Origin of the sequence: Streptomyces sp. C, assembly GCF_000158895.1 — a bacterium.
Lineage (GTDB): Bacteria > Actinomycetota > Actinomycetes > Streptomycetales > Streptomycetaceae > Streptomyces > Streptomyces racemochromogenes.
In genome coordinates, this window is record NZ_GG657750.1 from 4,664,407 (window position 1) to 4,714,699 (window position 50,293).

The window sequence follows — 50,293 nt, forward strand, 5'->3', positions numbered from 1 at the left end:
CGAGGGCTACATCAAGCGCCAGCCGCGGCCGTCGACCGGTGAGCACAGCCTCGGCAAGTTCGGGATCATCGAGGACTACGGCGGCCACGGCATCGGTTCCGAGATGCACATGGACCCGCACCTGCTGAACTACGTCTCGCGCAAGCGGGGCAAGGGCATCAAGCTGGTCCCGGGCCTGTGCCTGGCGATCGAGCCGATGGTCTCCCTGGGCACCGCCCAGACGGAGGTCCTGGCGGACGACTGGACGGTCATCACCACGGACGGCACCTGGTCCTCGCACTGGGAGCACTCGGTCGCCCTGACCGAGGCCGGCCCGATCGTCCTGACCAGCCCGGACTGCGGCAAGGCGAAGCTGGCGGAGTACGGCATCACGACGGCGCCGGACCCGCTCGGGTAGCCGTCGCTTAATGATCTAGACTCGTGGGCAAACTTTCCGGATTCGTCTTTCTGGGTGCCCTGACGTAGACTGACTCGTCGGCTCACGTGCATTTCCATGCCCTGCATGGGGCACGGTGCCGATCAAGGTAGCCGATTCGAAAGGCGAAGCGTGGCCAAGAAGCAAGGTGCCATCGAGATCGAGGGCACCGTGATCGAGTCCCTCCCGAACGCCATGTTCAAGGTGGAACTCCAGAACGGTCACAAGGTCCTCGCGCACATCAGCGGCAAGATGCGTATGCACTACATCCGCATCCTTCCCGATGACCGGGTCGTTGTGGAGCTGTCTCCGTACGACCTGACGCGTGGCCGGATCGTCTACCGATACAAGTAGATCTTGTCCTCACTCCTGCCTGGGCATCCGTCCCGGTGCGGGTGGTGGCACTGACCCGGAGAACCTCACCAACATGAAGGTCAAGCCGAGCGTCAAGAAGATCTGCGACAAGTGCAAGGTGATCCGCCGTCACGGCCGGGTCATGGTCATCTGCGACAACCTGCGCCACAAGCAGCGCCAGGGCTGACGCACGCCGACCGACCTGCACTACGCAGTTCTTCGCGCGACGTAAGAAAACGTACATAAGCAGAACCCGCCCAGCCCTCAGGGGCCGGCGGCACCTCCGGCGGGGGCCGGGGACCCGGACGTACCACCACCCACTCGGGTGGTCGGCGGTCGGGAGCGGTTCTGTTGCAGACCCCCGAACACACAGGAGCCATTGAATGGCACGCGTTTCCGGTGTTGACATCCCGCGCGAAAAGCGTGTGGAGATCGCACTCACCTACGTCTTCGGTATCGGGCGCACCCGGTCCAAGGAGATCCTCGCCTCCACCGGCGTGAACCCGAACACCCGCGTTCGTGACCTGGCCGAAGAGGACCTCGTCAAGATCCGCGAGTACGTGGACGCCAACCTCCGTACCGAGGGTGACCTCCGCCGCGAGATCCAGGGCGACATCCGCCGCAAGATCGAGATCCAGTGCTACCAGGGCATCCGCCACCGTCGTGGCCTGCCGGTGCACGGTCAGCGCACCAGCACGAACGCGCGTACCCGCAAGGGCCCGCGTCGCGCGATCGCCGGTAAGAAGAAGCCGGGCAAGAAGTAGTCCTGTTCAGCGGTCTTGCGCTGTAGGACCGACCACCTCCCGTAGGAGTAAGAGATGCCCCCCAAGGGTCGTCAGGGCGCTGCCAAGAAGGTGCGCCGCAAGGAAAAGAAGAACGTCGCTCACGGGCACGCCCACATCAAGAGCACGTTCAACAACACGATCGTCTCGATCACGGACCCGTCCGGCAACGTGATCTCCTGGGCCTCCGCCGGCCACGTCGGCTTCAAGGGCTCGCGCAAGTCCACCCCCTTCGCCGCGCAGATGGCCGCCGAGTCGGCCGCCCGCCGCGCGCAGGAGCACGGCATGCGCAAGGTCGACGTCTTCGTCAAGGGTCCCGGCTCCGGCCGTGAGACCGCGATCCGCTCCCTCCAGGCCACCGGCCTCGAGGTCGGCTCGATCCAGGACGTCACCCCCACCCCGCACAACGGCTGCCGCCCGCCGAAGCGCCGCCGCGTCTGACGCAGCGGACGCACCTGTGCGTCTTTGAGTGTCCGGGCGGTACGTACCCCTTCGGGGGGCCGTACCGCCCGTACCCTTGCTGTACCTGGCTTTACCCGTCGGGCGTCAAATAGTGGGCGTCCACGACTGAAGGAACACAGACATGCTTATCGCTCAGCGTCCTTCGCTGACCGAAGAGGTCGTCGACGAGTACCGCTCGCGGTTCGTGATCGAGCCGCTGGAGCCGGGCTTCGGCTACACCCTCGGCAACTCCCTGCGCCGTACCCTCCTGTCCTCCATCCCGGGTGCCGCTGTCACCAGCATCCGCGTGGACGGCGTCCTGCACGAGTTCACCACCGTGCCGGGCGTCAAGGAAGACGTCACGGACATCATCCTCAACATCAAGCAGCTGGTCGTCTCCTCGGAGCACGACGAGCCGGTCGTGATGTACCTGCGCAAGCAGGGTCCCGGCCTGGTCACCGCTGCCGACATCGCGCCCCCGGCCGGTGTCGAGGTGCACAACCCGGACCTGGTCCTCGCCACGCTCAACGGCAAGGGCAAGCTGGAGATGGAGCTGACCGTCGAGCGCGGTCGCGGTTACGTCTCCGCCGTCCAGAACAAGCAGCTGGGCCAGGAGATCGGCCGCATTCCGGTCGACTCCATCTACAGCCCGGTCCTCAAGGTCACCTACAAGGTCGAGGCGACCCGAGTCGAGCAGCGCACCGACTTCGACAAGCTGATCGTCGACGTCGAGACCAAGCAGGCCATGCGCCCGCGCGACGCCATGGCGTCCGCCGGCAAGACCCTGGTCGAGCTGTTCGGTCTGGCCCGCGAGCTCAACATCGACGCCGAGGGCATCGACATGGGCCCGTCCCCGACGGACGCCGCCCTGGCCGCCGACCTGGCGCTGCCGATCGAGGAGCTGGAGCTCACCGTTCGGTCGTACAACTGCCTCAAGCGCGAGGGCATCCACTCCGTGGGTGAGCTCGTCGCCCGCTCCGAGGCCGACCTGCTCGACATCCGCAACTTCGGTGCGAAGTCGATCGACGAGGTCAAGGCGAAGCTGGCCGGCATGGGCCTGGCCCTCAAGGACAGCCCGCCCGGATTCGACCCGACCGCCGCCGCCGACGCCTTCGGCGCCGACGACGACGCGGACGCCGGTTTCGTCGAGACCGAGCAGTACTGAGAAAGCTTGCGGGGGGCTCGCCCCCCGCACCCACCCCCTCGCGACCGCTGGGGGGAACTGACACCGGTACCTGACACGGCCGGTGCAGATTTGAAGGAGTAACAATGCCGCGTCCCGCAAAGGGTGCCCGCCTGGGCGGTTCCGCCGCGCACGAGAAGCACCTCCTCGCGAACCTCGCGAAGGCCCTCTTCGAGCACGGCCGCATCACCACCACCGAGGCCAAGGCCCGCCGCCTGCGTCCCTACGCCGAGCGTCTGGTCACCAAGGCCAAGAAGGGCGACATCCACAACCGTCGCCTGGTGCTGCAGACGATCACGGACAAGAGCATCGTGCACACGCTCTTCACCGAGATCGCCCCGCGCTACGAGAACCGCCCCGGTGGTTACACGCGCATCACCAAGATCGGCAACCGTCGTGGCGACAACGCCCCGATGGCCGTGATCGAGCTGGTCGAGGCCCTGACCGTGGCGCAGCAGGCCACCGGTGAGGCCGAGGCCGCCACCAAGCGTGCGGTCAAGGAGGCGGAGGCCAAGGCCGAGGCCACCGAGACCGAGGCTGTCGAGGAGACCAAGGAGGCCTGATCCCGTACGGGATCGAGCTTGCTTGATCGGCTCTGAACGGGCCCGCCCCTTCCGGGGGCGGGCCCGTTCTGCATTGCTGTGCTTCTGAGAGGATCTGTCACGTGAGTGACGAGGTGGAGCCCGGGCACGTCCGGGTACGGCTGGACCTGAGCTACGACGGCAAGGACTTCTCCGGCTGGGCGAAGCAGCGCACGCTGCGGACCGTCCAGGGCGAGCTGGAGAGCGCCCTGCAGACCGTGATGCGGCTCAAGGAGCCGGTCGAGCTGACCGTGGCCGGCCGGACCGACGCCGGGGTGCACGCGCGCGGGCAGGTCGCCCAGTTCGACCTGGCCGAGGAGGTGTGGGCCGAGCACCACGACAAGCTGCTGCGCCGCCTCGCGGGCCGCCTCCCGCACGACATCCGGGTGTGGAAGGCCGCCGAGGCCCCCGAGGGCTTCAACGCCCGCTTCTCCGCGATCTGGCGCCGCTACGCCTACCGCGTCGGCGACCACCGGGCGGGCGTGGACCCGCTGCGCCGCGGGCACGTGCTGTGGCACCAGTGGCCGCTGGACGTGGACGCCATGAACGAGGCCGCCGCCGCGCTCGTCGGCGAGCACGACTTCGCCGCGTACTGCAAGAAGCGCGAGGGCGCCACGACCATCCGCACGCTCCAGCAGCTCAGCTGGGAACGCGGGGAGGACGGCGTCGTCACGGCGACGGTCCGCGCGGACGCGTTCTGCCACAACATGGTCCGCTCGCTGGTCGGAGCCCTGCTCCACGTCGGCGACGGCCACCGGCCCGTCGAGTGGCCCGGGCAGGTGCTGGCCGCCGCCGTACGGGACTCCTCGGTGCACGTGGTCAAGCCGCACGGGCTGACCCTGGAGGAGGTCGGCTACCCGGCGGACGAACTGCTGGCCGCCCGCAGCAAGGAAGCCCGGAACATGCGGACGCTGCCGGGAGCGGGCGGCGGCTGCGGGGGCTGCTGAGCCCACCGGCGGGGCCGGGCGGCCAAACCGGTTGGGCGGATCACCGTCCGACCGGGACAATGCCCGGCATGGGACATCTCGAAGCCAGCCACCTGGAGTACTACCTTCCCGACGGGCGGGTCCTGCTCCCCGACGTCTCCTTCCGCGTGGGGGAGGGGTCGGTGGTGGCCCTGGTGGGCGCGAACGGCGCCGGCAAGACCACCCTGCTGAAGCTGATCTCGGGCGAGCTCCAGCCGCACGGCGGCGGCGTCGCCATCAGCGGCGGCCTCGGGGTGATGTCGCAGTTCGTGGGCTCGGTCCGGGACGAGACGACCGTACGGGACCTGCTGGTCTCGGTGGCGCAGCCGCGGATCCGGGAGGCGGCCAAGGCCGTGGACCAGGCCGAGCACCTGATCCTCACGGTCGACGACGAGGCCGCGCAGATGGCGTACGCGCAGGCGCTCAGCGACTGGGCCGACGTCCAGGGCTACGAGGCGGAGACCCTGTGGGACGTGTGCACCACGGCCGCGCTGGACATCCCCTTCGACCGCGCCCAGTACCGCGAGGTGCGCACGCTGTCGGGCGGTGAGCAGAAGCGGCTGGTGCTGGAGGCGCTGCTGCGCGGGCCGGACGAGGTGCTGCTGCTCGACGAGCCGGACAACTACCTCGACGTCCCGGGCAAGCGGTGGTTGGAGGAGCAGCTGAAGGCCACCCGCAAGACGGTGCTCTTCGTGTCGCACGACCGGGAGCTGCTGTCCCGGGCCGCCGAGAAGATCATCAGCCTGGAGCCGAGCCCGACGGGCACGGACGTCTGGGTGCACGGTGCGGGCTTCGACACGTACCACCAGGCCCGCAAGGAGCGCTTCGCCCGCTTCGAGGAGCTCAAGCGCCGCTGGGACGAGGAGCACGCCCGCCTGAAGGCCCTGGTCCTGCGGCTGCGGAACCAGGCCGCGAGCAGCCCGGACATGGCCTCGCGGTACCGGGCGATGCAGACCCGCTTCCAGAAGTTCGAGGAGGCCGGCCCGCCGCCGGAGCCGCCGCGCGAGCAGGAGATCAGGATGCGGCTCAAGGGCGGCCGGACGGGCGTGCGCGCGCTTTCCGTGGAGAACCTGGAACTGACCGGCCTGATGAAGCCGTTCTCGCTGGAGGTCTTCTACGGCGAGCGGGTCGCGGTGCTCGGCTCGAACGGCTCCGGCAAGTCGCACTTCCTGCGGCTGCTGGCGGGCGAGGACGTCAAGCACACCGGTGACTGGAAGCTGGGGGCGCGGGTGCTGCCCGGCCACTTCGCGCAGACGCACGCGCACCCGGAGCTGTTCGGTCGCACGCTCGTCGACATCCTGTGGACGGAGGCGGCGAAGCCGCTGGGGCCGGCGATGGCGGTGCTGCGCCGGTACGAGCTGGAGCGGCAGGCGGAGCAGAAGTTCGAGAAGCTCTCGGGCGGCCAGCAGGCGCGTTTCCAGATCCTGCTGCTGGAGCTGGCCGGTACGACGGCGCTGCTGCTGGACGAGCCGACGGACAACCTGGACCTGGAGTCGGCGGAGGCCCTGCAGGACGGCCTGGAGTCGTACGAGGGGACCGTGCTGTGCGTGACGCACGACCGCTGGTTCGCCCGGACCTTCGACCGCTACCTGGTCTTCGGTTCGGACGGGGTCGTGAGGGAAACTCAGGAGCCCGTCTGGGACGAACGCAGGGTCGAGCGCAAGCGCTGAGGGGGAGTGCCGTGGGGCTGCGGCCGAGCATCTGGCTCATGCGGTGGCGGCAGCCGTCCACGGCGGTGCGGGTGACCGCGTGGCTGCTCGGGCCGGCCCCGCGGCCCTGGCGGGTGGTGTCGGCCGGGGTCCTGGTGTTCCTGGCCGTCTCCACGAGCCTGCGGGCGAACTGGGGCTCCGACAACGCCTTCGTGGTCAAGGCCGCGCGGACGCTGCTGGACGGCGGCTCCCCGTACGAGGACAAGCGGTTCCTGTACCTGCCCAGCGCGGTGCTGGTGGCGGTGCCCGAGGCGCTGCTGCCGCGGGAGGTGCTGCGGTGGCTGCTGCCGGCGGGGATGACGGGGCTGCTGGGCGCGGGCTGGCTGGCGGCGCTGAGGCTGTTCTCGGTGCCGCTGCGCTCGCGGCTGGCGGTGGGCGGGTTCGCGGTGCTGGCCCTGGCCTACAAGCCGTACGCGAACCTGGTGCTGATCGGGAACTGGACGGCGGTCTCGGCGGCCGCGCTGCCCTTGGCGCTGCTGCTCGCGCACCGGGGCAGGTGGGGGTCGGCCGGGCTGGTGGTGGGGCTGGCGATCGCCTGCAAGCCGATGCTGGTGCCGGTCGGGCTGCTGTTCCTGCTGGCCCGGCGGTGGCGGGGGCTGGCGGTGGCGGTGCTGGTGCCGCTGGGGATGTCGCTGGCGGGGGCGCTGGTGATGCCGAGCCCGTCGCTGTTCTTCACCAAGACGCTGCCGTTCCTCTTCCAGGGGCAGGACTCCTACGCGCTGCCCTGGGACGCCTCGCCGATCGCGGTGCTGCCGCGGCTGGGGGTGCCGCAGCCGGTGGCGGTGGCGGTGGCCTTCGCGGGGGCCGGGGCCGGTCTGTGGGCGGCGTGGACGCGCTGGCGGCGGCCGGATCCGGAGGGTGACGGGGGTGAGCTGAGGCTCGTGGAGACGGCCTGCGGCGTGATGCTCGCCGCATTCCTGGTCTCGCGGCCCTCCTTCGACCACTACCTGCTGGTGGTGCTTCCGCTGCTGCTCGCGTCGGGTGTGCGGGAGGGCTCGATGCCCCGCTCGCCCTGGTTCTGGCTGGTCCTGGCGCCCCAGGCGGCGCTGGTGCCGTGGCCGGACGAGCTGGCCGGCAAGCGGCGCGCCTTCAAGGACATGGCGACCCTGTGCGGGCTCTCGGGTCTGCTGGTGCGTCGTGCGCTGCCCTCCGGTCGGGTTATCCTGGAGCCCGTAACAACTGCGGGGTCCCCACCCAGGACCGAACCGGAGTGCGCCGCGACGCCAGCAGAATCGGCATCGCGGACCGCGTTTTGACCCGTACGGGTCTGCTTGGGTATCCTGCTGGTTTGTTATGCGTATTGGCTTTCTCATTCTCACGTGAAAGGGCCTTACGCCGGTCCACCGGACCGATGACCAGCGGTTTTCACTCGGGTGCGTCCCCGATGTGAACGAGGGCTGTCGTGATCGTCCGTGGTGACCCTGTCAGGACCCTTCCCTCAGGGCTTGCGCCCTATGGGATGACCCACCACTGAAGAAGCGAAGGCATACGCGTGCGTACGTACAGCCCCAAGCCCGGCGACATCTCGCGCCAGTGGCTCGTCATTGACGCCCAGGACGTCGTCCTCGGCCGTCTGGCGACCCAGGCCGCTGCCCTCCTCAAGGGCAAGCACAAGCCGACTTACGCCCCCCACATGGACATGGGCGACTTCGTCATCGTCATCAACGCCGACAAGGTTCACCTGTCCGGCAACAAGGCCTCCCAGAAGATGGCGTACCGCCACTCCGGGTTCCCGGGCGGTCTGCGCTCCGTGCGCTACGACGACCTCCTGGCGAACAACCCGGAGAAGGCCGTCGAGAAGGCCGTCAAGGGCATGCTCCCCAAGAACACCCTGGGCCGTCAGATGCTCTCGAAGCTGAAGGTCTACTCGGGCGACCAGCACCCCCACGCTGCCCAGCAGCCGGTGCCGTTCGAGATCACCCAGGTCGCGCAGTAGTTCCGGCCACCCCCTAAGACGTAGAGAATTCTGAGGAGCATCGTGGCCGAGACCACCGCCGAGACCCCCATCGACGAGTTCGAGGGCGTCGAGGAGTACACCACCGAGTCGGACGTCGTCGTCGAGGGCGACTACACCTCCGAGTCGCTTGCCGGTCGCTTCGGTGACCCCCAGCCGGCCGCCGGCCTGGGCCGTCGCAAGAACGCCATCGCCCGCGTCCGGATCGTTCCGGGCACCGGCAAGTGGAAGATCAACGGTCGCACCCTTGAGGACTACTTCCCCAACAAGGTGCACCAGCAGGAAGTCAACGAGCCCTTCAAGCTCCTGGAGCTTGACGGCCGCTACGACGTCATCGCCCGCATCTCGGGTGGCGGCGTCTCCGGTCAGGCCGGCGCCCTGCGCCTCGGCGTGGCCCGCGCGCTGAACGAGGCGGACGTGGACAACAACCGCCCGGCGCTGAAGAAGGCCGGCTTCCTCTCCCGCGACGACCGTGCGGTCGAGCGCAAGAAGGCCGGTCTCAAGAAGGCCCGTAAGGCTCCGCAGTACAGCAAGCGTTAATCTGCGCCTGCTGTTCAGCAACGAAACCGCCCCGGCAGCACTCTCCGTGCTGCCGGGGCGGTTCGTTTACCGCCAAAAGCGGCAAACACCTGTCACTAGCGGTTACCAAGCGAAGCTTGAACTCGGGAGGACAACAGTGGGACGACTCTTCGGGACGGACGGTGTACGAGGCGTCGCCAACGCGGATCTGACGGCTGAGCTCGCGCTCGGCCTCTCCGTGGCGGCCGCACATGTACTGGCCGAGGCGGGCACCTTCGAGGGCCACCGGCCCACGGCCGTGGTCGGCCGCGACCCCCGTGCGTCGGGCGAATTCCTGGAGGCCGCGGTCGTCGCCGGCCTCGCCAGCGCCGGCGTGGACGTCCTGCGCGTCGGTGTGCTGCCCACCCCGGCGGTGGCGTATCTCACCGGTGCGCTGGGTGCCGACCTCGGCGTCATGCTCTCCGCGAGCCACAACGCCATGCCCGACAACGGGATCAAGTTCTTCGCGCGCGGCGGCCACAAGCTCGCCGACGAGCTGGAGGACCGCATCGAGTCCGTGTACGAGGAGCACCGCACGGGCGCGCCCTGGGAGCGTCCCACCGGCTCCGGCGTCGGACGCGTCTCCGACTACGACGAGGGCTTCGACAAGTACGTCGCCCACCTCATCGGCGTCCTCCCCAACCGCCTCGACGGCCTGAAGGTCGTCCTGGACGAGGCCCACGGCGCGGCCGCGTACGTCTCGCCCGAGGCCTTCACCCGGGCCGGCGCGGAGGTCGTCACGATCGGCGCCGAGCCCGACGGCCTGAACATCAACGACGGCTGCGGCTCCACGCACCTGGACCTGCTCAAGCGGGCCGTGGTCGAGCACGGCGCGGACTTCGGCATCGCCCACGACGGCGACGCGGACCGCTGCCTGGCGGTGGACGGCGGCGGCGCCGAGGTCGACGGCGACCAGATCCTCGCCGTCCTGGCGCTGGCCATGCGCGAGGCCGGACAGCTGCGCGGGAACGCCGTGGTCGGCACGGTCATGTCCAACCTGGGCTTCAAGCTCGCCATGGAGGCCGAGGGCATCCAGGTCGTGCAGACCGGCGTGGGCGACCGGTACGTGCTGGAGGCCATGAAGGAGCACGGCTACGCCCTGGGCGGCGAGCAGTCCGGCCACGTGATCATCCTCGACCACGCGACGACCGGCGACGGAACCCTGACCGGCCTGATGCTGGCGGCGCGCGTCGCGGCCACCGGCCGCACGCTGGCCGACCTGGCCGGGGTCATGCAGCGGCTGCCGCAGATCCTGATCAACGTCCCGGACGTGGACAAGTCCCGCGTCGCCACCTCGGGCGAGCTCGCCGCGGCCGTCGCCGACGCCGAGCGCGAGCTGGGCTCCACCGGCCGGGTGCTGCTGCGGCCCTCCGGCACCGAGCCCCTCGTCCGGGTGATGGTGGAGGCCGCCGACATCGAGCAGGCCCGCACGATCGCCGGGCGGCTCGCGGACGCGGTGAAGTCGGCGCTCGGCTAGGCGCCGCCCCCACTGCCTCGTGGCGCACCCGGCGGGCGGACCATCCGCGCGTGCTGGGTGCGCCACAGCAGTTTCCACCCGATCAGGGTCAGCGAGCCGGAGACGATGATGCCGAGCAGGTTCAGCAGCAGCTGCTCCGCCGAGCCCCACATCTGGCCGAACTCCCCGTAGCTCAGCGCCACGGCCGCGTTCGCGGCGGCCGGGACGGTGGTCACCGAGATCGCCACGCCCACCAGCGCCCCCGCCTTCGCCGAGGTCAGCGACAGCATGCCGGCCACGCCGGCGAGCACCGCCACGACGAAGGAGAACGGGTCGGGCTGCCAGATGAAGCTGGTGTTCGGGCGCGGCTTGTCGAGCATCCCCGGGTGGAACAGGTCCAGCGCGTCCATGACCAGGCTGAAGACGGTCGTCGCCACGATCGCGGCGGCGAAGCCGACCAGCAGGGCGATCAGCGAGCGCCAGGCCGCCTTCGGGGCGCGCTGCACCAGCCCCGTGCAGATCCCGGCGAGCGGCCCGAACTCGGGGCCGACGGCCATCGCGCCGACGATCAGGATCGCGTTGTCGAGCACCACACCGCAGGCCGCGATCATCGTGGCGACGATCAGGAACGCGCCGTAGGTGATGGTGAGGGTCGACTCCTCCTGCGTGGACTCGGCGAGCTGCTCCCAGATCACCGCGTCCGCCGCCTCGCCCGGTGCCTCCTCCTCCGCCTGGTCGGCGCGCGTGGAGATGGAGAGGTCGATGTTCTCGACGGCGATGGAGCCGGCCTTGTCGATGCCGAGGGAGCGCATCTCCTGGAGCAGCTCGCCGGCGGACTCGCGTGCCACGTCGCACAGCACCAGGTCGCCCTCGGGATCGCGGGCGGCGCCCCCCAGGACGACCAGGTGGGTGGTGCCGACCGTCTGCCCGATCAGCTCCACCACCCGGTCGGTGAGGTGGTGCGGGGAGATCATCCTCAGGTGCAGCATGGCCGCACCCTAGTGCTCCGGCCTGCCTACAGCTTGCGCAGGCTCAGCTTCTGCACCTTGTGGTCGGGTCCCTTGCGCACGACGAGGGTGGCACGGCCGCGGGTGGGGGCCACGTTCTCCAGCAGGTTGGGCTTGTTGATGGTCCGCCACATGGTCTGGGCGTACTCCAGGGCCTCCTCCTCGGAGACCTGGGTGTACTTGCGGAAATAGGAGAAAGGATTCTGGAACGCGGTCTCGCGCAGCTTCCGGAACCGGTTGAGGTACCAGCGCTCGATGTCCTCGGGGCGCGCGTCCACGTACACGCTGAAGTCGAAGTAGTCGGCGAGGCCGACGCGGGTACGGCCGTCCTTGCCCGGTAGCGCGGGCTGCAGGACGTTGAGGCCCTCGACGATCAGGATGTCCGGGCGGCGCACGACGAGCTGCTCGCCCGGCACGATGTCGTAGATCAGGTGCGAGTAGACCGGGGCCTTGACCTCGTCCTTGCCCGCCTTGATGTCGGCGACGAAGCGGGTCAGCGCCCGGCGGTCGTAGGACTCCGGGAAGCCCTTGCGGGAGGTCAGGCCGCGCCGCTGGAGCTCCTTCATCGGGTACAGGAAGCCGTCCGTGGTGACCAGCTCGACGCGGGGGTGCTCGGGCCAGCGGGCCAGGAGCGCCTGGAGCAGGCGGGCGACGGTGGACTTGCCGACGGCGACGGAGCCGGCGACGCCTATGACGAAGGGCGTGCCCTGCTGGGCGCCGTGGCCGTTGCCGGCGTCGCCGAGGAAGGTGTTCAGGGTGCCGCGGAGGTTGCTGGTGGCGCCGACGTACAGGTTCAGCAGGCGGGAGAGCGGCAGGTACACGTCCCGCACCTCGTCGAGGTCGATGACGTCGCCCAGGCCCCGCAGGCGCTCCACCTCCTCCGCCGTCAGGGGCAGCGGGGTCCGCTCGCGCAGGGCGCTCCACTCGGCCCGGGTGAGTTCGACGTACGGAGACGGGTCCTGGGCCCGGCGGGGACCCGGGCGCTCCGTTGCGCGGTCCGGTGTACAACGCGTCGGCGAGGTGATCACACCGCCATTGTCGGGGCTGCGGGGCCCTCGTGGGTGGTGGGGTCGGTCACGTGGCGGGTGGCTGCCGGGAAAACAGGGGGTTGCTGGGGTCGGGCGGGGTCGGGTCGGGTTGTGCACGAGTACGTATCGATCGGAGCCCCGGCCGGTCTCGTGCGCATCACGATTCGGCCCGATCACCCGAAAACCCGTTCGCGTGATCGATTGAACGCCTTACATTGTTCGTCGCCGTGGCGCCGACCTGCGCCCTGACGGCGTTCGTTTCCCGGGGGAGATTCTTCGTGCGTACCGCGTTCGTCCGTCGTGCCGTCCTGACCGCCTCGGCCGTGTCCCTGAGCCTGCTGGCCACCGCGTGCGGTTCCGACTCCGGTGACTCGGGCCAGAAGGACGACGCCAAGGCGAGCCCGCAGCAGTCCGCCCCGGCGGCCGCCGCGGCCAAGGGGAAGTCGGCCGCCGAGCTGGCGCCGCTGCTGGTCGCCCAGGCCGACCTGCCCGAGCACAAGGTCGAGGCGGACGCGGCGGCGAAGGCCGCGGCCGGGGCGAACGCCGACGCCGACAAGGCCGAGTGCAAGCCACTGGTCCAGCTCCAGACCCTGGTCCCGGTCGGCAAGCCGGCCGGCACCGCGACGATCGCCGCGACGGAGAAGCCGAAGAAGCCGTCCGAGGGCGCGAGCCTGGACGACAAGCTCGACGCGCTCAAGGGCGGGCTGGCCGTCACCCGCACCTCGGTGGGCCTCGCCTCGTACGACGGCAAGGGCGCCGAGGAGGCCTTCGGCGCGCTGAAGGCCGCGAGTACGGCCTGCGCGGCCGGCTACACGGTCACCCAGGACGCCGAGAAGACCAGGATCGAGAAGGTCGCCCCCTCCGCCGCGGTCACCGCCGGTGACGAGGCCCTGGCCTACAACACCGTGATGGACCTGAAGGACGGCGACAAGGCCACGATGCAGTTCGTGGTCGTGCGCAAGGGCAACACCCTGGCCACCTTCTACGCGATGAACCTGACGGGCGCGGCCGCCCAGCCGAAGGCGGTCGTGGAGGCGCAGGTCAAGAAGCTCGGATGAGAGGCGTCCGCGCGCGGCGCGCGGCCGCACTGGGAGCCTCGGCGGTCTCCGGTCTGACGCTGGCCCTGCTGGCCACCGGCTGCGGGACCGCCCGGCCCGGCATGGTGGTGGAGATCGTCCCGGCGGAGCTGCCCGCCGACGCGGCCGACCGCGCGTCGAAGGGGAAGGGGCAGGAGGCCCCGGCCCGGCTGATCGTGGCGCAGGGCGACCTCGTGGACCACAGGGTCAGCCCCGACGGGGCGGACGGCCCCCTGGTGAGCGTGGACCGGCCCGAGTGCCGGGAGCTGGCCTTCGCGGCCACCGGGTTCCTGCCGACGGGCCGGACCGGCTGGGCCAAGGCGTCGGTGGTCGCCGTACCGGTGCCGCTGCCGCAGGACGCCACGGAACGGCAGAAGCGGGCGGCCGCCCAGGACGCGGCCAGCTCGACCGTGACGGTGGTGACCCTCGGCGCCTACGCGGGCGACACGGCCGGCCGGCACTTCGCCGAGGTGCGGGCCGCGGGCGAGGCCTGCGCGGACGGCTACTCCGCGACGGCGAACGGGGAGACCGTCAAGGTGACGCGGGTCGTCCCGCACGCCGCGCACGGCGGCGACGAGGCGGTCGGCTACACGGTGGAGGCCGAGCAGGACGGCGAGCGCCACGCCACCGAGCTCGTGGTGGTGCGCAAGGGCGGTACGCTCGCGAACTTCGTGGCGGGCCGGACCTCCGGCGCGGCGGAGCTCGCGGCTCCGGTGGTCGAGGCGCAGCTGCTCAAGCTGGGCTGAGGGCCGTCGAACGGTGGGATCGAAAACGTCGTCAACCCCGCTCCGGTGGAATCGCCGGGGCGGGGTTTTCGTCTTGTTCGGGTACGGGGCAGACGGGCGACCACGGCGTACGCTGCCGCCTATGTGCGGAATTGTGGGTTACGTAGGGGCGCAGCCTGCGCTCGATGTGGTCATCGCCGGACTGAAGCGGCTGGAGTACCGCGGCTACGACTCGGCCGGGGTCGCCGTGCTCGCCGACGGGGCGCTCGCCAACGTCAAGAAGGCCGGCAAACTCGTCAACCTGGAGAAGGAACTGGTCAGTCGGCCCCTGCCGGCCGGCTCCACGGGCCTCGGGCACACCCGGTGGGCGACCCACGGCGGGCCCACCGACCTCAACGCCCACCCCCACCTGGACAACTCCGGCCGGGTGGCGGTCGTGCACAACGGCATCATCGAGAACTTCGCCGCGCTGCGCGCCGAACTCGCCGAACGCGGCCACCGGCTGGAGTCCGAGACGGACACCGAGGTGGTGGCGCACCTGCTGGCCGAGCGGTTCGAGGCGGCCGGGGGCGCCGGGGGAGGGGGCCTCGCGGAAGCGATGCGGCAGGTCTGCCGGCGGCTGGAGGGAGCGTTCACCCTGGTCGCGGTGCACGCCGACGAGCCGGACGTGGTGGTCGGCGCGCGCCGGAACTCCCCCCTGGTGGTCGGCGTTGGAGAGGGTGAGAACTTCCTCGCCTCGGACGTGGCCGCGTTCATCGCCCACACCCGGTCCGCGATCGAGCTGGGGCAGGACCAGGTCGTCGAACTCCGCCGCGACGGGGTCACGGTGACCGGCTTCGACGGTGCGCCCGCGACCGTGCGGGCGTACCACGTGGACTGGGACGCCTCGGCGGCCGAGAAGGGGGGCTACGACTACTTCATGCTCAAGGAGATCGCCGAGCAGCCGAAGGCCGTCGCCGACACGCTGCTGGGCAGGATCGACGCGAGCGGCCTGCTGACCCTGGACGAGGTGCGCATCCCCGCCTCGGTGCTCCGGGAGGTCGACAAGGTCGTGATCGTGGCCTGCGGTACCGCCTACCACGCGGGCATGATCGCGAAGCTGGCCATCGAGCACTGGACCCGCATCCCGTGCGAGACGGAGCTGGCCAGCGAGTTCCGCTACCGCGACCCGATCCTCGACCAGCGGACGCTGGTGATCGCGATCTCGCAGTCCGGCGAGACCATGGACACCCTGATGGCGCTGAGGCACGCGCGCGAGCAGGGCGCCAGGGTGCTGGCCGTCTGCAACACGAACGGCTCGACCATCCCCCGCGAGTCGGACGCCGTGCTCTACACGCACGCCGGTCCGGAGGTGGCCGTCGCCTCCACGAAGGCGTTCCTGACGCAGCTGGTCGCCTGCTACCTCGTCGCGCTGTACCTCGGGCAGGTGCGGGGCACGAAGTGGGGCGACGAGATCCGGGCGGTGATCCGGGAGCTGTCGGACATCGCCGCCGCGGTGGACACGGTGCTGGAGACGATGGAGCCGGTACGGGCCCTGGCGCGCTCCCTCGCCGACAAGGACACCGTGCTCTTCCTCGGCCGCCACGTCGGCTACCCGGTGGCGCTGGAGGGCGCGCTCAAGCTCAAGGAGCTGGCGTACATGCACGCCGAGGGCTTCGCGGCGGGCGAGCTCAAGCACGGGCCGATCGCGCTGATCGAGAAGGACCTGCCGGTGGTGGTCGTCGTACCGTCGCCGCGCGGGCGCTCGGTCCTGCACGACAAGATCGTCTCGAACATCCAGGAGATCCGGGCGCGCGGGGCGCGGACCATCGTGATCGCGGAGGAGGGCGACGAGGCCGTGGTCCCGTACGCCGACCACCTGATCCGGATCCCGGCGACCCCGACGCTGCTCCAGCCGCTGGTGGCGACGGTGCCGCTCCAGGTGTTCGCGTGCGAGCTGGCGACCGCGCGGGGGAACGAGGTGGACCAGCCGCGGAACCTCGCGAAGTCGGTGACCGTGGAGTGAGCGAAGCGAACGGAGCGGGTCGCCGACAATGGGGCGCAGTCGTGACCGTGGAGTAGTTGGGGTTGTCGTTGTGATTGTCGGTGTGGGGATTGACGTTGCCGAGATCGAGCGGTTCGGCGCGGCGCTGGAGCGGACGCCGCAGATGGCCCGGCGCCTCTTCCTCGAATCCGAGCTGACGCTGCCGAGCGGCGAGCGGCGCGGTACCGCCTCGCTCGCCGCCCGGTTCGCGGCCAAGGAAGCCCTGGCCAAGGCCCTGGGGGCGCCCGCCGGGCTGCTGTGGACCGACGCCGAGGTGTACGTCGAGGACACCGGGCAGCCCCGGCTGCGGGTGTCCGGCACGGTCGAGGCCCGGGCGCGGGCACTCGGGGTGAAGTCCTGGCACGTCTCCCTCAGCCACGACGCCGGCGTCGCGTCGGCGGTGGTGATCGCCGAAGGTTAGGGCATGCGTACTGCCTACAGCGTGGAGACCGTACGGGCCGCCGAGCGCGAGCTCATGGCACGGCTGCCGGAGGGCGCCCTGATGGCCCGGGCGGCGGCCGGACTGGCCGCCGTGTGCGCCGAGTTGCTGGCGCGGCGCCGGGGCCGGGTCTACGGGTCCCGGGTCGTGCTGCTGGCCGGCCCCGGGGACAACGGCGGCGACGCGCTGTACGCGGGCGCCCGGCTGGCGCGCCGCGGGGCCGCGGTGACGGCGGTGCCGATGGACCCGGCGCGGATCCACCCCGGCGGGCTGGCCGCACTGCGGGCCGCCGGGGGACGGGTCGCGGAGTCGGTGCCCGCGCGGGCGGACCTCGTACTGGACGGGCTCACCGGGATCGGCGGCCGGGGCGGGCTGCGGCCGGCGGCGGCCGCGCTGGCGGAGCGGATCCCGGCGGGGGCGCTCGTCGTCGCCGTGGACCTGCCGAGCGGCGTCGACGCGGACACCGGGGAGGTGGCCGGCCCGGCGGTGTCGGCCGACGTGACGGTCACCTTCGGCGCGTACAAGCCCGGGCTGCTGATCGACCCCGGGGCCTCGCGGGCGGGCGCGGTGCGGCTCGTCCCGATCGGGCTGGAACTGCCGGACCGGGCGGACCTGGAGGCGCTCCAGCACGCCGACGTGGCGCGGCTGCTCCCGCTGCCGGGGGCGTCGAGCGACAAGTACCGGCGCGGCGTCGTCGGGGTCGTCGCCGGGTCGGAGCAGTACCCGGGCGCGGCCGTGCTCGCCGTGGCGGGGGCGCTGCGGGGCGGCGCGGGCGCGGTGCGGTACGTGGGCCCGGCGGCGGGCGCGGTGCTGGCGCGGTACCCGGAGGTGCTGGTCGGGCGGGGGCGGGTGCAGGCCTGGGTGGTCGGCCCCGGGCTGGGCTCCGGGCGGGCCGCCGAGGTCGAACGGGCCCTGGCGGACCGGGACGTACCGGTGCTGGTCGACGCGGACGGGCTGCGCGGGCTGGACCCGGAGGTGGTGCGCGCACGCCGGGCGGCGACCCTGCTGACCCCGCACGCGGGGGAGGCGGCGGCGCTGCTGGGGGTGGCTCGGGAGGAGGTCGAGGCGGGGCGGCTGGCCGCCGTGCGGGGGCTCGCGGGGCGGTACGGGGCGGCGGTGCTGCTGAAGGGGTCGACGACGCTGGTCGCCTCCGGCGGGGTGGTGAGGGCGAACCCGACGGGGACGCCCTGGCTGGCGACCGCCGGGAGCGGGGACGTGCTGTCCGGGCTGGCGGGGGCGCTGCTCGCCGGTGGGCTGTCGGGGGGTGACGCCGGGGCGGTGGCCGCCTACTTGCACGGGCTCGCGGGGCGGTTCGCCGCCGGGGCGCCCGCCGGCGGGGGCGCGCCCGTGGTGGCGCAGGAGGTCGCCGCCGCGCTGCCGGAGGCCTGGCGGTCGGTGCGGGGCTGACCCGGTGGGGCGGCTGGCCCTGCGGGGCTGTCCCCTACCCGCCCTTCCTCCGTTCCCCGGGCTGCGCCCGGACCCCTCCCGGGGGCTCCGCCCCCGGACCCCCGCGCCTCAAACGCCGGCGGGGCTGGGGGTGGGGCAAGCGCCGGCGGGGCTGGGGGTGGGGCAAGCGCCGGCGGGGCTGGATGGGCCGGCGGGGCTGTAAAGGGGGCAAGGCGGGCGAAGCATGCCCGATCACCGGGCCGTACGTGTTCTGAGAGACTGTGGGCGATGAACGAGACACCGATGCGCGTGTGCGCCGAGATCGATCTTGACGCGGTACGGGACAACGTGCGCGCCCTGCGCGCGCGGGCGCCCCGGGCCGAGCTGATGGCCATCGTCAAGTCGAACGCCTACGGGCACGGTGCCGTCCAGTGCGCCCGCGCAGCCCAGGAGGCCGGTGCCGGCTGGCTCGGCACCGCCACCCCCGAGGAGGCGCTCGCCCTGCGCGACGCCGGGATCCGGGGGCGGATCATGTGCTGGCTCTGGACCCCCGGCGGGCCCTGGCGGGAGGCCGTCGAGGCCGACCTCGACGTGTCCGTCAGCGGGATGTGGGCCCTGGACGAGGTCCGGGCCGCCGCCCGCGCGGCCGGCCGCCCCGCCCGCATCCAGCTCAAGGCCGACACCGGCCTCGGCCGCAACGGCTGCCAGCCCGCCGACTGGGCCGAGCTGGTCGGCGCGGCCGTCGCCGCGCAGGCCGAGGGCACCGTCCGGGTCACCGGCGTCTGGTCCCACTTCGCCTGCGCCGACGAGCCCGGCCACCCCTCCATCCGGCTCCAGCTCGACGCCTTCCGCGACATGCTGGCCTACGCGGAGAAGGAGGGCGTCGACCCCGAGGTCCGGCACATCGCCAACTCGCCCGCGACGCTGACCCTCCCGGAGACCCACTTCGACCTCGTGCGCACCGGGATCGCCGTCTACGGCGTCTCCCCCTCGCCCGAACTCGGCACCCCCGCCCAGCTAGGGCTGCGCCCCGCCATGACCCTCAAGGCCTCCCTCGCGCTGGTCAAGACGGTCCCCGCCGGGCACGGCGTCAGCTACGGCCACCACTACGTCACCGAGTCCGAGACGCACCTCGCCCTCGTCCCCGCCGGCTACGCCGACGGCATCCCGCGCAACGCCTCCGGCCGCGGTCCGGTGCTCGTGGCCGGCAAGGTCCGCCGCGCCGCCGGTCGGATCGCCATGGACCAGTTCGTCGTGGACCTCGGCGAGGACCTCGCCGAAGCCGGCGACGAGGCCGTCATCTTCGGCGACGCCGAGCGCGGCGAACCGACCGCCGAGGACTGGGCCCAGGCCGCCGGCACCATCGCGTATGAGATCGTCACCCGTATCGGAGGCAGGGTGCCGCGGGTCTACCTCGGCGGCTGAGCGGGCCGAGCGGGCCTGGCGGGAGGACGGCGACGCCGTGAGCGAGAACTGGCGCAAGGCCGGCTGGGCCGGCGCTGCCATCGGTGTGCTGGCGGCGGGCGCCGCGGCCGGTGTCGCGGTCGAACGGATCACCGTGGGGCGCGGCATCCGGATGAAGGCGCGCCTCGCCCTCGACGCCGCCGGGGACTTCGGCTCGCTGCGCGGGACCGAGGGCGGCTGCCGCGCCGAGGACGGCACCGAGCTCTACTACGAGGTCGACGAACCGCCCGCGGACGGCAAGAAGCGCCGCCTGCGGCGCAAGGACCCGGCGGAGGGCGCCACCGTCGTCTTCTGTCACGGTTACTGCCTCTCCCAGGACTCCTGGCACTTCCAGCGCGCCGCCCTGCGCGGCGTCGTCCGCTCCGTGTACTGGGACCAGCGCAGCCATGGCCGCAGCGCCCGGGGCCTGGCCCAGGCCGACGGCGTGCCGGTGACCATCGAGCAGCTCGGCCGCGACCTGAAGGCCGTCATCGACGCGGCCGCGCCCGAGGGCCCGCTCGTCCTCGTCGGCCACTCCATGGGCGGCATGACCGTCATGGCCCTCGCCGAGCAGTTCCCGGAGCTGGTCCGCGACCGGGTGCTCGGCGTCGCCTTCGTCGGCACCTCCAGCGGCCGGCTCGGCGAGGTGACGTACGGGCTGCCGTCCGTCGGACTGGGCGCGGTGCGCCGGATCCTGCCCGGGGTGCTGAAGGCGCTCGGCTCGCAGGTCGAGCTGGTGGAGAAGGGCCGCCGGGCCACCGCCGACCTCTTCGCCGGCATGATCAAGATGTACTCGTTCGGCTCCCGCGACGTCGATCCCGGCGTCGCGCGCTTCGCCGAGCGGCTCATCGAGGCGACCCCGATCGACGTGGTCGCGGAGTTCTACCCGGCCTTCCAGACCCACGACAAGGGCGCCGCCCTCCAGCGGTTCGCGGACATCCCCGTCACCGTCGTCGCCGGGGACCGGGACATGATCACCCCGGCCGCGCACAGTGTGACCATCAAGGAGCAGCTCCCGGCCGCCGAGCTGGTGGTCCTGGAGGACACCGGGCACCTGATGATGCTGGAGCGCCCCGACATCGTGACCGGGCTGCTGACCGGCCTGCTCGCGCGCACCGGAGCCGTCCCCGCAGCGGCTAACGTTGGGGGACATGGAAGAAGTACCGCGGGAAGCGCCGCGCAGCCCGGCCGCTGAGGCCCTGGCCGAGGCCGCCGCAGAAACCCTGATCACCGTCGACTCGCCCGCCTCCATGCAGGAGCTGGGCCGCAGGATCGCCGGCCTGCTGCGCCCCGGCGACCTGGTCCTGCTGACCGGCGAACTCGGCGCTGGCAAGACCACGCTGACCCGCGGGCTGGGCGAGGGCCTGGGCGTGCGCGGGGCCGTGACCTCGCCGACCTTCGTCATCGCCCGGGTGCACCCGTCGCTGGGCGACGGTCCGCCGCTGGTGCACGTGGACGCGTACCGCCTCGGCGGCGGGCTCGACGAGATGGAGGACCTGGACCTCGACGTCTCGCTGCCCGAGTCCGTGGTCGTCGTGGAGTGGGGCGACGGCAAGGTCGAGGAGCTCTCCGACGACCGGCTGCACGTGGTGATCGGCCGTGCCGTCGGGCACGAGGAGGTCCTGGACGACGTGCGCGAGGTCGCGCTGCGCGGCGTCGGCGAGCGCTGGGCCGGCGCGGAGCTGGCGGGGCTGGCGGCGCGGTAGCCGCCGGGACGCCGTGGTTCCGGCCACCGCCGCGACAACGTACCGACAACGTACCGACAACTCGTCGGGAAAATATTGCGTTGGCGCAGGCTTGCGTGATGACATGGTACCGAGCGCTGGTTAGGTGTACCTAAGTGCGGCGTCCCCGGGTCTCAGGAGGCAGCCATGTCGGCAGCAGGAGCAGAGCGAGCGCCCGTCGTGTCCATGCGGGCCCTGCTCGCCGCGGGCGTGGCCGCCACGGCGGTGTCCACGCCGCCCGCGCGCGCCGGGGCCGAAGCGGAACCCCGAGCAGAAGCCGAACCCGGATCGGGACCGGGGGCCGGGCCCGGGACCGACGCGGACGCCGAACGGGCCGCCCCGGAGCCCGAGGCGGCCTGATCCCACGTTCGGGTGAACCGCGCCCGGCGTCCCCGCGCGGGGACGCCGTGGAGGGGCGCCGTGGAGGGGTCCGTCAGGCGACGACGACGACCTTCGTGTCGCGCGTCGCGAACGCCCACATCGCGTCGCCGTCCGCGCGCGCCATGCGGATCCCGCCGGTCTTCTTCGCCGCGTCCGGCTCCGGCATCGTGCCGTCCACGCGGGCGCTGAAGCCGATCGCGATCCCGTCGGTGGTGGTGAACCGCACGACGTGCTCGATCGGCACCCCGTCCGTGCCGGTGACCGTCGCCGAACGCGAGACGACCATGTAGCTGCCGGGCACCGGGTGCACCGTGCTCGGCATCACCGCGAACGTCTTCGGCTCCTTGCCGTCCTCCTGGACCAGCCACACCCGCTTCTGCGACACCGAGTACACGACCCGCGTGCCCGTACCCGACTCGGCCGGCAGCGCCGCCGGCTTCGCCGGCTCCTGCTTGGCCGGGGGCTGGTTCTGCGCCGCGGCCGGGGCCTGCCCGGCGGGCTTCGCGGGATGCGCCGGCGCGGTCGCGGAAGCCTGGTAGCCCAGGAAGCCGATCGCGGCGAGCGCCACCGCGGTGAGCCCGGCCACGATTCCCGAGCTGCTGCGTGCCACCTTGCTCCACCTCTCCGCGCCTCGGGCCGTCGAACTCTCGGGCGACCCGCGTGTGTACCCGGTCGAAAGGTAGCAGCCGGGCCCCCGCACCGACCGGCCGCAAGGCCCTGGGGCCGGGGAGTCGTAGGCTGTTCGCGTGCTCTTGCTCGCCGTAGATACCGCCACGCCCGCCGTCGCCGTCGCCCTGCACGACGGGGAATCCGTCCTCGCCGAGTCGAACCAGGTCGACGCCCGCCGCCACGGGGAGCTCCTGCTGCCCTCCGTCGACCAGGTCCTCGCCGAGGCCGGGGTCAAGCTCGAAGCCGTCACCGGCATCGTCGTCGGCGTCGGCCCCGGCCCCTACACCGGGCTCCGCGTCGGCCTCGTCACCGCCTCCACCTTCGCCGCCGTCCTCGGCGTCCCCGTGCACGGCCTGTGCACCCTCGACGGCCTCGCGTGCGCGGCCGGCGCCGCCGGGATCGAGGGCCCCTTCCTCCTGTCGCCACGGACGCGCGGCGCAAGGAGGTCTACTGGGCGCGCTACGAAGACCCGCGCACCCGCGTCGGCGAGCCCGCCGTCGACCGCCCGGCCGACATCGCCGAGCAGGTCGCCGGCCTCCCCGCCGTCGGGCAGGGAGCCACCCTCTACCCGGACGTCTTCCCGGACGCCCGCGGCCCCGTGCACCAGTCGGCCGCGTCCCTGGCCGCCCTGGCCGCCGCACGCCTCGCGGCGGGGGAGGCGTTCCTGCCCCCGACGCCGCTGTACCTGCGCCGCCCCGACGCGCAGGTCCCCAAGAACTACAAGGTGGTCACCCCGCAGTGACGGCCCCGACCGCAGTGCTGCGCGAGATGCGCTGGTGGGACATCGAACCGGTGCTGGAGCTGGAACACGAGCTGTTCCCCGACGACGCCTGGTCGGCCGGGATGTTCTGGTCCGAACTCGCCCACGCGCGCGGCCCGCAGGCCACCCGCCACTACGTCGTCGCCGAAGAGCCGGACACCGGCCGCATCGTCGGCTACGCCGGACTGGCCGCCGCCGGCGACCTGGGCGACGTACAGACCATCGCGGCCGCCAAGGACCAGTGGGGCACGGGCCTCGGCGCCCGGCTCCTCACCGACCTGCTGCGCGCCGCCACCGCCTTCGAGTGCGCCGAGGTGCTACTGGAGGTACGGGTGGACAACACCCGCGCCCAGCGGCTCTACGAGCGGTTCGGCTTCGAGCCGATCGGCTTCCGGCGCGGCTACTACCAGCCCGGCAACGTCGACGCGCTCGTGATGCGCCTGACCGACCCGGCACAGACCCGAAACGAAAACCCTGAGAGCAGTGAGAGCAATGGCTGACGAACCGCTCGTCCTCGGCATCGAGACCTCCTGCGACGAGACCGGCGTCGGCGTCGTCCGCGGCACCACCCTGCTGGCCGACGCGGTCGCGTCGAGCGTCGACGAGCACGCCCGCTTCGGCGGGGTCGTGCCCGAAGTGGCCTCCCGCGCCCACCTGGAGGCGATGGTCCCCACCATCGAGCGCGCCCTGAAGGAAGCCGGGGTCAGCGCCCGCGACCTCGACGGCATCGCCGTCACGGCCGGCCCCGGCCTCGCGGGGGCGCTGCTGGTGGGCGTCTCGGCGGCGAAGGCGTACGCGTACGCGCTCGGCAAGCCGCTGTACGGGGTCAACCACCTCGCCTCCCACATCTGCGTCGACCAGCTGGAGCACGGGCCGCTGCCCGAGCCCACCATGGCGCTGCTGGTCTCCGGCGGGCACTCCTCGCTGCTCCTCGCCCCGGACATCACCAGCGACGTACGGCCGCTGGGCGCGACCATCGACGACGCGGCGGGCGAGGCCTTCGACAAGATCGCGCGCGTGCTGCAGCTCGGCTTCCCCGGCGGTCCCGTCATCGACCGCCTGGCGAAGGAGGGCGACCCGAAGGCGATCAGCTTCCCGCGCGGCCTGACGGGCCCGCGCGACCCGGCGTACGACTTCTCCTTCTCCGGCCTGAAGACGGCGGTCGCCCGCTGGATCGAGGCCAAGCGCAACGCGGGCGAGGAGGTGCCGGTGCGCGACGTGGCCGCGTCCTTCCAGGAGGCCGTGGTGGACGTGCTGACGCGCAAGGCGATCCGCGCCTGCAAGGACGAGGGCGTCGACCACCTGATGATCGGCGGCGGCGTGGCGGCCAACTCCCGTCTGCGCTCGCTCGCGCAGGAGCGCTGCGACGACGCGGGGATCATCCTGCGGGTGCCGCGGCCGAAGCTGTGCACCGACAACGGCGCGATGGTGGCTGCGCTGGGCGCGGAGATGGTCAAGCGCAACCGGCCGGCCTCCGACTGGGACCTGTCGGCGGACTCCTCGCTGCCGGTGACGGACCCGCACGTCCCGGGCACGTCGCACGACGGCGAGCACGGCGACGGCCACGGCCACGGCCACGGCCACGGCCACTCCCATTCCCACTCCCACTCCCACGACCACGTGCACGAACTCAGCAAGGACAACCTCTACTCGTGAGCACCGTCGCGCTGATGTGGGAGGCCCGGGCCGTCGCGGGCCGGGGCAACGAACTCATGGAGTGGGCCCGGGCGCAGGTACTGGCCCGGGAGCCGGTGCGCCGCGAGGTGCTGCGCGCCCCGCAGGACCGGGTGCTCGTGATCACCTGGTGGGAGGTCCCCGAGGGCCTGGCGGCGGACCTGCCCGAGCTGCCCGAGCCGGCCGCGGACCTGATCACCCGGGCGGTGCACCGCTGGCGGTTCGAGTCGGTGGAGACCACGGGCGCCGGCTGAGGCCCTGGTCGGGGCGGGGGTCGAGGAGTGCTGCGGCGAAGCTCGAACGGCCGCCGTTAGGGTCATGCCCATGCCGAGACTTCCCGCGCGTGAGCTACCGCCTCCGCCGCCGCCCGCGCACCTGCGCGAGTGGCTGGACGAGGGCGCCGTACGGGCCGACCGCGAGCGTTTCCTCGCGGACCTGAGCCGGCGCAGCCTGGGCCTGGGGCGGCTGCTGTCGCTCTGGTGCGTCGCGGGGGCCTTCGCGCTGGGCTGGACCCTGGCCGGCCTGGCCGTGACGGCCTTCACCGCGGGCGGCGGGCTCGGCGGCGTCGCCTGCTCCGCGGCGGGGGCGGCGGTCCTGCTGTACGCCGGGCTCTGCCTCGCGCGGGGTGCCCGGCAGGAGCGGCGGGTACGCCGGCTGCTGTGCGCCTGGGTCCTGGCGGGCCACGACCCCGAGGCGGACGCCCGCCTGCGCGCCCCGGCCCGCAGCGCGGTGTGGCTGACGGCCTCCCTCGCCCTGGGCGGCTTCGGCCTCTGGCTGGCGTTCGCGTCGGCGTCCGGAGCGCGGCCGGGCACGGACACGTACGGGGAGGTCGCCTACTTCACCGGATGCGGCATGATCCTGTGGATCACCGCCCTCCTGGGCCTGGCCAAAGCCACGGCCTACCACCGCTGGACCACCCCGGCCCCGCGCGCCCGCGCGCCCCGGCCCCGGCCCCGGCCGGCAGAATCCAGCCCCGCCGGCGCTTGAGGCCCGGGGTCCGGGGCGGAGCCCCGAAGGCCCGGGCGCAGCACGGGGCCGCTCGCGCGGTGGCGCGGCACGGGCCCCGTAACGGCCCCGGCCAGGGGCCGTTACCCCCGCCCGGCGGCAGGATGCCCGATGAGCATCGCCGGCGCCCCCGCCACCCGCGTCAGGAACACCGTCGCCGAGTTCGGCCCCTGCGGCTTGACCTTCCTGCGGAGCTCCTCCGGCTCGATCGCGGACCCCCGCTTCTTCACCGTCAGGATCCCGACCCCCCGCTCCCGCAGCAGCGCCTTCAGCTTCTTCAGCCCGAACGGCAGCACGTCCGTGATCTCGTACGCCGTCGCGTACGGCGTCTCCCGCAGCTCGTCGGCCGTGATGTACGCGATGGTCGGGTCGATGAGCCGCCCGTCCAGCCGCGCGGCCACCTCCGCGACGAGGTGCGCCCGGATCACCGCCCCGTCGGGCTCGTACAGCCAGCGCCCGACCGGCCCCGCCGCCGGGTCCGGCAGCGGCTCGGCGGTCTCCAGCCCGACCGGTCCCGGCAGCAGGGTGGCCCGTACCGTGCCGGGGGCGGTGCCGAACCACAGCACGGCCTCCTTCACGTCCCCGTGGTCGGAGATCCACTCGGCCTCGGCCTCCGCCGGCACCGCCTCGTGCGGGATCCCGGGTGCGATCTTGATGGCGGCGAACTTCGCCGCCCGCGCCGCCTCCACCGCCCACGACAGCGGCGGCGAGTACGACTCGGGGTCGAAGATCCGACCCCGCCCGCCGCGCCGCGCCGGGTCCAGGAAGACGGCGTCGTACGCGGACACGTCGACCGCCGTCACGTCCGCCTCCCGGACCTCGATCAGGTCCGCCAGCCCCAGCGCCTCCGCATTGGCCCGCGCGACGGCCACCGTCAGCGGGTCGAGGTCCACCGCCAGCACCCGGATCCCGCGCCGCGCGAGCGCCAGCGCGTCCCCGCCGATCCCGCAGCACAGGTCCGCGACGCTCCGTACGCCGAGCCCGTGGAGCCGTTCCGCCCGGTACGCGGCCACCGGCGCGCGGGTGGCCATCTCCCCGCCGCCGGGCGTGAAGTACATCCGGAAGGCGTCCTCGGCCCCGAACTTCGCCACCGCCCGCTGCCTCAGCCGGGCCTGCCCCAGCGCGGCCGACACCAGCCCGGCGGGGTGCTCGCGGCGCAGCCGGGTGGCCACGGCCAGCTCCTGTGCGGGGTCGTAGTCGCGGAGGGAGTCGAGGAGGGCGCGGCCCTCGGGGGTGAGGAGCGCGGCGAAGTCTTCGGGGGTCACCGGTTCATTGTGGGCCAGCCGGTGGAAGGCGGGCGTCCGGCCGTGGTGTCGCCCGGGACGCGGAGTCGTATGGTGAAAACATCCGCTGCTATGCAGCTTGTACGACAACAGGGAAATAGTTCGCAGTTTGGTCTCCGGCCCGCGCGGCACCCGCGCGGCCGGTACGGGGTGGCCCTGGCCGCACTGCTGGTCGCCGCCCTCGGTACGGGGTGCGGGGCCACGGAGCCCGAGAAGCCGGCCAAGGGCAAGCCCGGCCAGGGGGCGGAGGCGGGCGGCGCGGCCGGTGCGCTCGCCAACTCCGCCGAGAAGCTCAAGGCCGCCCAGCAGGCGCGGATCGCCGCCGCGAAGAAGTGGCGGCTGGCCAAGACGCCGCTCCTGGCCCCGGCCGCGCCGAAGACGAAGCCCGAGATCACCACGCGCGAGGGCTTCGAGGTCGAGGACCAGGACGAACTGCCCCCGGTCTTCACCACCGTCCCGACCGAGGACAAGGTCGTCTTCCTGACCGTGGACGACGGGGCCGAGAAGGACCCCGAGTTCATCAGGATGATGAGCGAGCTGAAGATCCCCTACACGGCGTTCCTCAGCGACTACCTCGTGCGCGACAACTACCCCTACTTCAAGGAGATGCAGGCCGCGGGCGTCACCCTGAACAACCACACCCTCAACCACCGCTACATGCCCGGCCTCTCGTACGAGCAGCAGCGCGAGGAGATCTGCGGCCAGCAGGACACCATCCAGAAGCAGTTCGGCAAGCGGCCCACGCTCTTCCGCCCGCCGTACGGCAACTACAACCAGGACACGCTGAAGGCCGCCAAGTCCTGCGGCATCAAGGCGGTTCCGCTGTGGAACGCCGAGGCGTTCGTGAACCGGATGGACTACCGCGAATGGGACCGCGACCTCCACCCCGGTGACATCATCCTCACGCACTTCCGGGGCCGGGAGGACTGGAAGGGCACGATGCCTGACATGATCCGTCATGTCATGAAGACCGTCACGGACAAGGGATACGCCGTGGCCCGCCTGGAGGACTACTTGTGAGGTACGCGCGCCGGTTGGTAGCCGGGACGCTGACGGCCGGCGCGCTCGCGCTGTCCCTGACGGGATGCGGGAACAGTGTGGACCCCATCGAACGGCTGGGCCGCAAGACCGCGCCGGACAGCGCGTCCCCGTCGACCTCCCCGTCCGCGCCGGCCCCTGCGGCGAGCTCCGGGCAGGCCGGTGCGGCGGGGGACGAGGCGTACCGGAAGTGGGGCCTGAAGGCCCCCCTCCAGTACGCCCCCAAGCCGGCGCAGAAGCCCCAACTCCCCAAGGCCGCGCCGGGCAAGGCGGCCGTGCTGGACCGAATACCCGTCGCGCCGACGGAGAAGGTCGTCTTCCTGACCTTCGACGACGGTGCGGAGAAGGACCCCGAGTTCCTGAAGATGGCGGCCGACCTGAAGCTGCCGATCAGCATGTTCCTGACCGACAACGTGGCCTCCTCGGACTACGGCCACTTCGAGAAGCTCCGCGACAACGGCTCCGGCAGCACGGTCAACAACCACACCCTGACCCACCCGAACCTCCGCACCCTGCCCTTCGCGGCGCAGAAGAAGGAGATATGCGGGCAGCAGGACCATCTGGAGAAGCGCTTCGGCAAGCGGCCCCCGCTCTTCCGCCCGCCGTTCGGGAACTACAACGACGACACCCTCAGGGCCGCCGCCGAATGCGGCGCCCCGACGGTGGTCCTGTGGCGGGCGTCGATGCAGATAAACGACTTCCAGTACGCGGAGGGCTCCGCCCTCAAGCCCGGTGACATCATCCTGGCCCACTTCCGAGGCCCGTCGGAGCTCAAGGGCGAGACGGAGACCCAGATGACGACCAAGATGCTCCAGCGCATACAGGACCAGGGCTACAAGATCGCCCGCCTGGAGGACTACTTGTAGGGGGCGGGGCGCGGGGCGCGGGGCTCACGGCGCGGGGCTCACGGCGCGGGCCCGCTATCTCCCCCTCGACCCCGTGGGGCCGGGCGGTGGCTGCCCACGCGCCCCCTTGGATGAGGGGCACCGCCCCCCCGGCCCCCGGCCCACACCCAAGGGGGCGGGTGGGCAGCCACCGCCCAACCCCCACCCCCTCGAGGGGGAGATAGCCGGCCCCCGCCGCCAGCGGCCCAGCGGCCCAGCGCCCCAGTGCCGTCTCGTGCTCCATGCGCGTCAGTTTCTGCGGGTTGCGGACGGTGTAGAGGCCGGTGACGAGGCCTTCGTCGATCCGCCTCGGCACGACCATCTCGACCTCGCCGTCGATCCGCATCAGGAGCGCCGGGTGGCCGTTCACCCGGGTCGGCTCCCGACGACACCCTGCGCCGCGCCTGCCTCACCGGGCGCACCGCCGTGGTGCTCGAGGAGCCGGCCTCCCGGGGAGGCGAGTACGGCGCCCGCACGGGCACCGGTGGGTGAACGCCCCGGCGTCAGACCACTACGCGGTCATCACCGGGCGGCTCGGCCGTCAGGATGGCCAGGAGTCCGGGGAAGCGGGCCTCGATGTCGGCTCGGCGCAGGCCTGCCATCCGGCTGTTGCCGCGGTGGACCTGGTGGATCAGGCCGGCCTCCCGCAGGGTGCGGAAGTGGTGGGTGACCGTCGCCTTCGAGACCGGGAGCGAGAAGGAGGCGCAGGTGCGCGCGGTGCCTTCCGGGGCAACGGCCAGCTCGCGCACCACGCGGCGGCGCAGGGGATCGGCGAGCGCGGACAGCACTCTGCCGAGCTCGATCTCTTCGACGGTCGGGTGACCCTCGTCGTCGGGCATGGTGGCGACCTCCTCCCTTGGGTATGAATTGGATCTTACCTCTGGTGGGTGCTAGCGTCCGGGAGGTACGAACTCAGTCGTACCTAACTGTGGGGGAGAACCTTGATGGACCAGCTCGTCACGCTCGTCGGCGTCGCCCGCTCCAAGCCGGAACGCGCCCAGGAGCTCATGGAGCTCCTGCTCTCCTTCGTCGAGCCCACCCGGCGGGAGCCCGGCTGCCTGGAGTACCACTTCCACGAGGACCGGGAGGAGCCCGGTGTCTTCGTCTTCTACGAGGCGTGGCGCAGCCAGGCCGACCTGGACGCCCACCTGGCGCTCCCGCACCTGCGGGACTTCTGGGAGCGTCGAATGGACTACCTGACCACCGATGTGGAGCTCCGCTTCGTGAACATGCGAAGCCCTTACGGCCACTAGCCCCCTCAGCGCGCCCCCGCCCCCGTCGGCACCACCGGGGTGATGGTCGTTTCCGCCGGGCCCATCGCGTCGGCTTCCCGTTGGCGTTCCGCGCTGTCGCTGATGCGCAGCAGCAGGGCGATCATGATCCAGTTGGCCAGTAGTGACGAGCCGCCCTTCGCCAGGAAGGGGAGGGCCTTGCCGGTCAGGGGGATCAGGCCCGTCACGCCGCCGGCGACCACGAAGACCTGGAGCGCCAGCGCCGCCGCCAGGCCCACCGCCAGCAGCTTGCCGAACGGGTCCCGCGCGGCCAGCGCCATGCGCAGGCCCCGTTGTACGAGCAGGGCGTAGACGATCAGCACGGCCATGACCCCGGCCAGGCCGAGTTCCTCGCCCACCGTCGTCAGGATGAAGTCGCTGCGCCCCGCGAACTTGATCAGCTCCGGGTGTCCCATCCCGAGGCCGGTGCCCGAGACGCCGCCGGTGCCGAAGCTGAACAGCGCCTGGGCGGACTGCTCCGAGTCGAGGCCCTTCGGGGGGTTCGGCGAGTAGACGGCCAGGGGGTTCAGCCAGGCGGCGACGCGGCCCTTGACGTGGGGTTCCGTCGAGCCGACGACGAACGCGCCCACGGCCGCCATCAGCAGGCCGCACACGATCCAGCTGGTGCGCTCGGTGGCCACGTACAGCATCACCACGAAGACGCCGAAGAAGATCAGCGACGTACCGAGGTCGCGCTCGAAGACGAGCACGAGCAGCGAGATGATCCACACGGTGATGATCGGCCCGAGCTGCCGCATCGGCGGCAGCCGCATGCCCAGGAACTTCCGCCCCGTCAGGGCCAGGGAGTCGCGGTGGATGACCAGGTAGCCCGCGAAGAAGATCGCGATCATGATCTTCACGAACTCGCCGGGCTGGAGCGAGAAGCCGAACAGGATGATCCAGCGCTTGGCGCCGTACGTGTCCGCGCCGAAGAACGCCGGCGCGATCAGCAGCACGAGCGCGACGGCCATCGTGATGTAGATGAAGCGCTGGAGCAGCCGGTGGTCGCGCAGCAGCGCCACCACCAGGAGGCAGGCGGCGACGCCGACCACCGTCCACATCAGCTGGTCGGGCGCGTTGGCCGTGGAGTTCCACCGCTCGATGTACCCCTGGTCGAGCCGGTGGATGAGCACCAGCCCCAGCCCGGTGAGCAGCATCGCGAGCGGGAAGACCAGGGGGTCCGCGTAGGCCGCGAACCGGCGGATGCCCAGGTGCCCCACCAGGGACAGCAGCGTCATGCTGATGACGAAGCTGGTGAGGTGCTGGGGCAGCTCGCCGTTCATGGCCAGCCCGGCGCTGACGTGGCCGAAGACGGCGATGCCGATGACCAGGAGCAGCAGCAGCGCTTCGGTGCGGCGGCGGGCGCCCGCCACCGTTCGGGGCCTCAGTCCACGCACGGGATACCGCCGCCGTCGATCGCGCCCTGCTCCGGCCGGGGCGGCGGAGGGGCGGATGACGGGGGCGATGCGGGGGAAGGTGGGAGGGAGGGAGAAGAAGGGGACGGCGCGGCGTCCGGCGCGCTCGGGGTCGTCGCAGTGGTCGACCGTGGACCGATCTGCTCGGCAATGAGGCGCTTTATCTTCATATCTTCTACGACGTTGATGTCCTCCCCATGGTTCCTTCCGAAGCCCTCGACGGGGAGTGTCGTGAGCCGCGCTCCGGGATCCCCGGACCGCCGTCGGCCACTTATTCGGCCAGGTTCTGCGCGTCTTCGACCACGAGGATGCGCACGCCCCAAGCCCCACATACCGGGCAGCGGCTCCTCGGGCCCCGGGGCGCAGCGGTCCGGTTCCCGGTGGGTCGGGGTTCAGCCGAACGGGGGGTTCGGCGGCTGGAATACGTGGAACCAGCGGACCGTGTTGGCACTCCGCTTGACCGAGTGCTAATCGCCGGAATAGTGTCACACCTGGCACTCGCCCCCGGTGAGTGCCAACACAGCGACAGGCTGGTCCGGCACCCGCGACGACGGATCGACCTGGTCGCCACCTCAGACAGTTAACCCCGGATCTCCGAAGGGGGAGGTCGGATCGTGACGACCGCCAGCTCCAAGGTTGCCATCAAGCCGCTTGAGGACCGCATCGTGGTCCAGCCGCTCGACGCCGAGCAGACCACGGCCTCCGGCCTGGTCATCCCGGACACCGCGAAGGAGAAGCCCCAGGAGGGCGTCGTCCTCGCGGTGGGCCCGGGCCGCTTCGAGGACGGCCAGCGTCTCCCGCTGGACGTCAACGTCGGCGACATCGTGCTGTACAGCAAGTACGGCGGCACCGAAGTGAAGTACAGCGGCGAGGAGTACCTCGTCCTCTCGGCCCGCGACGTGCTCGCGATCGTCGAGAAGTAATTCGCTTCAAGAAGTTTGCTTGAGCTGCGCCCCTGGTCACCCCGCTGATTGCCGGGCGGCGAGGGGCGCGGTTCGTTAAACCCGAGTTTTCGAGAGGGCTGAACCGCTCCCATGGCGAAGATCCTGAAGTTCGACGAGGACGCCCGTCGCGCCCTCGAGCGCGGCGTCAACAAGCTTGCCGACACGGTCAAGGTGACGATCGGCCCCAAGGGCCGCAACGTCGTCATCGACAAGAAGTTCGGCGCCCCCACCATCACCAACGACGGCGTCACCATCGCCCGCGAGGTCGAGCTGGACGACCCGTACGAGAACCTCGGCGCGCAGCTGGTGAAGGAGGTGGCGACCAAGACCAACGACATCGCGGGTGACGGCACCACCACCGCCACCGTGCTGGCCCAGGCGCTCGTCCGCGAGGGTCTGCGCAACGTCGCCGCCGGCGCCTCCCCGGCCGCCCTGAAGAAGGGCATCGACGCCGCGGTCAAGGCCGTGTCCGAGGACCTCCTCGCGACCGCCCGCCCGATCGAGGACAAGTCGGACATCGCCGCCGTGGCCGCGCTCTCCGCGCAGGACGCCCAGGTCGGCGAGCTCATCGCCGAGGCGATGGACAAGGTCGGCAAGGACGGTGTCATCACCGTCGAGGAGTCCAACGCCTTCGGCCTGGAGCTCGAGTTCACCGAGGGCATGGCCTTCGACAAGGGCTACCTCTCCCCGTACATGGTCACCGACCAGGAGCGTATGGAGGCCGTCCTCGACGACCCGTACATCCTGATCAACCAGGGCAAGATCTCCTCCATCCAGGACCTCCTGCCGCTGCTGGAGAAGGTCATCCAGGCGGGTGGCTCCAAGCCGCTGCTGATCATCGCCGAGGACGTCGAGGGCGAGGCCCTCTCCACCCTCGTCGTCAACAAGATCCGCGGCACCTTCAACGCGGTGGCCGTCAAGGCTCCGGGCTTCGGCGACCGCCGCAAGGCGATGCTCCAGGACATGGCCACCCTCACCGGTGCCACCGTCATCGCCGAGGAGGTCGGCCTCAAGCTCGACCAGGCCGGTCTGGACGTCCTCGGTTCCGCGCGCCGCGTGACCATCTCCAAGGACGACACGACCATCGTCGACGGTGGCGGCAACGCCGCTGACGTCGCGGGCCGCGTCAACCAGATCAAGGCCGAGATCGAGTCCACGGACTCCGACTGGGACCGCGAGAAGCTGCAGGAGCGCCTGGCGAAGCTCGCCGGCGGCGTCTGCGTCATCAAGGTGGGCGCCGCCACCGAGGTGGAGCTCAAGGAGAAGAAGCACCGTCTCGAGGACGCCATCTCGGCGACCCGCGCCGCGGTCGAGGAGGGCATCGTCTCCGGCGGTGGCTCCGCGCTCGTCCACGCCGTCAAGGTCCTGGAGGGCAACCTCGGCCTGACCGGCGACGAGGGCACCGGCGTCTCCGTGGTCCGCCGCGCCGCCGTCGAGCCGCTGCGCTGGATCGCCGAGAACGCGGGCCTCGAGGGCTACGTCATCACTGCGAAGGTCTCCGAGCTCGACAAGGGCCAGGGCTTCAACGCCGCCACCGGCGAGTACGGCGACCTGGTCAAGGCCGGCGTCATCGACCCGGTCAAGGTCACCCGCTCCGCCCTGGAGAACGCCGCCTCCATCGCCTCCCTGCTGCTCACGACCGAGACCCTGGTCGTCGAGAAGCCGGCGGAGGAGGAGGCCGAGGCCGGTCACGGCCACGGTCACGGCCACAGCCACTGACGCGACGCGTCCGCGCGCTTCGACGAGAAGGCCCCCGCCCGCCGTTCACACGGTGGGACGGGGGCCTTCCCGTTTTCCGGGGCCGTCCGGGGCCGCCTGAGCGGGCGTCACTCCATCATGCCGAGCTGCCGCATCAGGCCCATGGCGTCGTAGTGCCACCAGCCTTCCTTGATCATGCCGTCCTGGCACCGGAAGACCGTGGTGCCCGTCATCGTGCAGGACTTGCCGGTGGGGGCGACGCCCATGAACTCGCCCTTGTGCGTGCCGGTCCAGGTCCACAGCGTGGTGACGTAGTCGTCCTGCGCCATCTGGGCGTCACGGGTGAAGGAGAAGTCGAAGGCGGCGCGCCACATCTCCACGTCCTCGCGGATCGCGGCATAGCCGTGCTTGTCCTCGGGGTTGGAGATGTCGTGGTCGCGGTAGTCCGGGGCGAAGATCTCCTCGATGACGGACATGTCGCCCTTCATCGCGATGTCGTCGTACATCCGGTTCACCATCAGGGTGTTGAGGTGCTCGTCGCGGACCGTGTCGAGGTTGGTGAACGTCGGCATGCCGTCGCACAGGGCCGTCATCTCGTGGAACATTCGGTCCGTCTCGGGGAGGTTGGAGTTCTTCATGGCCTCCTCGTACGAAGGGAACTCGACGAAGTTCACGTAGTGGTCCGTCTGGTCGCGGTCCTTGCCCACGACGCTGTGGGTGACCGTGCGCTTGCCCTGGCTCTGGGCGACGTACTTGTCCAGCAGGTCGTTCATCGCCTCGGGCTGGTGAGTCCGGTAATCAACCAGTTGTACGAATGTCATAGTGGGCTCCCGTGCTGGATGGGACGTGTCCAGTTTAGGGAGAATTCACCCGTTCAGCCCGGTCTACCGGTGGGTCACTGGGGCCCGTACCTACGGCCCGTGCGGGAGGAGACCCCGCCGAGGAGCCCGCGCGGCGTCAGCTTCACCACGCCCATCAGCGCCTTGTAGCGCGGGTCCGGGATCGACACGGTCTTGCCGCGCGCGAGGTCGGCGAGCGCGGCGGCCACCAGCTTGTCCGCGTCGAGCCACAGCCAGCCGGGGATGTTGTCCGTGCCCATGCCGGCCCGCTCGTGGAACTCGGTCCGCACGAAGCCGGGGCACAGGGCCATCAGGCGGACCCCGGAACCGCCGAGGTCCCGCGCGGCGCCCTGGGTGAACTGCACCACCCAGGCCTTGCTGGCGCCGTAGGTGCCGCGCGGTACGAAGGCGGCGACCGAGGCCACGTTGACCACCCCGCCGCGGCCGCGCGAGCGCATCGACTCCGTCGCCGCCGAGGTCAGTCGCAGCACCGCCTCGACGTGCACCTTCAGCATCGTCAGCTCGTCGGCCATGGAGACTTCCAGGTAGCGGCCCTTGTTGCCGAAGCCCGCGTTGTTGACGAGCAGGTCCACCGGGTGCGTACGGTCGCCGAGGCGGGTCTCGACGGCCTTGATGCCCTCCTCGGTGGAGAGGTCGGCGGCCAGCACCTCGGCCTCGATGCCGTGCCGGTCGTGCAGCTCGGTCGCCTGTTCGGCGAGCCGCTTGGTGTCGCGGGCCACCAGTACGAGGTTGTGGCCCTGGGAGGCCAGCCGCCGGGCGAAGGCGGCGCCGATGCCCGCCGTGGATCCAGTGATCAGCGCAGTCGTCATGTGCGCAAAATAGCCGCCCGTGCCGACCGGCGGGCCGTCGCGGGCACGTGCGTGCGATCCCGTGTTCCCCGGAGCCCGCGGAACACCCCCCCCGCGGGCCGCCCGCGCGGACCCTCCTCCCAAAGCGGCGGCTGGGGATTGGCGCCGCGGTCAAAGCCGGTCTTATGCTCGAAGGGTGATCGAGGCACGCCACCTCCGGATCCTGCGCGCCGTCGCCGGGACCGGTTCCTTCTCCGCCGCCGCCCGCGAGCTCGGCTGCACCCAGCCCGCCGTCTCCCAGCAGATGAAGGCCCTGGAGCAGTCGGCCGGGACCCCGCTGCTGGTGCGCGCCGGCCGCGAGATGCGGCTGACCCAGGCCGGTGAGGCCCTGGTGCGCCACGCCGCCGGGATCCTGGCCGGGCTGACGGCCGCCGAGGAGGAGGTCGCGGCCATCGCGGGGCTGCGGGCGGGCCGGGTCCGGCTCGTCTCCTTCCCCAGCGGGAGCTCCACGCTGGTGCCCACCGCGCTCGCGGCGATGCGCGCCGAGCACCCGGGTACGCGCATCTCCCTGGTCGAGGCGGAGCCCCCGCGGTCGGTGGAGATGCTGCGCGAGGGCGACTGCGACGTGGCGCTGGCCTTCCGCTACGCGGGGGCGTCCGCCGTGGCCGAGTGGGACGACCTGGTGGTCACCCCGCTGCTGACCGACCGGCTCGTCGGTCTGGTGCCCGAGGGGCACCGGCTGGCCGGCGCCGGGCGGGTGGGCATGGCGGAGCTGGCCGACGAGCCCTGGATCGCGGGCTGTCCGCGTTGCCGCCGCCATCTGGTGGAGGTGTGCGAGGGGGCGGGCTTCACCCCGCGGATCGACTTCGCCACCGACGACTACCCCGCCGTGGTCGGGCTGGTCGGGGCGGGGCTGGGGGTGGCGGTGCTGCCGGAGCTGGCGGTGGAGTCCGTACGGGCGAAGGGCGTGAGCGCCCTGGCCGTGGAGCCGGCCGTGGAGCGGGAGGTCGTGGCGCTGACGCTGCCGGACCTGGCGCGCGTACCGGCGGTGGCGGCGACCCTGGGTGAGCTGGTGCGGGCCGCCGCCGGCTGACCGTACGGGGGCGCACGGCCGGACGGGTGACGGCCCGGCCCCGGCCGTGGCCGCACGCACGGGGCGCGCGTGCGGATGTGAGGGAACGTTCCTTCAGGCCGTCAGTGCGGCGGTACGGGGCCGCTGGAGGCGGGGATCAGCCGGTGCCGTGCGCGGCCCATGAGTTCCTCGCGTTCGTCCTCGGTGAGGCCTCCCCACACCCCGTAGGGCTCTCGGACGGCGAGTGCGTGCGCGGCGCATTCCGAACGCACCGGGCAGCGCATGCAGACCTCTTTAGCCGAGGCCTCGCGCGCACTCCTGGCCGCGCCCCGCTCGCCTTCCGGGTGGAAGAAGAGGGAGCTGTCGACTCCGCGGCAGGCGGCCAGCAGCTGCCAGTCCCACAGGTCGGCGTTCGGTCCGGGGAGGCGGGAGAAATCTGCCATTGGTAGTCCTCTTGGTGCCGGGTACTACGCGGATACGGTCCATGTCTCCACACCTACTGTCGTAGTAGATGTAAATATGACTCATTGGGACCCTAGCCTCAGACACATGGCAAACGGAAGGAAAGCCGCCAAATAGGGCATAGCTCCAGATGGAGGACAGTTGGCTCGTGGCTCCGGCGTGGTGATTGCTTCCTCACGTAGAGTGCCGAAGGTGTTCGTCCGACCCGTAACTCTTTCGAGTGACCATCGTTGAGAGAGCGAGTGCGGTTGAAACGAGAGGTTCCCGGACAGGTGTCCGAGGGCATCGACCGCACAGGTGACGATACGTACCAGCCTGGAGGCTCAAGGTGACGCGCATCAGCAGCTGCGGAGGGCGGTCATGACTTCCGTCCTCGTCTGCGACGACTCCCCGCTTGCCCGAGAGGCGCTCCGTCGCGCGGTTGCCACCGTGCCCGGCGTCGAGCGTGTGACGACGGCTGCCAACGGCGAGGAAGTCCTCCGCCGCTGGGGCGCCGACCGCTCCGACCTGATTCTGATGGATGTACGGATGCCCGGCCTCGGCGGCGTCGAGACGGTCCGCCGGCTCCTCTCCGCCGACCCGGGCGCCCGCATCATCATGCTGACGGTCGCCGAGGACCTGGACGGGGTGGCCCTCGCGGTCGCCGCCGGCGCCCGCGGCTACCTGCACAAGGACGCCTCGCGCGCCGAACTGCGGGCCACGGTCACCCAGGCGCTCGCCGACCCGACCTGGCGACTGGCCCCGCGCCGGCTCCGCTCGGCCGAGATGGGGGCCGCCCCCACCCTGACCGCGCGCGAGATCCAGGTGCTGGAGGGCATGAGCCACGGCCGGTCCAACGCGGAGATCGGGCGCGAGCTCTTCCTCTCCGAGGACACGGTCAAGACGCACGCCCGCAGGCTGTTCAAGAAGCTCGGCGCCTCCGACCGGGCGCACGCCGTGGCGCTCGGCTTCCGCTGGGGTCTCGTCCGCTGACCGCGACACCGGCGGCCGGCGGCGGCCGCGGTCCCGTCCGCCGACGGCGGACGGGGCGGCAGGTGTCCGCCGGCGCCGCCCGGGGCGGAAGCCGGGGAAGTCCCGCCCGGCCCGGTGTCGCACCGGGGATTGGCGGGGCACAATCCGGGGGACGTGTCGCTTCGGGCGCGATGCCGCATCCTTGATGGTGTGCCGCATTCTTGGAGACGTCGAGTCCCGCGGGACGACGATTCGGGCCGAGCGGAGGGGAGGGCGCAGATGATGAGTTCCGGCGCACCCGCTCATAACGCTTCGATGCACAACACGGACACCGGTGCCGCGAACGCTCCCGCGCCAAGGCACCATGGATTGATGCGCGACGACGAGGCCCTGGGGTCACCCGCGGCCACAGGCCCCACCGGCGCCGCCAAAGGCGGCAACGCCGGGGCCGTCGGCGCGCTCGTACGCCGTGCCGTCGAGGGGGACGAGCAGGCCACGCACGACCTCTTGGCCTTCGTGCACCCCCTCGCCCTGCGCTACTGCCGCACCCGGCTGTCGCGGCTCCCGGGTGACGCCCGTCACTTCGTGGAGGACCTCGCGCAGGAGGTCTGCGTCGCCGTGCTGATGGCGCTGCCCCGCTACCGGGACACCGGCAGGCCCTTCGAGGCCTTCGTCTTCGCCATCGCCGCGCACAAGGTCGCCGACCTCCAGCGGGCCGCCATGCGGCACCCGGGCAGCACGGCCGTGCCCTCCGACGAGATGCCGGAGCGCCCGGACGACTCGCTCGGCCCCGAGGAGCGGGCGCTGCTCAGCAGCGACGCGGCCTGGGCCAAGAAGCTCCTCGCGAACCTCCCGGAGAACCAGCGCGAGCTGCTCGTCCTGCGGGTGGCCGTCGGGCTGACCGCGGAGGAGACGGGGCAGATGCTCGGCATGTCCCCCGGAGCCGTGCGCGTCGCCCAGCACCGGGCCCTGAGCAGGCTCCGGGCGCTCGCCGAACAGTGACCTCCGGCGGAGGCGTGGGTTCCGTTTCGTGGCGGTTTCTGTCGTAGGAAACGACGAAAATCGCGGTTGACCTTGGTCGTGGAATGAGACGCCCCGGGATCCCGTTAGCATGGACATCCGCGCTGAGCAAGACCATTTGGAAGGTGTCATGACCGCCGACGGAGTACCCGACAAATTCGCCACGCTCGGACTGACCTACGACGACGTGCTGCTGCTGCCGGGCGCGTCGGACATGGCTCCGGACGAGATCGACACCTCTTCCCTCATCTCGCGCAACGTCCGGGTGAACGTTCCGCTGCTGTCCGCCGCCATGGACAAGGTCACCGAGTCGCGCATGGCCATCGCGATGGCCCGCCAGGGCGGCGTCGGCGTACTGCACCGCAACCTCTCCATCGCCGACCAGGCCAACCAGGTCGACCTGGTCAAGCGCTCCGAGTCCGGCATGGTCACCGACCCGATCACGGTGCACCCGGACGCGACGCTGCGCGAGGCCGACGAGCTCTGCGCCAAGTTCCGCATCTCCGGCGTCCCGGTCACCGACCCCGCCGGCAAGCTGCTCGGCATCGTCACCAACCGCGACATGGCCTTCGAGTCGGACCGCAGCCGCCAGGTGCGCGAGGTCATGACCCCGATGCCGCTGGTCACCGGCAAGGTCGGCATCTCCGGCGTGGACGCCATGGAGCTGCTGCGCCGCCACAAGATCGAGAAGCTTCCGCTGGTCGACGAGGCGGGCATCCTCAAGGGCCTCATCACGGTCAAGGACTTCGTCAAGGCCGAGAAGTACCCGAACGCCGCCAAGGACAAGGACGGCCGCCTGCTGGTCGGCGCGGCCGTCGGCGTCGCCGGCGACGCGTACGAGCGCGCCCAGGCCCTGATCGAGGCGGGCGCCGACTTCATCGTCGTCGACACCGCCCACGGCCACTCCCGCCTGGTCGGCGACATGGTCTCCAAGATCAAGTCGAACTCCTCCGTCGACGTCATCGGCGGCAACGTCGCCACCCGCGACGGCGCCCAGGCGCTCGTCGACGCCGGCTGCGACGGCATCAAGGTCGGCGTCGGCCCCGGCTCCATCTGCACCACCCGCGTCGTCGCCGGCATCGGCGTCCCGCAGGTCACCGCGATCTACGAGGCCGCCCTCGCCGCCAAGGCCGCGGGCGTCCCCGTCATCGGCGACGGCGGCCTCCAGTACTCCGGCGACATCGCCAAGGCCCTCGTCGCGGGCGCCGACACGGTGATGCTCGGCTCGCTGCTCGCGGGCTGCGAGGAGTCCCCGGGCGAGCTGCTCTTCATCAACGGCAAGCAGTTCAAGTCGTACCGCGGCATGGGCTCGCTCGGCGCGATGCAGTCCCGCGGCGACCGCAAGTCCTTCTCCAAGGACCGCTACTTCCAGGAGGGCGTGGGCGGCGACGACAAGCTCATCCCCGAGGGCATCGAGGGCCAGGTCCCCTACCGCGGCCCGCTCTCCGCGGTCGTCCACCAGCTGGTCGGCGGCCTGCGCCAGTCGATGTTCTACGTCGGCGGCCGCACCGTCCCCGAGCTCCAGGACCGGGGCCGCTTCGTCCGCATCACCTCGGCGGGCCTCAAGGAGAGCCACCCGCACGACATCCAGATGACGGTGGAGGCGCCGAACTACTCCCGTAAGGGGTAGCAGGGGTCAGCGCGGGAGGCGGGTCCGGGTTTCCGGGCCCGCCTCCCGCCGTTGCGGGGGCTCCGCCCCCGGCCCCGCGCCTCAAACGCCGGCGGGGCCGGGAATCGTCGTCCGTACAGCGGTCACCGGAACGCGGGCCCCCGCCGTTCGGGGATACTGGACGGGCAGACCCAGAGGAAAGGCCACCACACGTGACTGAGATCGAGATCGGGCGCGGCAAGCGCGGCCGCCGGGCGTACGCCTTCGACGACATCGCCATCGTCCCCAGCCGGCGTACGCGGGACCCGAAGGAGGTCTCGATCGCCTGGCAGATCGACGCGTACCGCTTCGAGCTCCCCTTCCTGGCCGCCCCCATGGACTCGGTGGTCTCCCCGCAGACCGCGATCCGCATCGGCGAGCTCGGCGGCCTCGGCGTGCTGAACCTCGAAGGTCTGTGGACCCGCTACGAGGACCCGCAGCCGCTGCTCGACGAGATCGCGGAGCTGGACGAGGCCACGGCCACCCGCCGCCTCCAGGAGATCTACGCCGCGCCGATCCAGGCCGACCTGATCCGCCAGCGCATCAAGGAGGTGCGCGACTCGGGCGTCGTGACCGCCGCCGCGCTCTCCCCGCAGCGCACCGCCGAGTTCTCCAAGGCCGTCGTCGACGCCGGCGTGGACATCTTCGTGATCCGCGGCACCACCGTCTCGGCCGAGCACGTCTCCGGCGCCGCCGAGCCGCTGAACCTCAAGCAGTTCATCTACGAGCTCGACGTCCCGGTCATCGTCGGCGGCTGCGCCACCTACACGGCGGCCCTCCACCTGATGCGCACCGGCGCCGCGGGCGTCCTCGTCGGCTTCGGCGGCGGCGCCGCGCACACCACGCGCAACGTGCTCGGCATCCAGGTCCCGATGGCCACCGCCGTCGCGGACGTGGCCGCGGCCCGCCGCGACTACATGGACGAGTCCGGCGGCCGCTACGTCCACGTCATCGCCGACGGCGGCGTGGGCTGGTCCGGCGACATCCCGAAGGCCGTGGCCTGCGGCGCCGACGCCGTGATGATGGGCTCCCCGCTGGCCCGTGCCACCGACGCCCCGGGCAAGGGCAACCACTGGGGCATGGAGGCCGTCCACGAGGACGTGCCGCGCGGCAAGAAGGTCGACCTCGGCACCGTCGGCACCACCGAGGAGATCCTCACGGGCCCGTCGCACACCCCGGACGGCTCGATGAACTTCTTCGGCGCGCTCCGCCGCTCGATGGCCACCACCGGCTACAGCGAGCTCAAGGAGTTCCAGCGCGTCGAGGTCACGGTCGCGGACTCGCAGCACAGCCGCTGACCGCTCACGGCGAGCACGCCGGAGGGCCGGCACCCCGCAGGGGGTGCCGGCCCTCTGGCGCGTGCGGGGCGTGCGGGGCGTGCGCTCAGTCGCTCGCCTTCTTGGCGGAGCCGAAGGCGACGAAGGCGGCGAGCCCGAAGAAGAGGAAGGAGATGGGGTCCAGGGTCTCCTTCCAGACCTCGTTCAGGCCGGAGACGCCAACCCTGTCGATGACGTCCATGACGCCGCTGTTGTCGATCTTGGTGGCCACGAGGGCGACGAAGAACAGCTGGCCGAGGTAGACGGCGCCGAGGGAGAGCACGGCGGAGACCACGGGCAGGACCGGGTTGCGCCCGCCGATCTTGCCGGCGGCCAGGCCCACGAGGAGGCCGACGCCGGCGGCCGCGTAGCCGATCTCGCGGTCGATGGCGTTCATGATGCCCCCGTACGCGGCGGCCGCGGCCAGTGCCGCCACGACACCGGCGGCGATGCCGAGGCCGACGTTGCCGCCGCGCGCCGGGGCGGGGGCGGGGGCGGGGGCCTCGGTGTAGGAGGCGGGCGCCGGCGGCTGGAAGTTCTGGCTCATGGTGGAAATCCCCCCCAGGGATTCGGACGCACGGCTGCCCGTGGGGCGTAAGTGCGGGATAAGTGACGCCGCAGGCTAACAGGGTGCGACGACATTTCGAGAGGGGATTTCGGTCGGGTGATCGGACTGGGATCCGGCCGTGACCTGGGGCGGGTCCGGGTCAGAGGCGGTGGGCCGCGCCGGCCGGGCTGGCGCCGCGGGTGTCGAGGAGGAGCTGTGCCTTCACCGCCAGGCCCTGCATGTCGTAGGTGCGGTGGTGCTGGAGCAGGATCGTGAGGTCGGCGTTGGCGGCGGCCTCGTAGAGGGAGTCGGCGCGCGGTACGGGCTGGTCGCGGACCCGCCAGCCCGCGATGTACGGGTCGTGGTAGCTGATCAGCGCGCCCAGGTCGAGGAGCCGGCTGGCGATCTCCCGGGCCGGGGAGCCCTCCTGGTCGGCGAGGTCGGGCTTGTAGGTGACGCCCAGGAGGAGGACGCGGGCGCCGCGGGCGGACTTGCCGTGCTCGTTCAGCAGGGTGGCGCAGCGCTGGATGACGTACTGCGGCATCCGGTTGTTGATCTCCTGCGCCAGTCCGACCATGCGCAGGGGGTGGCCGGGGGTGCGGGTGGTGTGGGGGAGGTAGTTGGGGTCCAGGGGGACGCCGTGGCCGCCGACGCCGGGGCCGGGGCGGAAGGCCTGGAAGCCGTACGGCTTGGTCTCGGCGCAGCGGATGACGTCCCACAGGTCGACGCCGAGGTCGTGGCAGAGGACGGCCATCTCGTTCATCAGGGCGATGTTGACGTGCCGGTAGTTGGTCTCCAGGAGCTGTACGGTCTCGGCCTCGCGCAGGCCGCGGGCGCGTACGACCTTCTCGGTGAGGCGGGCGTAGAAGGCGTGCGCGGACTCGGTGCAGGCGGGGGTGAGGCCGCCGATCACCCTGGGGGTGTTGGAGATGGTGTGGGTCCGGTTGCCTGGGTCGAGGCGGCTGGGGGAGTAGGCCAGGTGGAAGTCCCGGCCCGCCCGCAGGCCGGAGCCCTCTTCGAGGATGGGCCGCAGGTAGTCCTCGGTGACGCCGGGGTGGGCGGCGGACTCCAGGATCACGGTGGTGTGCGGGCGCAGCCGGGCGGCGAGGGTGCGGCCCGCCTCGCCGACGGCCCCGAGGTCGAGCGCGCGGTCGGCGCCGAGCTGGGTGGGGGCGCAGATGACGGCGGTGCGGACCCGGCCGAGTTCGGCGGGGTTCGTGGTGACCCGGAAGCCGGCCGCCGACATGCGGCGGATCTCGGCGGCGGTGAGGGTGCTGTCCGTGGCGGGGCCGCTGTCGTAGCCGACGGTCTCGATTCCGGCGGCTACGGCCGCCTGGGCGAGGGGGAGGCCGAGGTGGCCTAGTCCGATGACGGCGAGATCTGCGGGCATGGGGGGCCGTCCCTTCCCTTCCCTGGCATGCATGAGGGGGCGGTGCGCGCAAGTCCTGTGGACGACTGGAGCTGGCGCAATGTCAGACTAGGCGTATATATGACAGATATGTCGCATTGTGGGGTGGTGGTCGCCGTTGTGTTGTCCACAGGCGGTGGCTGATGTGGGTGCGGCCGGTCAGAATCGAGAAGCGGGGGATGTGAGCGGGATCACCCGCACCGAGCGGGTACGGCCCGCACCAACGGGAGGCAGCCGTGAGGACAGCGACACTGGGACCGGCACAGCGTGCGGAGGCGCTCGCCCGGATGGCCGAGCGGGAAGTGGACGTTCTGGTCGTCGGCGCGGGCGTGGTCGGCGCGGGCACCGCGCTGGACGCCGTGACCAGAGGCCTGTCCACGGGCCTGGTGGAGGCCCGTGACTGGGCGTCCGGGACGTCGAGCCGGTCGAGCAAGCTGATCCACGGCGGCCTGCGGTACCTGGAGATGCTCGACTTCGCCCTCGTACGGGAGGCGCTCAAGGAGCGGGGGCTGCTGCTGGAGCGCCTCGCCCCGCACCTGGTGAAGCCGGTGCCCTTCCTGTACCCCCTCCAGCACAAGGGCTGGGAGCGCTTCTACGCCGGCTCGGGCGTGGCCCTGTACGACGCGATGTCCGTCTCCAGCGGACACGGCCGCGGCCTGCCCACGCACCGGCACCTGACGCGCAAGCGGGCCCTGCGCATCGCGCCGGCCCTGCGCAAGGACGCCCTGGTGGGCGCCCTGCAGTACTACGACGCCCAGATGGACGACGCGCGCTACGTCGCCACGCTGGTCCGGACGGCCGCCGCGTACGGGGCGCACTGCGCCAATCGGGCGAGGGTGGTCGGCTTCCTGCGCGAGGGCGAGCGGGTCGTCGGGGCCACGGTGCGTGATGTGGAGGGCGGTGGCGAGTACGAGATCCGCGCGAAGCAGGTCGTGAACGCGACCGGGGTGTGGACGGACGACACGCAGGCGCTGATCGGGGAGCGCGGACAGTTCCACGTACGGGCCTCGAAGGGGATCCACCTGGTCGTCCCGAAGGACCGGATCCACTCCAGCACCGGGCTGATCCTGCGGACCGAGAAGTCCGTGCTGTTCGTGATCCCGTGGGGCCGGCACTGGATCGTGGGCACCACGGACACGGACTGGGACCTGGACAAGGCGCACCCGGCGGCGTCGAGCGCGGACATCGACTACCTGCTGGAGCACGTGAACTCGGTGCTGGCCGTGCCGCTCACGCGCGACGACGTCCAGGGCGTGTACGCGGGCCTGCGGCCGCTGCTGGCCGGGGAGTCGGACGCGACGAGCAAGCTCTCCCGCGAGCACACGGTGGCCCATCCGGTGCCGGGCCTGGTGGTGGTGGCGGGCGGCAAGTACACGACGTACCGGGTGATGGCGAAGGACGCGGTCGACGAGGCGGTGCACGGGCTGGACCAGCGGGTCGCGGCGTGCGTGACGGAGGACGTGCCGCTGGTGGGGGCGGAGGGCTACCGCGCCCTGTGGAACGGTCGCGCCCGCATCGCCGCGCGGGTCGGGCTCCATGTGGTGCGGGTGGAACACCTGTTGAACCGCTACGGATCCCTGACGGAGGAACTGCTCGGGCTGATCGAGGCCGACCCGGGGCTCGCCGAGCCGGTGACCGGGGCGGAGGACTACCTGCGGGCGGAAATCGTCTACGCCGCCTCGCACGAGGGCGCCCGGCACCTGGACGACGTGATGACCCGGCGGACCCGGATCTCCATCGAGACCTTCGACCGGGGGACCCGATCGGCGCGCGAATGTGCGGAATTGATGGCTCCGGTGCTGGGCTGGGACAAGCAGCAGATCGAGAAGGAGGTCGAGCACTACGAGAAGCGGGTCCAGGCGGAGCGGGAATCACAGCGCCAGCCGGACGACCAGACGGCGGACGCGGCACGGTTGGGGGCGCCCGACATCGTCCCGTTGTAACTCCGAGATACATGAGGGGGAACCGGCGGACCCGGGGCTCCCGTCGGATGCGGAGTGAGCAACAATGAGGTTTCTGCCGGGGTGGATTACCGTGCCCCCCGGCGGCTGCCGAGGCAGCCGGGGCAGGCTGCACGAACGCAGAGGGGACGCATGTCGAAGCCGGAGCACACCGAGTCGTCTGCCGGGGCGCCTGCGGCGAAGCTGGATGACGGGGCTGCCGCCGCCGCTGCCGCTGACGCTGACGCTGCGAAGGTGCCGGTGTCGAAGTCCGCTCCGGGCGGAGGCGCCGAGGCGGCCGAAGCCGCCGCGGTGCCCCGGCCGCGCCGTTCCGCCGGTTCCGCTGCCGCTGCGAAGACCGCGCCGGCCGGGGGCGTTGAGCCCTCCGCCCCCGCCGAGCCGGCCCAGGCGACCCCCGGGGAGGACGAGCCCGCGGACGCCGTACCCGCGAAGGCGAACACCGCAGAAGGCGCGCCCGCGGAGGGCGCGTCCGTCGGGGCGGCCCCGGCGAAGGCTGCTCCCGCGAAGGCGGCCCCGGCGAAGGCTGCTCCCGCGAAGGCGGCCCCGAAGAAGGCCGAGCCCGCCACGCCGGCCCCGGCCGAGCCCGCCAAGGCGGCTCCGGAGAAGGGCGAGCCCAAGGGGGACGGTCCTGCGAAGGTGGGCGCCGTGAAGGACGCGGCCGTCACGGGCGCGCCCGTGAAGGGCGGGTCCGGGGATGCGGCGGTCGTCAAGGGGGCTTCCGCGTCGGCGGGTGTGGAAGGGAGCGGTCCCGGCAAGGACGCGGCGGGCGAGGGCGAAGCCGAAGAGGCGCGGCGGCAGGGGCGGTTGCTGGCCGGGCGGTACCGGCTGGGTGCCGTGCTCGGCAAGGGCGGCATGGGCACCGTCTGGCGCGCCGAGGACGAGGTCCTCGGCCGGACCGTCGCCGTCAAGGAGCTCCGCTTCGGCAACGGCGTTGACGAGGACGAGAAGCGGCGCCTCATCACCCGGACCCTCCGCGAGGCCAAGGCCATCGCCCGGATCCGCAACGAAGGGGCCGTCACCGTCTACGACGTCGTCGACGAGGACGCCCGCCCCTGGATCGTCATGGAGCTCATCGAGGGCCCCTCGCTGGCCGAGTTCGTCCGGGAGAACGGCCCGCTGTCCCCGCACCGCGCGGCCGAGGTCGGCCTCGCCGTGCTCGACGTGCTCCGCGCCGCGCACCGCCAGGGGATCCTGCACCGCGACGTGAAGCCGTCCAACGTGCTGATCGCCGCGTCCGGCCGCGTCGTGCTCACCGACTTCGGCATCGCCCAGGTGGAGGGCGACCCCTCCATCACCTCCACCGGCATGCTCGTCGGCGCCCCCTCCTACATCTCCCCGGAGCGCGCCCGCGGCCAGAAGCCCGGCCCGCCCGCCGACATGTGGTCCCTCGGCGGGCTGCTGTACGCGGCCGTCGAGGGCGTGCCCCCGTACGACAAGGGCAACGCGCTCGCCACGCTCACCGCGGTGATGACCGAGCCCGTCGACCCGCCGCAGAACGCCGGCGGCCCGCTGACCGAGGTCATCTACGGGCTGCTGGTCAAGGACCCGGCCAGGCGCCTCGGCGAGGACCAGGCGCGGACGATGCTCACCGCCGTGATCAACGCCCCCGAGCCGGTCGCAGCCCCGGAGCCGCAACCGGTCCCGCCGGTCGAGGAGACCCGCCCGATCTCCCTCACCAAGGCCGACGCGGCGGCCGAGAAGGCCGCCAAGAAGGAACGCGAGCGCCGTGAGCGCGAGCAGCGCGAGCGGACCCGCGCCGCGCTGAAGGCCGCCCGTAAGGCGGCCGCCGCCGAGGCCGCCGCCGCTGCCGCGGCCGAGGCGCCCCCGGCCCGGCCCGCGCAGCCCGGTCCCTCGCTCACCGACGTGGTGTCGCGCCGCACCATCGTGCTGGCCATAGCCGCGGTGGTCGTCGTCCTCGCGGTCGTCGGCTCGCTCATCGCCTACATGATCAAGGGCGACGGCAAGGACGACGGCCGCAAGAACGAGGGCAAGGGCGGCCCGGTCGCCTCCGGCACCCCCTCGCCCGGCACCTCCGCCGGCAACGGCCCCTCCGCGTCGGCCGGGTCCTCGCCGAGCGCCAACCCGAGCGGCACCCCGGGCACCCCCGCACCCAGCGGCACCCCCGGCGGCGCCGACCAGGGACAGGGCCAGGGCCAGAACCCGGCGCAGGGCCAGAGCCAGGGACAGGGCCAGGGCGCCAGCCCCGGCGGCCCCGGCGGCGGGCTCCCGGCGGGCTTCGCCACCGTGACGGACCTCGGGTTCCACTTCTCGATGGCGATGCCCGAGGGCTTCCGCCAGACCGGCACCGCGGGCGAGAACTCCGGCGCGATATACAGCCGAGACGGAGGCTTCCCGAGGATCCAGGTCGACTACACCGCCAGCCCGGGCAACGACGCCCGCCTCGCCTGGGCCAAGCTCGCCCCCGCCGTCGCGGGCAGCAGCAAGAACTACCGGCTGATACGCCTGGACACGGTGAACTACCGCAACTACCCGACCGTCGCGGACTGGGAGTTCGAGCGGGAGCAGCAGGGCACGCGGGTCCGCGTCCTGAACCGCGGCTTCAAGGCCGACGCCACGCACGGCTACGCCATCATGATCACCTGCGCCGCCGACCAGTGGGACGGCCCCGAGTGCACGCAGCTGCGCGACACCGCCTTCCAGACCTTCCAGCCGTTGGGCTGACGGGCCTCCCAAGCCCGGGACGCGGGCGGCCCCGGCGACGTATCGTGTCCAGCGGGGGCCATGGGGGACCGCACTCGGGGGAGGCGATGTGGAGGACTACGCCGGCCGGATCCTGTCCGACCGCTACCGTCTGCCGATTCCGCCGTCCGACGAGTACGAGCTGACGGAGACCCGCGCCTTCGACACGCGCAGCGGGCAGGAAGTCCTCGTCCGGCAGGTGCCGCTGCCCGAGGTGGTGGACGCCGAACTCCTCGACGGGTCCGGTGCGCACGCCGTGGCCGCCGGGGAACTGCCCGCCGTCCGGCGGGCGATCGCCGCCGCCCAGGCGGCCGCCTCCGTACCGGACCACCCCCGCCTCGACCAGGTCTTCGACGTGTTCGCGGAGGACGGCTCGCTGTGGATAGTGAGCGAACTCGTCCCCGCCAGGCCGCTGGCCGCGCTGATCGCCGACGAGCCGCTGAGCCCCTACCGGGCGGCGGAGGTCGCCTCCGACGTGCTGACCGCGCTGCGCGTGCTGCACGCGCACGGCTGGACGCACCGCAACATCACGGCCCGGACCGTGTTGATATGCGAGGACGGACGGGTCGTCCTGACGGGGCTGGCGGCGGGCGCCGCCGAGGAGGCCCTGTGCGGGTACGACCCGGTGCCGCCGCCGGACACCGGGGAGCCGGGCGGGGACGCGGGCGCGGACGCCGCCTGGGGCACCCCGCCGGAACCCGTACGGGACCCCGCGCCGCCGGAGCCCCCGCCCGCCGGGCCCCGCGACGACGGGCCCCGGTACGCGCCGCTGGTGGCGCCGGGGTACGACACCGGCCCGCGCTACACGGACCACATCACCCCGGACCGGGAGCCGGAACCGCAGCCGGAGCCGCAGCCGACCGCCCGGCCCGCCCCGCCCGGGCAGGACCGGGCCGCCGCCGAGGCCGCCGCCCGCGCCGGGACCATCGCCGCGTACCGGGCCGGCAGCCGGGCGGCCTCCGCCGAGGTGGCGCGGCAGCGCGGCGGGCGCGGCCCCGTGGTCGTGCCGGTGCTGCCGCCGACCGGGGCCAACCTGCCCCAGGAGTACGCGTACCCGTACGGGGGGCCGGACACCGCCGCCGCCACGCCCTGGCACGGGGTGGCCCCCCGCCGCCCGGCCGAGCCGCAGCGGACGCCGGAACCGGAGCCGCAGCCCTCGCCGCCCCGGCCCGAGCCGCACCCCGAGCCCCAGCCGCAGCAGCCCGAGGCCGCCCCGGCCCGGCCCGCGCTCCCCGCCCAGCTCGCCCTCCCGCAGGGCTACCGCCAGGCAGAGCCCCCGGCGCGCCCGG

At 72.2% G+C, this 50,293-nt stretch carries 50 protein-coding genes and 1 pseudogene (1 of these 51 cut by a window edge); 40 read left to right on the forward strand and 11 right to left on the reverse strand.

Features of this window, described 5'->3' with window-relative positions; translation table 11 throughout:
- The 13 genes from map to glmM all read left to right on the forward strand — a co-directional run.
- Nucleotides 1–397, forward strand: partial view of a type I methionyl aminopeptidase gene (map, locus tag SSNG_RS21110; protein WP_007265918.1) — the 3' portion only. 455 nt of this gene lie to the left of the window's left edge; the window shows 397 of its 852 coding nt (coding positions 456–852); its start codon lies off the left edge, out of view; it ends in the stop codon at nucleotides 395–397.
- Between the two features lie 150 nt (nucleotides 398–547).
- Nucleotides 548–769: a translation initiation factor IF-1 gene (gene infA, locus SSNG_RS21115; RefSeq protein WP_003956442.1), complete on the forward strand. Its 222-nt coding sequence runs from the start codon at nucleotides 548–550 to the stop codon at nucleotides 767–769.
- 73 nt (nucleotides 770–842) lie between these two features.
- Nucleotides 843–956 carry a 50S ribosomal protein L36 gene (gene rpmJ, locus SSNG_RS21120; RefSeq protein ID WP_003956441.1) on the forward strand — a complete coding sequence of 38 codons (114 nt, stop codon included), beginning with the start codon at nucleotides 843–845 and terminating at the stop codon, nucleotides 954–956.
- A gap of 196 nt (nucleotides 957–1,152) precedes the next feature.
- The gene (gene rpsM, locus SSNG_RS21125) at nucleotides 1,153–1,533 is read left to right on the forward strand and encodes a 30S ribosomal protein S13 (RefSeq protein ID WP_007265919.1); all 381 of its coding nucleotides are present in this window, start codon (nucleotides 1,153–1,155) and stop codon (nucleotides 1,531–1,533) included.
- Nucleotides 1,534–1,587: 54 nt separating this feature from the next.
- Entirely contained in the window at nucleotides 1,588–1,992 is a 405-nt protein-coding gene (gene rpsK / locus SSNG_RS21130; RefSeq protein WP_003956432.1) for a 30S ribosomal protein S11, read from the forward strand.
- Nucleotides 1,993–2,134: 142 nt separating this feature from the next.
- Entirely contained in the window at nucleotides 2,135–3,157 is a 1,023-nt protein-coding gene (locus SSNG_RS21135; protein WP_007265920.1) for a DNA-directed RNA polymerase subunit alpha, read from the forward strand.
- 104 nt (nucleotides 3,158–3,261) lie between these two features.
- Nucleotides 3,262–3,738 (forward strand): 50S ribosomal protein L17, encoded by a 477-nt coding sequence (rplQ, locus tag SSNG_RS21140; protein ID WP_007265921.1) that lies wholly within the window; start codon nucleotides 3,262–3,264, stop codon nucleotides 3,736–3,738.
- A 101-nt stretch (nucleotides 3,739–3,839) separates the two neighbouring features.
- Nucleotides 3,840–4,703, forward strand: coding sequence for a tRNA pseudouridine(38-40) synthase TruA (truA, locus tag SSNG_RS21145; RefSeq protein WP_007265922.1), 864 nt, complete (start codon nucleotides 3,840–3,842; stop codon nucleotides 4,701–4,703).
- A 59-nt stretch (nucleotides 4,704–4,762) separates the two neighbouring features.
- Nucleotides 4,763–6,391, forward strand: a complete 1,629-nt coding sequence (locus tag SSNG_RS21150; RefSeq protein WP_007265923.1) for an ATP-binding cassette domain-containing protein — start codon at nucleotides 4,763–4,765, stop codon at nucleotides 6,389–6,391.
- 38 nt (nucleotides 6,392–6,429) lie between these two features.
- Entirely contained in the window at nucleotides 6,430–7,686 is a 1,257-nt protein-coding gene (locus tag SSNG_RS21155) for a glycosyltransferase family 87 protein (RefSeq protein WP_042803867.1), read from the forward strand.
- Between the two features lie 236 nt (nucleotides 7,687–7,922).
- Nucleotides 7,923–8,366, forward strand: a complete 444-nt coding sequence (gene rplM, locus SSNG_RS21160) for a 50S ribosomal protein L13 (RefSeq protein ID WP_007265925.1) — start codon at nucleotides 7,923–7,925, stop codon at nucleotides 8,364–8,366.
- Nucleotides 8,367–8,408: 42 nt separating this feature from the next.
- On the forward strand, nucleotides 8,409–8,924 hold the full coding sequence (gene rpsI, locus SSNG_RS21165; protein ID WP_007265926.1) for a 30S ribosomal protein S9: 516 nt from the start codon (nucleotides 8,409–8,411) through the stop codon (nucleotides 8,922–8,924).
- Between the two features lie 136 nt (nucleotides 8,925–9,060).
- Nucleotides 9,061–10,419: a phosphoglucosamine mutase gene (glmM, locus tag SSNG_RS21170; RefSeq protein ID WP_007265927.1), complete on the forward strand. Its 1,359-nt coding sequence runs from the start codon at nucleotides 9,061–9,063 to the stop codon at nucleotides 10,417–10,419.
- Here glmM and SSNG_RS21175 read toward each other — a convergent pair.
- Both SSNG_RS21175 and coaA read right to left on the reverse strand, forming a co-directional pair.
- Entirely contained in the window at nucleotides 10,416–11,387 is a 972-nt protein-coding gene (locus SSNG_RS21175; RefSeq protein WP_007265928.1) for a DUF389 domain-containing protein, read from the reverse strand. The genes glmM and SSNG_RS21175 overlap by 4 nt on opposite strands.
- Before the next feature lie 26 nt (nucleotides 11,388–11,413).
- Nucleotides 11,414–12,433, reverse strand: a complete 1,020-nt coding sequence (gene coaA / locus SSNG_RS21180; protein ID WP_007265929.1) for a type I pantothenate kinase — start codon at nucleotides 12,431–12,433, stop codon at nucleotides 11,414–11,416.
- 278 nt (nucleotides 12,434–12,711) lie between these two features.
- Here coaA and SSNG_RS21185 point away from each other — a divergent pair, with 278 nt between their 5' ends.
- The 9 genes from SSNG_RS21185 to SSNG_RS21225 all read left to right on the forward strand — a co-directional run bounded on the left by SSNG_RS21185 (nucleotide 12,712) and on the right by SSNG_RS21225 (nucleotide 21,609).
- The gene (locus SSNG_RS21185) at nucleotides 12,712–13,491 is read left to right on the forward strand and encodes a hypothetical protein (RefSeq protein WP_007265930.1); all 780 of its coding nucleotides are present in this window, start codon (nucleotides 12,712–12,714) and stop codon (nucleotides 13,489–13,491) included.
- Complete coding sequence (locus tag SSNG_RS38055) at nucleotides 13,488–14,255, forward strand: hypothetical protein (protein ID WP_007265931.1); 768 nt, start codon at nucleotides 13,488–13,490, stop codon at nucleotides 14,253–14,255. Before SSNG_RS21185 ends, SSNG_RS38055 begins: the two co-directional genes overlap by 4 nt.
- Nucleotides 14,256–14,376: 121 nt before the next feature.
- Nucleotides 14,377–16,239: a glutamine--fructose-6-phosphate transaminase (isomerizing) gene (gene glmS, locus SSNG_RS21195; RefSeq protein ID WP_042801568.1), complete on the forward strand. Its 1,863-nt coding sequence runs from the start codon at nucleotides 14,377–14,379 to the stop codon at nucleotides 16,237–16,239.
- Between the two features lie 28 nt (nucleotides 16,240–16,267).
- Nucleotides 16,268–16,678, forward strand: coding sequence for a holo-ACP synthase (locus SSNG_RS21200; RefSeq protein ID WP_050779688.1), 411 nt, complete (start codon nucleotides 16,268–16,270; stop codon nucleotides 16,676–16,678).
- 3 nt (nucleotides 16,679–16,681) lie between these two features.
- A complete protein-coding gene (locus SSNG_RS21205) occupies nucleotides 16,682–18,103 on the forward strand; it encodes a bifunctional ADP-dependent NAD(P)H-hydrate dehydratase/NAD(P)H-hydrate epimerase (protein ID WP_007265934.1) in 1,422 nt (473 codons plus the stop codon).
- A 267-nt stretch (nucleotides 18,104–18,370) separates the two neighbouring features.
- Nucleotides 18,371–19,507 carry an alanine racemase gene (gene alr, locus SSNG_RS21210; protein ID WP_007265935.1) on the forward strand — a complete coding sequence of 379 codons (1,137 nt, stop codon included), beginning with the start codon at nucleotides 18,371–18,373 and terminating at the stop codon, nucleotides 19,505–19,507.
- A gap of 37 nt (nucleotides 19,508–19,544) precedes the next feature.
- Nucleotides 19,545–20,720, forward strand: coding sequence for an alpha/beta hydrolase (locus SSNG_RS21215; RefSeq protein ID WP_007265936.1), 1,176 nt, complete (start codon nucleotides 19,545–19,547; stop codon nucleotides 20,718–20,720).
- The gene (gene tsaE / locus SSNG_RS21220; protein ID WP_007265937.1) at nucleotides 20,677–21,231 is read left to right on the forward strand and encodes a tRNA (adenosine(37)-N6)-threonylcarbamoyltransferase complex ATPase subunit type 1 TsaE; all 555 of its coding nucleotides are present in this window, start codon (nucleotides 20,677–20,679) and stop codon (nucleotides 21,229–21,231) included. The genes SSNG_RS21215 and tsaE overlap by 44 nt, the downstream gene beginning before the upstream one ends.
- Before the next feature lie 165 nt (nucleotides 21,232–21,396).
- Nucleotides 21,397–21,609, forward strand: a complete 213-nt coding sequence (locus SSNG_RS21225) for a hypothetical protein (RefSeq protein WP_007265938.1) — start codon at nucleotides 21,397–21,399, stop codon at nucleotides 21,607–21,609.
- 73 nt (nucleotides 21,610–21,682) lie between these two features.
- Here SSNG_RS21225 and SSNG_RS21230 read toward each other — a convergent pair whose 3' ends face one another.
- Nucleotides 21,683–22,240, reverse strand: coding sequence for a L,D-transpeptidase (locus tag SSNG_RS21230; RefSeq protein ID WP_007265939.1), 558 nt, complete (start codon nucleotides 22,238–22,240; stop codon nucleotides 21,683–21,685).
- Nucleotides 22,241–22,376: 136 nt separating this feature from the next.
- Here SSNG_RS21230 and tsaB point away from each other — a divergent pair.
- The 5 genes and pseudogenes from tsaB (at nucleotide 22,377) to SSNG_RS21255 (ending at nucleotide 25,720) form a co-directional block, all read left to right on the forward strand.
- Nucleotides 22,377–23,041: pseudogene (tsaB, locus tag SSNG_RS21235) on the forward strand (tRNA (adenosine(37)-N6)-threonylcarbamoyltransferase complex dimerization subunit type 1 TsaB).
- Entirely contained in the window at nucleotides 23,038–23,559 is a 522-nt protein-coding gene (rimI, locus tag SSNG_RS21240; RefSeq protein ID WP_007265941.1) for a ribosomal protein S18-alanine N-acetyltransferase, read from the forward strand. The pseudogene tsaB and the gene rimI overlap by 4 nt, the downstream one beginning before the upstream one ends.
- Nucleotides 23,552–24,715, forward strand: a complete 1,164-nt coding sequence (gene tsaD / locus SSNG_RS21245) for a tRNA (adenosine(37)-N6)-threonylcarbamoyltransferase complex transferase subunit TsaD (protein ID WP_007265942.1) — start codon at nucleotides 23,552–23,554, stop codon at nucleotides 24,713–24,715. The genes rimI and tsaD overlap by 8 nt, the downstream gene beginning before the upstream one ends.
- The gene (locus SSNG_RS21250; RefSeq protein ID WP_007265943.1) at nucleotides 24,712–24,987 is read left to right on the forward strand and encodes a hypothetical protein; all 276 of its coding nucleotides are present in this window, start codon (nucleotides 24,712–24,714) and stop codon (nucleotides 24,985–24,987) included. Before tsaD ends, SSNG_RS21250 begins: the two co-directional genes overlap by 4 nt.
- Nucleotides 24,988–25,057: 70 nt before the next feature.
- Nucleotides 25,058–25,720, forward strand: a complete 663-nt coding sequence (locus SSNG_RS21255) for a hypothetical protein (protein ID WP_206731317.1) — start codon at nucleotides 25,058–25,060, stop codon at nucleotides 25,718–25,720.
- Nucleotides 25,721–25,821: 101 nt separating this feature from the next.
- Here SSNG_RS21255 and SSNG_RS21260 read toward each other — a convergent pair whose 3' ends face one another.
- A complete protein-coding gene (locus SSNG_RS21260) occupies nucleotides 25,822–27,021 on the reverse strand; it encodes a methyltransferase domain-containing protein (RefSeq protein WP_241695251.1) in 1,200 nt (399 codons plus the stop codon).
- A gap of 72 nt (nucleotides 27,022–27,093) precedes the next feature.
- On the opposite strand from SSNG_RS21260, the gene SSNG_RS21265 reads away from it, so the two are divergent.
- Nucleotides 27,094–28,041, forward strand: coding sequence for a polysaccharide deacetylase family protein (locus SSNG_RS21265; RefSeq protein WP_042801578.1), 948 nt, complete (start codon nucleotides 27,094–27,096; stop codon nucleotides 28,039–28,041).
- Nucleotides 28,038–28,925 (forward strand): polysaccharide deacetylase family protein, encoded by an 888-nt coding sequence (locus tag SSNG_RS21270; RefSeq protein WP_241695090.1) that lies wholly within the window; start codon nucleotides 28,038–28,040, stop codon nucleotides 28,923–28,925. Before SSNG_RS21265 ends, SSNG_RS21270 begins: the two co-directional genes overlap by 4 nt.
- 521 nt (nucleotides 28,926–29,446) lie before the next feature.
- On the opposite strand, the gene SSNG_RS21275 is transcribed toward SSNG_RS21270, so the two are convergent.
- Entirely contained in the window at nucleotides 29,447–29,782 is a 336-nt protein-coding gene (locus SSNG_RS21275; protein ID WP_007265948.1) for a helix-turn-helix transcriptional regulator, read from the reverse strand.
- Between the two features lie 105 nt (nucleotides 29,783–29,887).
- On the opposite strand from SSNG_RS21275, the gene SSNG_RS21280 reads away from it, so the two are divergent.
- Nucleotides 29,888–30,196, forward strand: a complete 309-nt coding sequence (locus SSNG_RS21280) for a putative quinol monooxygenase (protein WP_007265949.1) — start codon at nucleotides 29,888–29,890, stop codon at nucleotides 30,194–30,196.
- Nucleotides 30,197–30,201: 5 nt separating this feature from the next.
- Here the strand turns inward: SSNG_RS21280 and SSNG_RS21285 are convergent, their stop codons facing one another.
- Entirely contained in the window at nucleotides 30,202–31,611 is a 1,410-nt protein-coding gene (locus SSNG_RS21285; protein ID WP_007265950.1) for an FtsW/RodA/SpoVE family cell cycle protein, read from the reverse strand.
- A gap of 632 nt (nucleotides 31,612–32,243) precedes the next feature.
- On the opposite strand from SSNG_RS21285, the gene groES reads away from it, so the two are divergent.
- The gene (groES, locus tag SSNG_RS21290) at nucleotides 32,244–32,552 is read left to right on the forward strand and encodes a co-chaperone GroES (RefSeq protein WP_007265952.1); all 309 of its coding nucleotides are present in this window, start codon (nucleotides 32,244–32,246) and stop codon (nucleotides 32,550–32,552) included.
- Nucleotides 32,553–32,663: 111 nt separating this feature from the next.
- Nucleotides 32,664–34,292: a chaperonin GroEL gene (gene groL / locus SSNG_RS21295; protein ID WP_007265953.1), complete on the forward strand. Its 1,629-nt coding sequence runs from the start codon at nucleotides 32,664–32,666 to the stop codon at nucleotides 34,290–34,292.
- Between the two features lie 107 nt (nucleotides 34,293–34,399).
- Here groL and SSNG_RS21300 read toward each other — a convergent pair whose 3' ends face one another.
- Nucleotides 34,400–35,092 (reverse strand): ester cyclase, encoded by a 693-nt coding sequence (locus SSNG_RS21300; protein WP_042801581.1) that lies wholly within the window; start codon nucleotides 35,090–35,092, stop codon nucleotides 34,400–34,402.
- A 74-nt stretch (nucleotides 35,093–35,166) separates the two neighbouring features.
- Nucleotides 35,167–35,940 carry an SDR family oxidoreductase gene (locus SSNG_RS21305; RefSeq protein WP_007265955.1) on the reverse strand — a complete coding sequence of 258 codons (774 nt, stop codon included), beginning with the start codon at nucleotides 35,938–35,940 and terminating at the stop codon, nucleotides 35,167–35,169.
- A 175-nt stretch (nucleotides 35,941–36,115) separates the two neighbouring features.
- On the opposite strand from SSNG_RS21305, the gene SSNG_RS21310 reads away from it, so the two are divergent.
- Complete coding sequence (locus SSNG_RS21310; protein ID WP_007265956.1) at nucleotides 36,116–37,012, forward strand: LysR family transcriptional regulator; 897 nt, start codon at nucleotides 36,116–36,118, stop codon at nucleotides 37,010–37,012.
- Between the two features lie 101 nt (nucleotides 37,013–37,113).
- On the opposite strand, the gene SSNG_RS21315 is transcribed toward SSNG_RS21310, so the two are convergent.
- Entirely contained in the window at nucleotides 37,114–37,434 is a 321-nt protein-coding gene (locus SSNG_RS21315) for a WhiB family transcriptional regulator (RefSeq protein ID WP_007265957.1), read from the reverse strand.
- A gap of 379 nt (nucleotides 37,435–37,813) precedes the next feature.
- On the opposite strand from SSNG_RS21315, the gene SSNG_RS21320 reads away from it, so the two are divergent.
- The 4 genes from SSNG_RS21320 (at nucleotide 37,814) to SSNG_RS21335 (ending at nucleotide 42,370) form a co-directional block, all read left to right on the forward strand.
- Complete coding sequence (locus tag SSNG_RS21320; protein ID WP_003948568.1) at nucleotides 37,814–38,425, forward strand: response regulator transcription factor; 612 nt, start codon at nucleotides 37,814–37,816, stop codon at nucleotides 38,423–38,425.
- Between the two features lie 351 nt (nucleotides 38,426–38,776).
- Nucleotides 38,777–39,406: a sigma-70 family RNA polymerase sigma factor gene (locus tag SSNG_RS21325; protein WP_007265958.1), complete on the forward strand. Its 630-nt coding sequence runs from the start codon at nucleotides 38,777–38,779 to the stop codon at nucleotides 39,404–39,406.
- 148 nt (nucleotides 39,407–39,554) lie between these two features.
- Nucleotides 39,555–41,054, forward strand: coding sequence for an IMP dehydrogenase (gene guaB, locus SSNG_RS21330; RefSeq protein WP_042801583.1), 1,500 nt, complete (start codon nucleotides 39,555–39,557; stop codon nucleotides 41,052–41,054).
- 191 nt (nucleotides 41,055–41,245) lie between these two features.
- Nucleotides 41,246–42,370, forward strand: coding sequence for a GuaB3 family IMP dehydrogenase-related protein (locus tag SSNG_RS21335; RefSeq protein ID WP_007265960.1), 1,125 nt, complete (start codon nucleotides 41,246–41,248; stop codon nucleotides 42,368–42,370).
- Between the two features lie 85 nt (nucleotides 42,371–42,455).
- On the opposite strand, the gene SSNG_RS21340 is transcribed toward SSNG_RS21335, so the two are convergent.
- Together SSNG_RS21340 and SSNG_RS21345 are read right to left on the reverse strand one after the other, a co-directional pair.
- On the reverse strand, nucleotides 42,456–42,935 hold the full coding sequence (locus tag SSNG_RS21340; protein WP_007265961.1) for a hypothetical protein: 480 nt from the start codon (nucleotides 42,933–42,935) through the stop codon (nucleotides 42,456–42,458).
- A 160-nt stretch (nucleotides 42,936–43,095) separates the two neighbouring features.
- On the reverse strand, nucleotides 43,096–44,325 hold the full coding sequence (locus SSNG_RS21345) for a nucleotide sugar dehydrogenase (protein WP_007265962.1): 1,230 nt from the start codon (nucleotides 44,323–44,325) through the stop codon (nucleotides 43,096–43,098).
- A 254-nt stretch (nucleotides 44,326–44,579) separates the two neighbouring features.
- Between SSNG_RS21345 and SSNG_RS21350 the strand changes: the two genes are divergently transcribed.
- From SSNG_RS21350 to SSNG_RS21360, 3 genes are all read left to right on the forward strand, one after another.
- Nucleotides 44,580–46,286: a glycerol-3-phosphate dehydrogenase/oxidase gene (locus SSNG_RS21350; protein WP_007265963.1), complete on the forward strand. Its 1,707-nt coding sequence runs from the start codon at nucleotides 44,580–44,582 to the stop codon at nucleotides 46,284–46,286.
- 258 nt (nucleotides 46,287–46,544) lie between these two features.
- The gene (locus SSNG_RS41245; protein ID WP_241695091.1) at nucleotides 46,545–48,986 is read left to right on the forward strand and encodes a serine/threonine-protein kinase; all 2,442 of its coding nucleotides are present in this window, start codon (nucleotides 46,545–46,547) and stop codon (nucleotides 48,984–48,986) included.
- 88 nt (nucleotides 48,987–49,074) lie between these two features.
- The coding region (locus SSNG_RS21360) for a protein kinase (protein ID WP_007265965.1) at nucleotides 49,075–50,293 on the forward strand (1,219 nt) is incomplete at its 3' end.

Bases quoted from the DNA above. Each gene is read 5' to 3' on its own strand.
- SSNG_RS21155 (WP_042803867.1), top strand. From the start codon at position 6,430: ATGCGGTGGCGGCAGCCGTCCACGGCGGTGCGGGTGACCGCGTGGCTG.
- glmS (WP_042801568.1), top strand. From the start codon at position 14,377: ATGTGCGGAATTGTGGGTTACGTAGGGGCGCAGCCTGCGCTCGATGTG.
- tsaE (WP_007265937.1), top strand. From the start codon at position 20,677: ATGGAAGAAGTACCGCGGGAAGCGCCGCGCAGCCCGGCCGCTGAGGCC.
- guaB (WP_042801583.1), top strand. From the start codon at position 39,555: ATGACCGCCGACGGAGTACCCGACAAATTCGCCACGCTCGGACTGACC.
- SSNG_RS21325 (WP_007265958.1), top strand. From the start codon at position 38,777: ATGCGCGACGACGAGGCCCTGGGGTCACCCGCGGCCACAGGCCCCACC.
- SSNG_RS21135 (WP_007265920.1), top strand. From the start codon at position 2,135: ATGCTTATCGCTCAGCGTCCTTCGCTGACCGAAGAGGTCGTCGACGAG.
- SSNG_RS21280 (WP_007265949.1), top strand. From the start codon at position 29,888: ATGGACCAGCTCGTCACGCTCGTCGGCGTCGCCCGCTCCAAGCCGGAA.
- rpmJ (WP_003956441.1), top strand. From the start codon at position 843: ATGAAGGTCAAGCCGAGCGTCAAGAAGATCTGCGACAAGTGCAAGGTG.
- SSNG_RS21300 (WP_042801581.1), bottom strand. From the start codon at position 35,092: ATGACATTCGTACAACTGGTTGATTACCGGACTCACCAGCCCGAGGCG.
- groL (WP_007265953.1), top strand. From the start codon at position 32,664: ATGGCGAAGATCCTGAAGTTCGACGAGGACGCCCGTCGCGCCCTCGAG.
- SSNG_RS21175 (WP_007265928.1), bottom strand. From the start codon at position 11,387: ATGCTGCACCTGAGGATGATCTCCCCGCACCACCTCACCGACCGGGTG.
- SSNG_RS21150 (WP_007265923.1), top strand. From the start codon at position 4,763: ATGCCCGGCATGGGACATCTCGAAGCCAGCCACCTGGAGTACTACCTT.
- SSNG_RS21200 (WP_050779688.1), top strand. From the start codon at position 16,268: ATGGGGCGCAGTCGTGACCGTGGAGTAGTTGGGGTTGTCGTTGTGATT.
- SSNG_RS21265 (WP_042801578.1), top strand. From the start codon at position 27,094: ATGCAGCTTGTACGACAACAGGGAAATAGTTCGCAGTTTGGTCTCCGG.
- SSNG_RS21255 (WP_206731317.1), top strand. From the start codon at position 25,058: ATGCCGAGACTTCCCGCGCGTGAGCTACCGCCTCCGCCGCCGCCCGCG.
- SSNG_RS21205 (WP_007265934.1), top strand. From the start codon at position 16,682: ATGCGTACTGCCTACAGCGTGGAGACCGTACGGGCCGCCGAGCGCGAG.
- SSNG_RS21320 (WP_003948568.1), top strand. From the start codon at position 37,814: ATGACTTCCGTCCTCGTCTGCGACGACTCCCCGCTTGCCCGAGAGGCG.
- rplQ (WP_007265921.1), top strand. From the start codon at position 3,262: ATGCCGCGTCCCGCAAAGGGTGCCCGCCTGGGCGGTTCCGCCGCGCAC.
- SSNG_RS21275 (WP_007265948.1), bottom strand. From the start codon at position 29,782: ATGCCCGACGACGAGGGTCACCCGACCGTCGAAGAGATCGAGCTCGGC.
- SSNG_RS21225 (WP_007265938.1), top strand. From the start codon at position 21,397: ATGTCGGCAGCAGGAGCAGAGCGAGCGCCCGTCGTGTCCATGCGGGCC.
- SSNG_RS21315 (WP_007265957.1), bottom strand. From the start codon at position 37,434: ATGGCAGATTTCTCCCGCCTCCCCGGACCGAACGCCGACCTGTGGGAC.
- SSNG_RS21340 (WP_007265961.1), bottom strand. From the start codon at position 42,935: ATGAGCCAGAACTTCCAGCCGCCGGCGCCCGCCTCCTACACCGAGGCC.
- SSNG_RS21305 (WP_007265955.1), bottom strand. From the start codon at position 35,940: ATGACGACTGCGCTGATCACTGGATCCACGGCGGGCATCGGCGCCGCC.
- tsaD (WP_007265942.1), top strand. From the start codon at position 23,552: ATGGCTGACGAACCGCTCGTCCTCGGCATCGAGACCTCCTGCGACGAG.
- SSNG_RS21345 (WP_007265962.1), bottom strand. From the start codon at position 44,325: ATGCCCGCAGATCTCGCCGTCATCGGACTAGGCCACCTCGGCCTCCCC.
- rpsM (WP_007265919.1), top strand. From the start codon at position 1,153: ATGGCACGCGTTTCCGGTGTTGACATCCCGCGCGAAAAGCGTGTGGAG.
- SSNG_RS38055 (WP_007265931.1), top strand. From the start codon at position 13,488: ATGAGAGGCGTCCGCGCGCGGCGCGCGGCCGCACTGGGAGCCTCGGCG.
- rpsK (WP_003956432.1), top strand. From the start codon at position 1,588: ATGCCCCCCAAGGGTCGTCAGGGCGCTGCCAAGAAGGTGCGCCGCAAG.
- alr (WP_007265935.1), top strand. From the start codon at position 18,371: ATGAACGAGACACCGATGCGCGTGTGCGCCGAGATCGATCTTGACGCG.